Below are 54,246 nucleotides of genomic sequence, written 5' to 3' on the forward strand. Positions count from 1 at the left end.
GACGTTCCGTCGACACCCGGCTGTTCCATTCAGAGTTCGAAGTTCGTTCCCCATGCCTCCCCGCCCCCTCCACCGCTGGAAGTCCTTTTGGCTCGGCGTCCTCATCATCGCATTCCTCGGCTGGGCGTGGGTGGCGTCCATGAGACACGTCGATGTCCTCTATTGGAACTCGGCCGTCGGAAGCTCCACGCCCTCACCAGCGTCGAAGAACTTCGACCATTTCGTGTACCGGAATTTCGGCCGCTTCGTCCTCACCGCAGGCCAAACCTTGGGATGGGTGGAAGTCAAATGGGACACTTCCCGGTTCTCGCCCCTCGCCAGTCATTGGTCTCACCAGATCATCACGCTCACTCCCAAGGAAACCTGGTTCGCCCGGGCCGTACGCGTGGAGCGCTATCCCGGCCGGCTCGAAGTCTTCGTCGCCCATTGGCTCCTCATTCTCCTCTTCGCCCTCCCTTGGGCCACCTGCCTCTTCTACCGCCATCGGCGGATGAAGCGCTTGGACACCAGCAAATAAGGGTGTCGATCTTCCGTCGACACGGGTGGACGGTACTCCCCTTCAAATCTTCCGGCTGTTCCATTCAGAGTTCAAAGTTCAGCCTTCAGAGTTCGAAGTTTGCACCCCATGCCCCCGCGTCCCCTCCACCGCTGGAAATCCTTCTGGCTCGGCATCCTCGTGCTGGCCTTTCTTGGCTGCGGATGGGTTCACTCCATGAGCCATACCGACGGCTTTTTCTGGCTGCCCAAGCACTTCAGCATCTCCGCCTACCAGAGCACCGGACAACTCGGCTTTTCATGGGACGCCTCGCAAACGTCGACCTCGCTTACCTACTTCCACTGGATCCACGAGCCCATTTCCACTGCCGGTGAGCCATGGTTTCCCCGGGCCGTCGTTCCGGAAATCTACGACCGGCAGTTCCAGTTCGGCATCGCTCACTGGTTCCTGATGCTGCTCTTCCTCAGCGCTTGGATCGCTTTCCTGGTGTGGCGCATTCGCCGCCAATCGGCCCCGGGCAACGGCGAATGATCCCGTCAGGGATCCTGCCGGGAAAGCTTCCGCAGGTGCCTCCGAAACCGTTGCCAGCGCCACCAGGCCGCTGCCGACCACAGCACCACATAGGCACCGATGGTGAGCGTGGTCGGCAGTCGCAGCTCCCATGAGTTTTCACCCCCGATATCGGGACCAATCCAGCGGGGCCAGCGCTGCGGAGTGAATCCTCCAGTCGTCATCGACTCGCGAACGGCTTTCCCATAGGGAGCGACTCCATCGGAGGCCAATGGCGCGTAGAAAACGGACACGGTGAAAAGGCCGCGGAAATGCGACCAGCCGACATCGTACTTCCCATTCCCCATCCCGCCCCGGGTGCGGCTGTGGATGGAATCAAGGAAGCAACCTGTGAGAGCGAGCAAGACCACGAACAGGAACCAGAGGCGAAGCGAGATCACCGCACCCGGGCCGCCGTGGCGTTCCCGCCGGCGGGCTTTCACCAGTTGCCAGTAGGCAAGGAGAAGCGCCCCGGCCAGCAGGTAGACGAGCACCACCAGCCACCACGCGACCTGATATTCGAGGAGCATCAACTTCGACACCGGCAAGCTGCGGCCGGGCGAGGGCACCCAGCCAGCAGCAGCCGGATTCTTGCCGAGACCATCCCGCTCCTCTTTGACCCGGAGCGCCCACACGACATCGAACTGCCGTGGCCTTGGCGTGGGTGCACGGGTGGCCGGATCATGTTCGCCGAGGCCCCAACGATCGGCGGTGAAGGTCCATTGGAGCGGCGAAAGCGAGACATTCCTCCGCTGCCATCTCACCAGGAGACTACCGCTCGAGACCTCGCCATGGAGGATCGGCTCGCCTCCCCGGCTCTCCGCGGTGAAGGTCGAAGAATACGCGCCGGAGTTCCACCACGCCCATAGCAGGAACAGCAGCCCGAACATCCCGGCCCAGAACAGACGCGAGCGATACCACGGGCGGACTACAAATTCGGCGCGACGGGGACCTTCCTCAAGCGGGCTTTCCGTCGCTGCCATCCGGCCATGGTGCCCATCCAGATCACGAGATAAAGAAAAGTCAGTGCCACCCCCAAGATCGGGAGAACGGGTTCCACCGGGGTTTCTCCGGCCAGAGCTGCCTCTTTGTTCCGGTCAATCGCAGCGCAATATTTTCATATTCCACTCACTGTAAGCGATATAAGACGTTTTCTTGATCACGGGGGAAGGACAGATTGTGACCTCAGCAGGCGAAGCTTATGCCGCTGCCACCACACTACCCCTCCCATCCAAAACCCCGCATAACCACCGGTCAGCAGCCAATAGGGCATGGAGACCAGCCGGTAGTAGGTGTCGGCATTGATATCGACGGACCGCCATTGGGGTGCCGGGAACCAGCAGCTTTCCCCCGGACCGACCGGTTGCGATTCCAGCATCCCCCGGCGCACGAAGACGCAAGACGTGAAAAACAGTTCCGAGGGTTGATGGGTTTCTACGGTCAGCGAGGGTCGAGCGTGATATCATGATCCACGTCCGACTGCGTCGCCCACCACAGCAGCTTGCCTTGGGTCGAGTTCAGTTCGGAGAGCCGGTAGTGCGTGAAGTTCGAGTTCACCCACGCCCACAGAAGGAACAGGAACGCCGGGACGCCAAGAAATGGTCCACACGGAATACCGGATAGCCTTGGGGAAGAGTCCCACAGTGCCGGGTGCCGCTGTCCCCGTCTTGGCCGGCGATGGCCAATCCAACGGGATTGCGTTGCCAGCGGACTCTCAGGCTTCCGGACTCGTTGCCGACGCTGAGGTCGGCAGTACCCACTGTGGCAGTCAGCGAAGAGGATGGACTCCGATCAATCCAGCCCCAGACAAGAAACAGCAGTCCGGGAAGGCCCAGCCAGAACAAGCGGGAGCGATACCACGGGCGGATCATGGTGACTCTTCAGGGGTGGTTGGCAAGGTGCTTGGCCTCCCGTCGCCGCCACCATCGGTGCACGGCAAGCCAACCCACCAAGTAAGCCGAGATTAGAAACAGGTCGGGAACCCGGATCTGCCACGACTTCGTCGGCATCGGATAGTCGGAGTCGACTGGCACCGGCCACTCGACCGAGGGAAAGAGATAGGGAGCTTGGAGCCCCAGAACGTCTCTGGCCCTGTGATAGGCTCCGTAGTTCAGTGGACCAGATGAAGGTCTGGTAGTGTCGTGGAAGAACCTGACCTCGATCACTCCAAACGCATGCGTCAGCTCGGCCCCCCGGTTCCCTCGGATGAAGCCGGCTGCGGTGGTGGAAAAGATCGAGTCCAGCAAGCAGCCAACCAGCCCCATCAGCAGCATGAAGGGAAGCCAGAACCAAGTGCGGCGGGGGTGGGGCCTCATGGCGGAGGAACGATTTTCATCAGGCGAACCTTCCGGCGTTGTCTGACTGTGATCCCGCCCGCGAAGATAGCAGCGTAGCCGGTCATCAACAGCCAGTAAGGCACCGCGACCAGTCGGTAGAAGGTGGCGGCATTGATGTCCACCGACTCCCACCGCAGCGCGGGGAACCAGCACATTTCTCCGGGAGCTACTGGCTGTGATTCGAACTCTCCGGCCATGGGGAACACACATCGGCCAAAGAAAAGTTCCGCTCGCCCGACCTCCGCCAAGGTCACATGGCTGGTGCGATAGTCGAGCTGCACGTCATACGTGCCATCAGAACCGGTCGCCCACCAAAGGAGTTTGCCTTGAGTAGAGTTCAGTTCCGATGCCGGAAGAAAAAGGGTGTAGCGGACAATGTTCGATTCCGCCCACGCCCACAGCAGGAACAGCAAGCCCGGAAGGCCGAGCCAGAACAGCCGGGAGCGGTAAAAGGGCCTGAGTAAGTCAGCCATCCTCCTCCATCATGACTCTGCCTCGGTCGCCTTGGCAACATTCCGGCGGCCGCCCTTTTCCAGCCAGACGGCGAGGATGGCGACGTCTGCGGGGGTGATGCCGGAGATGCGGCCGGCTTGGCCAAGGGTGGCGGGGCGGATGCGGGTGAAATTGACCTGCGCCTCCTTCTTCAGCCCGCGGATCTGGCTGTAGTCGAGGTCAGCGGGGATGCGCTTGTCCTCGTGGCGGGCCATCCGCTCCACCTGCATCTGCTGGCGCTGGAGGTGGCCCTCATACTTCAGCTCGGTCTCGATCAGCGGCCAAAGTTCCACGTGGAACTCTCCGCGGAGGTCTTCGGGGAGCAAATCGGCAGTATTTTCGACCCGGCGAAACCAGTGGTCGAGCTTCACGCCCTCGTGGACAGCCTGGCGTGCCCAGCGGAGTGCCCGTTCTAGCTCCGCCTGCTTGTGGCGGATCCGGTCGACGCGCTCCCCATGGGCGAGTCCGAGCTCGGCGGCCAGCGGGGTGAGACGCAGGTCCGCATTGTCCTGACGGAGCAGCAGGCGGAACTCCGCCCGGCTGGTGAACATCCGGTAGGGCTCGGTGCAGCCCTTGGTGACGAGGTCATCCACCATCACGCCGAGGTAGGCCTGGTCCCGGCGGAGGATCAGGTCCGGCTTCCCAGCCACCTTCAGGGCGGCATTGGCCCCGGCGATCAGCCCCTGCCCTGCTGCCTCCTCATAGCCGGAGGTGCCATTGATCTGGCCAGCGAAGTAGAGGCCGGAGACCAGCTTGGTCTCCAGCGTCGGGTGAAGCTGGGTCGGCGGGCAGTAATCGTATTCCACCGCGTAGCCGGGGCGGAGGATCTCGCACTTCTCCAAGCCGGGGATGGTGCGCAGGAAATTCAGCTGCACCTCGTAGGGCAGAGAGGTGGAGACGCCGTTGACGTAATACTCGTGGGTGTGGCGACCCTCCGGCTCCAGGAAGACCTGATGCCGGTCCTTCTCCGCAAAACGGACCACCTTGTCTTCGATCGACGGGCAATAGCGTGGGCCCACGCCCTCGATCACCCCGCAATACATGGGAGACTGGTCGAGATTCCCCCGGATGATCTCGTGGGTGGCGGTGTTCGTGTAGGTCACCCAGCAGGGCAGTTGTTCCACGTGGAACGAAGAATCCGCCCAAGGGTTGAGGGTAAAGAGGTCATCCCGCTCCCGGTAGAGAGTATCGGCGAGGTAAGAGAACAGTGGCGGCGGGGTGTCCCCATACTGAGGCTCGCACTTGGAGAAATCGAGCGACCGGGCGTTCAGACGGCAGGGAGTGCCGGTTTTGAAACGTTCCACGTGGAACTTCAGGCGCTTGAGAGAATCGGATACCGTGGAGGTGGCGTCCCCCATCCGGCCTCCTTTCTCGTTCCGCAACCCCACGTGCATGAGCCCGCGCATGAAGGTCCCCGCTGAGAGAACCACCGACGCGGCCTGAATCTCCATGCCGAGGGAGGTGGTGATGCCAGTGACCGCATCGTTCTCGACCAAGATGTCCGCGACGTTCCCCTGATGGAGCTCGATGCCCGGCGTGGACTCCAGCACCCACTTCATCCGGAACTGGTAGGCCTTCTTGTCGCACTGTGCACGGGGGGCCCGCACCGAAGGACCTTTGGACGCATTCAGCATCCGGAACTGGATGCCGGTGGCATCCGTGTTCAGCCCCATCGCCCCGCCGAGGGCATCGATCTCCCGGACCATATGTCCCTTGGCCAGCCCGCCAATGGCGGGGTTGCAGGACATCTGGCCAATGGTGTCCAGGTTCTGGGTAAGCACCGCCACCTGCGCGCCCAGCCGGGCGGCAGCAAGGGCGGCTTCCACACCGGCGTGGCCGGCACCGATGACGAGAACGTCGTAGCGCTTGGGATAGCGGAACATGCGAGGGCGGGCACCCTACGCAGCTACCGCCGCGACGACAAGGGTGGGGACCACGCATCCTGCCGCGTCGGAAACCCACTAGATTCAGGTTCTAGTGGGGGACATGTTCCACGTGGAACGAATCAAGGCAGATTCAAGATCCCGGAACTCGCCCTCGGCAGCAGCTCTGACAAACGAAAAACCAGCCGCTCCGTCCGGTTCGCCAGACAGATCAGCGGATCGCCAAACTCCGCCAGCACCTGGCGACACGCCCCACAGGGCGAGATCGGCACCTCGGTATCCGCTACCACCGCCACCGCTTCGATCTTCCGCAACCCTGCCGCGACTGCCGTCCCCACTGCCACCCGCTCGGCGCAATTGGTCAGCCCATAGGACAGGTTCTCCACGTTGCACCCGGTGAAGACCTGTCCCTCCACCAGCAGCGCCGCTCCCACGTGGAACTTCGAGTAGGGGGCATGGGCCCGCTCGCGGACCTGCCAAGCGGCTTCGATGAGCGGTTCCCAGTCCATATGGCCGTTAGGAAAAACCGTCAGCCGGAGGGAGGCAAGCCCGCGCATTTTCGACTCGCCCGGGCCCCCCGGATCAGGCAGGGAAAGGGCATGCAACGTCCTTGGATTCCAGCCCTCGTGCTGCTGGCACTCTTGATCGCCTTCCGCTGCCTGGGAGCCGCCTTTTCGCACGAGATGCCGAACTTCCAGCCACTTCCGGCCCTGTTCCTGTGCAGCATCGTTTTCCTCCGCGGAACGAAAGCCTGGGCCTTGCCCGTCGCCGCCTGGCTGGTCAGCAATCCGCTCGCGAGCCTGCTTCAGGGCTACTCTCCCTTCGCCCATGGCGGCGTGACCGTCGCGTTCCTCGCGCTGCTGCTGACCGGCGTAATGGCCTTGCCGCTGCGCAAGTCTCCCTCCCCCGCGCTCGTGCTCGGCGGCGGAGTTCTTGCCGCCCTGCTTTTCCATCTCCTGACGAATACCGCCGTGTGGCTCGCCGACCCCGGCTATGCGAAGACCGCCGAGAGCCTTTGGCAGGCTCTGTGGAGTGGCCGCCCCACCGACCCGATGCCGACCTGGATCTTCCTCCGCAATCTCGTCGTGGCGAACACCGTCTTCACGGCGCTGTTCCTGCTTGCCCGTCGCTCGTGGGCCGCTCCGGCTGAGCTGGCCTCGCCTATCGCGCAGACCCGATAAGTTCTTGCTCCAAACCTGTTTTCGCCCCTATCACCGCCCCGCCCATGTCCTCAGCCACCGCCGACACGCCTCGTCTCGATTTCGCCGGCTCGCCGATCAATAAGGCGCTCACCGCCGAGCAGAAGATCGAGCTCTTCCGTAAGATGCAGCGCATCCGCCGCTTCGAGCAGGAGGCCCTGAAGTACTACAACGCCGGCAAGATCGGTGGCTTCCTTCACCTCTACATCGGTCAGGAATCGGTGGCGGTCGGCACCCTCTCGCTCTGCGGCGAGAATGACCACAACATCACCGCCTACCGTTGCCACGGCCATGCGATCATGTCCGGCATGGAGATGAATCCGCTGATGGCCGAGCTCTTCGGCAAGGCCACCGGCTGCTCGAAGGGCAAGGGCGGCTCCATGCACTTCTTCGCTCCGGACAAGGGTTTCTGGGGCGGCCACGGTATCGTCGGCGGCCAGACCCCGCTCGGCCTCGGCCTCGCCTACGGCCTCAAGTATCTCGGCAAGGAAGGTGCCGCCCTCTGCTACCTCGGCGACGGCGCGGTCAACCAGGGTGCCTTCCACGAGTCGCTCAATATCGCCGCCCTCTTCGAACTCCCGGTCGTCTACGTGATCGAGAACAACGGTTACTCGATGGGCACCTCGCAGAAGCGCTCCTCCTCCTACCGCGGTTGCCTGGCCCAGCGTGCCGAAGGCTACGACATGGAGTGGGATGTGGTCGACGGTTCCGATATCTACGAGGTCCGCGCCAAGACCCACATCGCCTTGGAGCGCGCCCGCAAGCAGCACAAGCCGGCTATCCTCGAGATCAATACCTACCGCTACTACGGCCACAGCGTCGCCGACGCGAATGCCAAGAAGTACCGCACCCCGGAGGAGATCGAGAACTACAAGACCAACTTCGACCCCATCCGCCTGTGGCGGAAACGCCTCGTCGAGGAAGGTGTCGCCACCGAGGAACAGCTCGACGCGATCGACAAGGAAGCCAAGGCGGAAGCCGCCGCTTCCGTGAAATTCGCCGAGGCCTCCCCCGCCCCGACCATCGAGTCCGTCATGGACGACGTCTACTGGGAGACCGACAACAACACGCCCGCCTCGAAGCTCGGCCAGCACTTCTTCACCGACTGAGCCTGAGCCGAACGAACTACGGTAACTCTAGTACTTTCCCCGGATCCCCGACACGCATCATCTCCATGTCCCGCACGCTCACCTATCGCGAAGCTCTCCGTGAAGGCCTCGATGAAGAAATCGCCCGCGACCCGAACGTCGTCATCATGGGCGAGGAAGTCGCCCAGTACAACGGCGCCTACAAGGTGACCCAAGGTCTCTGGGAAAAGTGGGGCGACAAGCGCATCGTCGATACCCCGATCTCCGAAGCCGGCTTCATCGGCATGGGCATCGGCGCCTCCATGCTCGGCGTCCGCCCGGTGATGGAGCTGATGTTCTGGTCCTTCCACTCCGTCGCCTTCGATCAGCTGGTCAACAACGCCGCCTGCGTCCGCTACATGTCCGGCGGCCTGATCAACTGCCCCATCGTGATGCGCGGCCCCGCCAACGGCGGCACCAATGTCGGCGCCACCCACTCCCACATCCCGGAAGGTCTCTTCGCCGCGTTCCCCGGCCTCAAGGTCGTCGCCCCGGCCACCCCGGCCGACGCGAAGGGCCTAATCAAGGCTGCCATCCGCGACAACGACCCGGTCTACGTGATGGAGAATACCCGCCTCTACGGCATGACCGGCGAGGTGCCGGATCCAGCCGATGGCGACTTCGTGATCCCGCTCGGCGTCGCCGACCTGAAGCGCGAGGGCAAGGACGTCTCGATCATCGGCCACGGCCGCTCGATCATCCACGCCCTCGAGGCCGCAGAGACCCTGAAGGAGAAACACGGCATCGAAGCCGACGTTCTCGACCTCCGTTCGATCCGCCCGCTCGACGTCGAAGCAATCCTCAAGACGGTCAAAAAGACCAACCGCGTGGTGCTCGTCGACGAGTCAAAGGGCTTCGGCGGCGTCTCCGCCATGGTCTCCCACCTCATCCAGGACAACGCCTTCGACTACCTCGACGCGCCGATCAAGCGTGTGACTACCATGGATGCACCGGCGATATACTCCCAGCATGTGGAGGACGAACAGCTCCCGAATCCCCGCCGGATTGTGGAAAAAGTCCTGTCTTTGCGCTGATTGCGACGGTCTTTTTCATTGCCACGAGGGGTTCCCGTCCTAGCATTTTGACACCATGATCAAAGCCCTCGCTGCTATCGGACTCGTGGCCATGTGCCTCGCTTCCAGCTCCTGCTGCTGCCTCTTCTAACCACTACACGACTCCATGAAAAACCTGCTCGTGATCCTGCCCCTCGTCCTTCTGTCGATGGGTCTCTCGTCCTGCTGCTCGATGTTCGGTTGGCGCAGCGGCACCGCCGGCTACACCGAAGAAACCTACCAGCGCAAGCTTTGCGGCTATGACGTCGTCCGTGAGGAAGTCGTCGTGGATGCCAAGAGCGGCATGACCGAGGTGAAGGAAACCAAGGTGCCCCGCTACAAGACCGTGACCCGCAAGGTCCGCGTCAAGTGCCCGGATTGCGTCCGCCTGTATTGCCCGAATGACGGCTGCTGCGGCTCCGCCAACGGCGCCATCAAGTATGCCTCCATGCAAGGCGGCAGCGGCAGCCCGCACCTCGGCCTGATCCCGACCATGAAGGATCTCGCGGAGTAATCCTTGGTCCATCAAGCATCTGATTTCGAGACGGAGGCCCGCAACGGCCTCCGTTTCTTTTTCCCCTTGCCCCGTCGCGACTGCCGCCGGATTCGTGGCGGATGAAACTGGAGACCCCTCTTGCCTGCCTCGCTGCCGTCATTTCGCTCGCCGCCTGTAAGCCCGAGTCGAATCCCGCGCCGGAGCCGGAAACTCCCGCTCCTCCAGCTGCCGGAGCCACAGCCCCTGCCTCCGATCCGAAAAAGCCTGAAAGCTACATGGGACTCGATGAAAAGGCCGCCGGTGCCATGGCCGACAAGGCTGGCGTGAAGTGGCGGGTCATCGAAGTCGACGGCGAGTCGCGCCCCGTAACCATGGATCATCGCCCGGACCGTCTGAACTTCGCCCTCAAGGGCGGCAAGGTCATCCGTGTCACGCAGGGCTGAGTTGTCGGGAAAAGACTGGAAATGCCCTTGTGAATTCGCAATCTCGCTGCGCCTCACTCCCTTTTCTTCACCAGATCCATGGCCATCAATATCGAAATGCCCAAGCTCTCGGACACCATGACCGAGGGCACTCTCATCAAGTGGCACAAAAAAGTCGGCGATAACGTCGAGATCGGCGACATCCTCGCGGAAGTCGAGACCGACAAGGCCACCATGGAAATGGAAGCCTTCGACGAAGGCACCCTGACCGAGATCCGCATCCAGGAAGGCGAGAAGGCCGAGATCGGTGGCGTGCTTGCCGTGCTTGATGGCGATGACGCGGGCTCCGCTCCCGCCCCTGCTGCCAGCGCTCCAGCCGCATCCGCAGCTCCTGCCAGCGCCCCGGCTGCCTCGGCTCCGGCCCCAGCTGCTGCTGCTCCGGCCCCAGTGGCTTCCAGCGATGGCTCCCGCATCAAGGCCTCCCCGCTCGCCCGCAAGGTGGCTGGCGAACTCGGTGTCGATCTTTCAGCTATCAGCGGCACCGGACCGGCCGGCCGCATCGTCCGCGCTGACGTGGTCGCCGGTTCTTCCGCCAAGCCCGCTGCGAAATCGGGCGATGCCAGCGCTGCAGCTGCTCTTGCCGCCGCCGCCAAGAACCGCACGGCCCCCGCAGCCGCACCGGCCGCTGCCGTGTCCGCCGCCATCCTTCCGTCCGCGAAGGAAGGCGACCAGCGCATCGAGCTCTCCTCCATGCGCAAGGTCATCGCCTCGCGCCTACTCGCCTCGAAGCAGACCATCCCGCACTTCTACCTCCACGTCGAAGTCGATGCCGCTCCGCTGATGGCCCTCCGCCAGCAGATCAATGCCCAAGCCGAGAAGACCCACGGCAACAAGTATTCGGTGAACGACTTCGTCCTGAAGGCCGTCATCAATGCCGCCGTCGCCGTGCCCGCCGTGAATGCCTCCTTCGCCGGCGACCACATCGTCTCCTTCAAGCACGTCGGCCTCGCCGTTGCGATCGCCGTGGAAGATGGCCTGGTCACCCCGGTCATCCAACAGGCCGAAACCAAGTCCGTCCTCCAGATCTCCAAGGAAGTGAAGGACATGGCCGGCCGCGCCAAGGAGAAGAAGCTCAAGCCGAGCGAATTCGACGGCGGCACTATCACCGTCTCTAATCTCGGTGCCTGGGGCATCGAAAGCTTCGACGCCATTGTCAACCCGCCACAGGCCCTCATCGTGTCGGTCGGCGCCGCCATCGAGAAGCCGGTCGTCAAGAACGGTCAGATCGTCCCCGGCCTGCGCATGAACATCGGCGTCAGCTGCGACCACCGCGTCGTGGACGGAGCCGTGGCAGCCAGCTTCCTGGCGGAACTGAAGAAGCTCATCGAACAGCCGGCCCTGATGCTCGTCTGAGCCAAGCCAGCCATCTTTCCAAGGGCGTGCCTCCCTCACGGGTCGCACGCCTTTTCTATGGCCACGTGGATGCCTGTAACGGCATCTCTCTTTCCCAAGCTCCACTCGATCCTTTCTTGGTCTTGGGAGAGGGCCTTCTAACCAAGTGAAGTCCGAAACTTTTTCACACGCTCTAAGAAGAGATCTTTTTGTAACTAAAGAAACTCATCGTCTTAATGGTGTGAACAACCGGGAGAAACTCGTGTTCCACCGCTCTACCATGCGGATTCCACGGCTATGAGAGTCTGGGAAAAACCTCAGGGGAAATCCCGGCAACTCACGGTCTTTTGTTAGAAGCCCGCTTTTGCCCCGGACAATTCCCGGATTGTTCACATGCCATCGACAGCGCCGGTGAGGATCGAGATGGATTGTCACACGGTTTCGCGTAATGAAGCAGGTCATCCGATGCACCGGCGAACCTTTCTTCGTGGTCTGGGCGTTTGCCTTCCCCTCCCTTGGCTGGAGGCGTTGACCCCGCGTGCCGTCGCCCAGCCTCCGCAGCGCTTCGCCTTTATCTACACGCCGAACGGCTACAATCAGGCGACCTTCGTCCCGAAGGCTACAGGTGCCGCTTGGGAGCTGACCCCGGCGCTGGAGCCCCTCGCCGATTTGCGGAAGGAGATTTCCATCGTCAGCGGGCTCGACCGCACCTTCGTTGGTGGCACGGGGGTGCATGCCCAGTGCGGCGCATGCTGGCTCACCAGTTCTCCTCCGACAGAGACGCTGGACGGCGGCTTCCCGACCAATACGACACTCGACCAGGTCATCGCCCGCCAGATCGGTGGCGAGACGGCTCTGCCATCGATCGAGCTGAGCTGCAACGACTTCACCGACAGCAAGGAGACTCGCTATTATGAGTGCATTTCCTGGGCGGGTCCGGGCTATGCGGCGAACGTGGAGAAAAATCCACGTGCGGTCTTCCAGCGCCTCTTTGGCACCGCTGGCCGTCCCACTCGCAGCGTGCTGGATGTGGTGATGGCTGACGCGAAAGCGTTGCAGGGGAAACTCGGCGTCGAAGACTGCGAGAAGCTGGAGGAGTACTTGGAAAGCGTGCGTGCGACAGAGCAGCGCATCGAACTCGCCGAGAAAGCCGCAAAGCGCATGGCCAAGCCACCGATTCCGGAACCGGAGGGCATTCCCGAGCAACGCGGCGATTATTTGCGACTGATGGGTGAGCTCATCGTGCTGGCTTTCCAGAACGATCTAACACGTGTGGCGTCGCTGGTAGTGGATCCGGAGCGTTGGGATTCACCTCGAATGTTCCACGGAGTCTTCGACAAGCCCCAGAACCACCACGTGCTCACCCACACGAAAGGTGATGAAGCAAAGGCTGCTTTGACGAAGATCGATCGCTTCCATGTCGAGCTATACGCTTATGTGATCGAGCGACTCCGCAGCATCCGCGAAGGAGAAGGAACGCTGCTCGATTCATGCTGCGTCGTGATGGGCAGCGGCTTGAGTGATGGCGACTCACACAAGTACTCCGACCTTGAAGTCCTCATTGCTGGGCGTGCGGGTGGCTTGCTGCAGCCAGGGGCGCATCATCATTTCGCCGGTCAGGTTCCGCTTGCAAATCTTTGGCTCACGCTCGCGCAATCGGCGGGCGTGAAGCGCGAGCGCTTTGCCGATAGCAGCGGTATCATCTCCCAGCTTCGCGCATGAAAGGCCGCCTTCTGATTTTGCTCGGTGCGCTGTCCAGTGCCACGGCCGCGCCAGATTTCAAGGGCGAGATCCTGCCGCTGTTAGAAGATCAGTGTTTCGATTGTCACGGCAGTGAGAAGAAGCCGAAGGGCGGCGTCAATCTGGAGCGCTTCAATAGCGACGCCGCGGTGATGGCGGAGCGCGAGATCTGGGCCTCGGTGTTCGACAAGGTGGAGTCGCACCAGATGCCACCGCCGAAGCGCGATTCGCAGCCAAGCGAAGAAGAGCGTCGGAAACTACTCGCGTGGATCAGTGAGATGGCGGCTCGGCCTGATCCCAAGCTTGGTGCGCGAGATCCGGGGCATACCTTGCTCCGCCGTCTGACGCGACTCGAGTACAACAACACGGTGCGCGATTTGTTCGGACTGAAGCTGGATGTGTTCGTCTTTCCCGAGCGCTTGCCGGTCGTCAGCGACTACTTCCAACCCAACCTAGGTAAGATGCCGGAGCAGGTGAATGTACCGGTGCGTGAGTACGGCATGAAGTACGCCGTCCTGCTCCCGGATGCTGGCCTGCCAGGAGACAACCGCGCGGAGCATGGCTTCCACAATCGGGGCGATGCGATGAACCTCTCGCCGCTTCTGTTAGAAAAGTATGTGGGTGTCGCGAAGGCCATCGTTGAAAGCCCGAAGCTGCCTCAACAGAGCACCGTGTTTCGCGCGCTGATCGCCGATCCGGCGGTTCCCTTGCGAGCCGAACCCATCCGGGAAGAGGCAAGTCCGGATGACTTCAAGGCCGTCCGGGATTTCGCCCCGAATCTTGATCTGCCCTTGCAGGCGACCGTCGGTGGCGCCGTCACTGTCACCTATCAGTTTCGCTTCAATGCCGCTGCCGCCGCTCAGGATGGCAGTGGCGGAGTGTGGGATGCGACTGCGCGTGACCGGACAGTGAAGGGCGGCACGCCGGTGCGTATCCGTTTCGGCCACGACGAAAGCAAGGTGCTGAGCCTGACGCCGCGCGCAGATCTTTGGGTCGCGGGCTTTTCAACCGCGGAGGAAACCTCGGGTGAATCGCTTTTCACCAATCGTGAGAAGGGCGCGAAGACCCTTCACTTCACGCTCGGCCTCGAGGGTGGCCTGCCGGGTGAAGGAGTGAAGGATCTCGCCCTCTGCGCCCTCGGTCGCGAAAAGGAAAAGGGCCCAGTGGCCATGACGGTGAAGTTCAGCGGCGGCGGCACGCACACGCTCTCCGCGGACATTCCCGAGGGCGCGGGTATCGGGAACACCTTCTTCGCCTTCCGTGCTCCCGAGGGCGAGCACATCACGGAGCTGGACGTGGACGGCTCCAAGTTCAGCGGAAACCACGTTCTGTTAGATGATCTCGGCTTCATCACCGCTGTTCCGGAGATCGCGCCAGCCGCTGGCGAGACGCTGAATGTCTCGGCAAAGGAGAAGCGGAAGATCGCTCAAGAGCGGTTGGGCGGATTCCTTGCCAAGGCATTCCGCCATCCCGTCGACGAGCGCACGGTGGAGCGCTACACCGGTCTTTACGATGAAACGCTCAAGGCCGGTGGCTCTTTCCCTGACGCCATGCGTGTGGCAATCGGAGCCGCCTTGGCATCGCCGGAGTTCCTCTATCTATCGGAGCACGTGAGCGGCCGCGCTGGCGTGCGTTCCCTAGGCGATCACGAACTCGCAAACCGCCTCGCCTATTTCCTGTGGTCGGCTCCACCTGATGATGTATTGCGAGCCGCCGTAGATTCAGGAAGGCTTCACGACTCAACTAGTCTAACAGCAGAGGCCCGCCGCATGCTACGCGATCCCAAGGCGCGCGAATTGGCGGAATCCTTCGCCGTGCAGTGGCTACGCCTCGATCAACTCTACACTGCGAAGCCCGACCCCCAGCTCTTCCGCGGCTTCTACTATGGCCAGCAAGGCAAGCGCACGCTCCACGGCCCGATGCTTGTCGAGGCGCTCCTCCTCTTCGAAACCGTGCTGGTCGAAGACCGCAGCGTGCTGGATTTCGTCAATGCCGACTACACTTGGCTGAACCGCCAGCTGGGATCCCTCTATCAGCTCGAGAACGCCTGTGCCACGCAGCTCGGCACGTTACCGCCGCCGAGCAAGGACGAGTTGAAGGACCTGCGCGCGAACAGCGTGTTTGTTCGTGCTCCCCTGCCCGATAGCACGCGCGGTGGCTTCATCTCGATGGCAGGCCCGCTGACCGTGACCTCGCTACCCTTCCGCACCAGCCCGGTGAAGCGCGGCGCGTGGCTGTTAGAGACGATTTTCAATAGGCCACCGCAGGAACCGAAGGTTGCCTTCGTGTTGAAGGACGCGGAAGAGCATTCCTCTACCGCTTTGAGCGTGCGGCAGAAATTCGAACAGCATCGCAATGAGCCCGCCTGCTACTCCTGCCACATCCGCTTGGATCCGCCCGGCTTTGCCTTGGAAGCTTTCGATCCCATTGGTTCACTGCGCACGCACGATGGCGAGCAGCCAGTCGATGCGCATGCCGAGTGGAACGGTCACGCTTTCGATGATCCCGCTGGATTCAAGGCGGCCCTGATGGAAAAGCCGGAGGAATTCGTGCGTGGCTTCATCGAGCACCTGCTGTCCTACGCGCTTGGCCGGAAGCTGGAAATCTATGACATGCCCGCGGTGCAGCAGATCCAAGAGGCAGCGGCCAAGGACGGCTACCGGTTTAGCACGATCCTCGAGGGCATCATACAGAGCTATCCATTCCGGAACGTACGCGACCGGTAACCCGGTTTATTTCGGAAGCTTCTCCCGGCACCACGACAGCGCCATCAGCGCATAACCGGTGCCGTAGGGCTGGTGGTAATCGTAGAGCGGGTAATCCCACCACGAGCCATCCTTCTCTTGGCGGAACAGGATTAGCCTCGCGAGTTTCTCCGCGTGCGGCGTCTGCTGGGCAGGCGGCAGGAACTCGACGGACTCGGTGAAGTAGAAGACGCCGTAGTAGTAGAAGTATCCGGAGATCTGGAAGTAGCTCTCGTGGGGAATGGGACGCTTGCGGCCGATGCTGAGGAAGCCTTCGCGATCGATGAAGCGGTTTGCCCATTCATCGATTACCGCATCGGTGACTAGCGCGCTTCCATAGGCACGCAGCGTGGCATTGCATGACTGGCTGCGGGCGAGCGAACCGGCCGGCCGGTTGATCGGTATGCGAGGACGATAGATGTGGCTCTGTGAGTAGACGTAAGAAAAATCCGGCTCGCGCTGGCGCTCCACACTGGCGACGGAGGCCTTCACGATCTTGTCATCGAGCTTGATCCCCATCACGTCGCGCGCCTCGCGCATCGCGAGAAGTACGGTGGCTGTAGTAAAACAGGTGGTGATGCCAGTCGGCTTCTGCGTGGTGAGGCCGTCGTAGATATCGAGATAACCCCAGCCGCCATTGATGTCCATGTAGCGGTTGGCGAGATCGCACTGCTCCTGCGCGAGGCGCTTCCACTTTTCCTTCGACGCTTCGTCCTTCGCGGTCTGATAGAGGCGGGTCAGCGCGCGCATGCCGTAGGCATGGCCCCAGGCATTGTAAGTGGTGGTCTGGTCGGCACGGCGAAGCTTTGGCAGCTCGGTCTCCATCCACGTCCCCGCCTTGGCGATCGCCGCCAGTGTCTCGGGACGCGTGTCGCCGCTATCGATGAGACCGGAAAGCGCGAGTCCGCTGGCACCCGCACGGAACGCATGATGCGCGCCGGGCAGCGGCGCGTAGATGTTCAGGCCTTTGGTCCTCGTCGGACCGCCCCACGAGCCGTTCTCGTTCTGGTCGGCGATCAGGAAATCGACGCCTCGCTTGATGGAAGCGGCGATGGTCGTTGGATTCACCTCCGCCTCAGGTTTCTCCTGGGCGATGACCGCCGTGGCGGTGGCAACGAGGGCGAAGAGGATCCGTTTCACGATGTTGTTAGTCGGGCACGACGACCACTTGTCCGTTCTCCAGGCCGCTGGCGATCTCCACCTTGTCGCCGGAGACCCTTCCGCGAATCACGGGGCGCGAGGCGCCCTTGCCGTCCGCCGTCTTCACTTGAACGCTCCAGGTGCCGCCCTCGCCGGGCTGCAGGGCCTTCGCGGGCAGCGTGATCGCCAGCTCTTCCTGGTGAACGATGAAGCGGCACTCGAAGTTCATGCCCGCAGCCACGTCGAGGTCGGCGGGGTACTCCAGCTTGTCATCCGCCGGCCACTCGGGAGTGAGATCGATGCGATATCTGCCATCGGTGCCAGGCAGGGTGGCTACTTTTTCCAAGGTGGCAGTGAGGGCGATGTCCTCACGTCCGCTGGCGGTCAGGCTGCCTTTCAGAGGCTTGCGCAGGGTGCGGGCGGTGGCTTCGTCCACCTGCGCGACCAATTGCAGGTCGGGCTCCGCGGGCACGACCGAAGCGAAGGGACGGATGAACGGAACCTTGCCGCCTTTCACCAGCGACTTGGCGAGTTCGCCGAGCGACCAGCGTCCTTCATCCAGTGAGCCGTGATAGAAAATCCCGTCTGCCGGAGCCTTGAGTTCTAACAGAACGCCATCCTTCTCCAGATCGGCGAGGTCATGCTTGCCACGCGCGGCGGCAATGCGTCCGGCTTCCAGATCAAGACGTGCACTCTCCAGCGCGCGCGGAAGATTCTTCTCGGCCTTCTCAAGGTCGATCGAGGTGCTCTTGGCGTCCGTCTCCAGTCCCTCGGCCTTGCGTGGCAGCAGAACATCGAGCATGCGCTTTGTGGAGAGCTCGGCGTGCCTGAAATCAAGTTCGGCGGACTTCACCGTGTACTGCTGGCGCTTGAGAATGATCTCTTCGGTCTGCTCGGTGAGGTCGTCCGCCTCGTACATCATCTTCAGCTGCTTGAGCTCTTCCTGCGCGGCTTCCAGGCGATGCTTGGAGGTCTCGAGATTGTCCGCCGTTTCTTCTTCTTGGGTCTTGCGACCGGTGGCAGTGAAGTAGGCGAGTTCCTCGGAGGCGACGCGTTGCGCCCGCTTCGCACCCGCGAGCTTCAGCGCGGTTTCTTCTTCCAGCTTTTGAAAGGCGAGTTCCTGGCTGGCGAGCGAGAGAGCCTGCGCCTGCACCGCGCGCTTGGTGTCCTCCAGCTTCCGGTCGTACGACTCGCGGTCGAATTTCACGAGCACGTCACCCTTCTTCACCGCGGTGCCGTGGGGAAGGATGCTCTCGATGGTAAAGTCCGCCCAGCCCTCTGGATCGATCGCGATCAGGTGCGGCTTGGCCGGCAGCAGCGTCGCGGTGAAACTCCGCTCGATGCGGAACGGCTTGCTCTCGACCGTGATCTCAGCGGCGGAGGCAGCGGCGAGCGAAGCCGCGAGGAGGGGAAGATATTTCATCAGGGTGCAGGGATTAGCGGATTCAATCCTCGGTTTTGCCTTTTCGTGCAAGCCAAAGGAAATGCCGGCGCGGGCGTCGCGCGTTCGGCGTCGCATCGATCTCATGACGAACGACCTCAAAGCCCGCGCGGCTTAGTTTGCGCTCGATATCCGGCACCGGCCGTGACGAGGCGATGGCTAACAAGCCGCCGGGTTGCAGCGCGCCGTGGGCCGCAGCCAGCCAGCGGTTGTCCTCGTGAAGTCCGCGCGCCTTGCCAGCGAGTGGCGCCGTGTCGGCGTGAATCAGCACGGCATGCAGCTCGCCATCGAAGCCATGCAAACCGGTGGGGCTGGAATCCTTGAGGATCTCCACGCGCGAGTCGGTGAGCGCGGGGCTGTCGGGAAGGAACTCGCGATGCCACTGAAGTACCACTGGCCAGGCTTCCGCGACATAGAAAGTCCCCCGCTTCTGGAGCAGGCTTTCCATCGCGCCGGCGAGCACCTCACCCAGCCCGAGACCGACCATCCACACCTTCGGCTGGCGGACGGGCTTGAAGGGAGCGCAGCCGATGCGGCCCAGTTCGCGCTCGCTGACGCGGGTCGCGGGACCGGCGAGTTGGTTGGCACCGAGTTGGAGATAGCGGCGGCCATCGTGCTCGTGGATGCCGAGCACGGAGCCGTCCGGCAAGGTGGTCTCAGCGAGGGTGATGCGCGGTTTCATGATCGCGGTTCGAAAAGTGGTTCTTTGAAAAACAACAACCCCGGCGGATCGGCCGGGGTCGTTGTTTTTGGATTTTAGGTGGAGTAGCGCCGGTTCCTTTTTGGAAGCGGCGCCCGGAACGAAGCCAATCAGAGGCCGGCCTTCAGCGTCGAGGAAGCCTTGAAGCCCACGGACTTCGACGCCGCGATCTTCATCGCTTCGCCGGTCTTCGGGTTGCGGCCTTGGCGGGCGGCGCGCTTCTTCACTTCAAAGGTGCCGAAGCCGATGATCTGGACCTTCTTGTCCTTCTTGACACCCTTCTCGATGGAACCGAGCACGGCGGCAAGAGCATCTTCGGCGGCGCGCTTGGTGGCGTCTTTGCCGAGGGCTTTCTGGATGGCTTCAACAAGTTCAGCTTTGTTCATGGCGACGACGGTATTGCGTGCGCCTTCGTGATTTGGCAAGCTAAAATGCGACAGCGAAATTCGTTGCGCGCCTAGAGCCACGGGCGCTGGCGGCTGTTTGGGACCCTCGCCGCGGGCCGTCCTTTACGATAGACGTCGTACATGGAATCGTATGCGGGAGATGAATGAAGCGGGTCACCCGGGTTGCGAGCCCTGCGTTCGCGAAGGCGCGCGCACGGTTGCCGGAGCGGCCCCGGCGGCACGTGCCGGACTTGAGCTGCCGTTCCTCGATGCCGCCTCCGCCAGGGGCTACTTCACGCCGGACGAGGACGAGGTGGTACGAGTACGATACGCGCAGTACTTGGGCGTGCGCGGCGCCCTGCTCTCCACGCTGGCGGAGCTGGAGAAGGCGTGCGCGCCGGTGAACGGTGGCTGGGAGAAGCAGTTGCCTGCCTTCGCCGTGGCCTTCGCCGCCGCATGCCTGCTGCTGCGCCAGGCGCGCGGCGTGGCAAGCGTGGCCGGAAAGCACCCGCTGCTGGCAAAGAAGCTCGATGAGCCCTCCCCGGTCCACGGCATTCCCCGGAAAACCTTTACCTTTCTCTTTCGCGCGACCACCGACCCGTTGCGCCTCATCCTTTTCCGCGAGGCGGCCACTTTCTACGATAAACATCGTAGCAAAATCGCCGGCCTTGGCTCCCATCCTGACCTCACACCGGCCGTCAGCCTGTTAGAAGAAGAGGACGAATGGATCGAGCGCCGCAAGCGGGACATCGTTCGCCGCCGCCTGGCCTACGGATGGCACTCCTTCCTGCGGCGTCATCGCTCCGCATGGGCGCAGTCGGTCTTCGGGGTCTTCGAATGGTCCGGCCGCGCGATTTCGGAGTTGCGCCAGCCGGGGGTGAAACCCGCCGGTGCGCCGAAGCGCGTGACTCCGGAGTTGCGGGAAAAAATCCTCCGGCTCGCCAAACCGGGAGATGTCTTCGTCACCCGCCATGATGACGCGATGAGCAATCTCTTTCTGCCGGGTCACTGGCCGCACGCCGCGTTTTTCATCGGCACGGAATCCCAGCGGATCGCGCTCGGCATGGACACACCACCCGCGGGAGCAGCCGATCCGGTGGTCTTCCTGGAGGCGAAAAAAGATGGCGTCCGGTTCCGGCCGGCGAGTGACACGTTAGAGGTGGACGCCCTCGTCATCCTCCGGCCACCGCTCGGTGCGATGGAACTCGCGGCTTCTCTGGCACGCGGGATGCGTCATGTCGACAAGCCGTACGATTTCGCCTTCGACTTCCGAAATTCCGACCGGCTTGCCTGTACCGCTGTCATCTACCGTGCCTATCATGGCGCGGGTGAACTCGCCTTTTCCTTGGTGGAAACCGGCGGTCGCCTCTGCTTGCCCGCGGAGGAACTGATCTCCCAGGCACTCGCCCAAGGGTTCCGTGTGGTGGCGACCTGTGGCGTGGGGAAGGACGAAATCGTTTCAGGAACCCGCGCGGAGCTGGTTTTGCACGCCAGCCGGAGCGCTCTTTGAAGAAGTCGTAACACGCACGAAACCAGCGTTTCAGAGAGCTTGTGAAATTTTTCACAAATAGCTCTTGCGCCGTTACAAAACCCTTTGTTACAGCCCCGGCGCGTTTCCGCCAAAACGCCTTCCGGCATGATCCGTCGTTCCATTTTCCCGATCTTCTTCGCGTTGCTGTGCGCTGCGACGCCTGTGCGCGCCGCTGAAGAGGGCCATGAGGCTCCTGTCGCGGCGGTCGAGCATGATGCTCACGCCACCCCCGCCCACGGCGAGGCAGCTGGTGCTGACGAGCATGGTGCGGCTGCTGCCGAGCATCACGCCGAAGGCGGCCACCACGCTCTTCCGCTGGATGCTCCCCGCCTCAGCGACTCGCTCCCGATCAACAACTCGATGATCATGGTCTGGCTCGCGGTCGGCGTGATTGTCCTCTTCGCGCGCATCGCCACCAAGAAGATGAGCCTGGTCCCGCAGGGCGTTCAGAACTTCGCCGAGTGGGCGGTCGAGTCGCTCTATGACTTCCTTTCCAGCCTGATGGGCAAGCATCTCGCCACGCGGACCTTCTGGTTCTTCGGCACGATCTTCTTCTTCATCTTGGTGAACAACTACATGGGTCTCATCCCGGGCGTCGGCACCGTCGGATGGAAGGATGCCCATGGTCACATGGTCGCCCCTCTCCTGCGCGGCGCCAATGCTGACATCAACATGACTGCCGCGATGGCCTTCACCTTCGCGATCCTCTGGTTCTACTGGGCGATCACCGAAAACGGCATCAAGGGCTTCATCGCCCACATCTTCGCCCCGAAGGGCACCTTCACCGGCGTGATGGCGGCGATGATGATCCCGATCTTCCTCTTCGTCGGCGTGCTGGAAGTGATCTCCATCATGATCCGCCCGGTCGCCCTCACCTTCCGTCTTCTGGGTAACATCTACGGCGGTGAGCAGACCTTGGAAGCCCTGATGGGGCTCGTGCCCGAGAAGCTGGCATTCCTGCCGGCGCTGCCATTCTGCTTCATGGAGCTCCTCGTCGGCTTCGTCCAGGCGCTCGTCTTCACCCTGCTCTGCGCAATTTTCCTCAAGCTCATCTGCGACCACGGCGATCACGACCACGCCGAAGAAGGGCACCACTAAGAATTTCGACAGCTTGACCATGGCAATGACCGTGGGAGCCGCCGGAAACCACAACCAAACGCTACAAGACAATGGTATTCAGCAAAGCATTCGCAGTCGCCTTCGCCGCCCTCGGCGGTGGCCTCGGCATCGGCATCCTCGGCTCCAAGGCCGCGGAAGCTACCGGCCGCAACCCCGGCGCAGCCACCCCGATCCTCGTGATCTCGATCATTCTGGCCGCGCTTGTCGAAGGTATCTTCATTCTGACCGCCTTCGCTGTCAGCGGAATCTGATTCCGTTTTTGCCGCGCGCATCCGAAACGGTGCGCGCGGCACTCCTTCTCCAATTTCCGATTTCCCACCTGCCATGATGACGATCATCCTCGCCGCTACCGAACAAGCGGGTCCTCTTGAAACCATCCAGAAGACTTTCGGCCTCAGCGCGCCGTTCTTCATCGCGCAGGTGATCAATTTCTTCCTGGTGATCTTCGTGCTGAAGAAGTTCGCCTTCGGCCCCATCCAGAAGATGCTGGAAGAGCGCCGCGGCCGCATCGCCGAGGGCGAAGCGAAGCTCAAGCAAATCGAGCAGCAGCTTGCCGACTCCGAGCGCAACACCGCCGCCGCGATTGCCAAGGCCAACGAAGACGCCGCTCGTCTGATCAACGAGGCCAAGACCAGCGCCGCCGCCCTTTCCGAGCAGAAGGCACAGGAAGCCATCGCTACCGCCCAGCAGATTCTCGCCAAGGCCGAAGCCGCAGCCCTCGCCGAGCGCGCCGCGATCAAGGCAGAGCTCAAGCAGGAGTTCGGCCGCCTCGTCACCGCCACCACCGCGCAGGTCACCGGCAAGGTCCTCACCTCCGACGACCAGAGCCGCATCAATCAGGAAGCGCTCGCTTCGGTCGAAGCCTGATCCGGATCTCCCTTCTCTAACGCCTCGTCATGAAAATCACCAAGGTCGCCAACGCCGAAGCGCGCCGCATCTTCCGGTTCTGCCAGACCGGTGGACGTCTTGACGAAGCCAGGTTCTCCTCCGCGATCAAGACGATCGTGGAGCAAAAGCCGCGCGATTACCGCGGCATCCTGTCCGCCCTCAAGCGCCTCGTCCGCCTTGAGCTCGAGCGCCGCCACGTCGTCGTGGAAAGCGCCGCTCCGCTTGATTTGGGCGAGCAGCAGCGCGTCGTCTCCGGCCTCATGGCGAAGTACGGCAACGACCTCACTTTCGAATACCGCGTCACTCCCGAACTCCTCGGGGGACTCAAGGTCCGCGTCGGCAACGACGTTTTCGACGGCTCCGTGAAGGGCCGTCTCGACCGCCTCGCCGAAGCATTCTGATCCACGGCATCTCCGCCATTGCTGAACACGCACTGAAACTCTGAAAACTAGCAAACTCGTCCCATGAGCAGCATCCTCCAGGAACTTGAAAAGGAGATCGCCAACGTCACGGCCTCCGTCCAGAAGTCGAATGTCGGTGTCGTCCGCGAAGTCGGTGACGGCGTGGCGAAAGTGGAAGGTCTTTCCGACGTGGCGCTCAACGAGATGATCTCGTTCCCGGGCGGCGTGACCGGTCTGGCGATGAACCTTGAAGAAGGTGAAGTCGGCGTCGTGCTCCTCGGCAACTACGACAAGGTCGTCGCCGGCATGGAATGCTCCACCACTGGCAAGCTGCTCTCCGTGCCAGTCGGCCGCAAGGTCTTCGGCCGCGTGGTGGATGCGCTCGGCAATCCGATCGACGGCAAGGGCCCGATCGAAGCTGCCGCTCAATATCCGATGGAGAAAATCGCTCCCGGCATCATCAAGCGCAAGTCGGTGTCCGTTCCGGTGCAGACCGGTATCATGTCGATTGACGCGATGATCCCGGTTGGCCGCGGCCAGCGCGAGCTCATCATCGGTGACCGTGCGACCGGCAAGACCACGATCGCCGTCGACACCATCATTTCCCAGGCCAAGCAGAACAAGGCGGCAGAGCAGGGCAAGCTGCAGAACCACAAGCCGCTTTATTGCATCTACGTCGCCATCGGCCAGAAGCTCTCGAACGTGGCCCGTATCCAGAAGACGCTCGAGGACTCGGGCGCGATGGAATACACCACCATCGTTTCCGCCTCCGCTTCGGACGCCGCGGCCATGCAGTTCCTGGCTCCCTACGCCGGCTGCGCGATCGCCGAATACATGATGGATCAGGGTCAGGATTGCCTGATCGTGTTCGATGACCTTTCCAAGCACGCCGTGGCCTACCGCCAGGTCGCGCTGATCCTGAAGCGCCCCTCCGGCCGCGAAGCGTATCCGGGTGACGTCTTCTACCTCCACAGCCGGTTGCTCGAGCGCTCCGCTCGTCTCTCCGAGGCTGCGGGTGGTGGCTCGCTTACCGCGCTGCCGATCATCGAGACGCAGGCCGGTGACGTGTCCGCCTACATTCCGACCAACGTGATCTCGATCACCGACGGCCAGATCTACCTCGAAACCGACCTCTTCTACCAGGGCATCCGCCCCGCCATCTCGGTGGGTCTCTCGGTGTCCCGCGTGGGTTCGGCCGCCCAGACCAAGACCATCAAGTCCGTCGCTGGCACCACCAAGCTCGACCTCGCCCAGTTCCGCGAACTCCAGGCCTTCGCCCAGTTCGGTTCGGACCTCGACGCCTCCACCAAGAAGAAGCTCGAGCGTGGCCAGCGCATCGTGGAACTCTTCAAGCAGAACCAGTACTCGCCGCTCTCCATGGAAATGGAGTCGGTGTTCCTGTTCGCGATGCAGAATGGCTACTTCGATGACGTGAAGGTCACCGACATCAAGCGCTGCCAGGCCGCGATGGGTGAATATTTCGAGACCCGCAAGACCGAGCTTCTCGACAAGATCCGCAACGAAAAGCCGGACCTCAAGAAGGACGCCGCTGCTGTCGAAGCCGTGAAGACGGCGCTCAACGACTTCAAGGCTTCCTGGAAGTAATCCGCGTTTCTCTTCTTCTCTGGTTTCCCGTCTCTCGCTTCTAACTTCTCATGGCTAATCTTCGCGACATCCGCCGGCGCATCAAGTCGGTCAAGAACACCGCCCAGATCACGCGGGCGATGCAGCTTGTTGCCGCAGCCAAGATGAAGAAGGCGCAGGACCAGGCATTGGCCGGCCGCGACTACGCGGACCTGCTGAACCAGGTGCTGGTGAATCTGAAGGAAAACGTGGGTGAGGAAGCTCACCCGCTGCTCCAGGCGAAGGAAGGCGGCAAGGAGCTGGTTCTGGTCATCTCCACCGACAAGGGCCTTTGCGGCGGTCTCAATACCAACCTCGGCAAGAAGATCCGCGCCGAGGTCTCGAAGGACGCCGACATCGTCACCGTGGGCCGCAAGCTGCGCAACCAGCTCGCCAAGTCCGGCCGCAACATGGTGGCTGACTTCGAAGTGAAGGACCCGGTGCCCTTCGCTGAAGCCCGTCCGATCGCGAAGTTCCTGACCAAGGCCTTCCTCGAGGGCGGCTACAGCAAGGTCAGCGTCGCCTTCTCGAACTACGTCACCGTGATGCGCCAGGAGCCGACCATCGTGCAGCTCCTGCCGATCTCGACCGCCGACCTCGGCGAGAAGCAGGACTACGAAGGCATGGGCAAGGACGTGAAGGTCAGCGAGACCAACCACGCCGCCGCGCTTTCCAAGGACTACCTCTTCGAGCCCAGCGGCAAGGACGTCCTCGATACCCTGCTTCCGCTCTATATCAACTTCCAGGTCTATCAGATGCTGGTCGAGAGCCGTGCCTCCGAGCACTCCGCGCGAATGGTCGCCATGAAGGGCGCCACCGACAACGCGAAGAAGTTCATCAAGGAGCTCACGCTCGAATACAACAAGCTGCGCCAGGCGGCGATCACCGCCGAGCTGCTTGAAATCACCACCGCCATGAGGGCGATGCAGTGATCCGATTCTTCCCCGATTGATTCCCGACCTGATGTCGAATTTCTCCAAGATTGCCATCGCTACCGCTTCTGCCGCGGCCCTGCTCCTTTCGAGCTGCGCGTCCATCGTCAGCCGAGCGAGCCGTGATGTTTCGATTCAGTCCAATCCCTCGGGATTGAACTTCTCGATCATCAACAAGAACGGCGAGACCATCCACAGCGGCACGACTCCACAAGTGGTGAATCTCTCTGCACGCGGTGGATACTTCGTTCCGGCCAAATACACGATCGAAGTGAAGCGCGCCGGCAAGGTGATCAGCAGCCAGACGGTGACCGCCAGCTTGAACGGCTGGTATGCCGGCAATATCATTTTCGGTGGACTGGTCGGCTTGATCATCGTCGATCCTCTCACCGGTGCAATGTATCGCCTGCCCGGCACGATCCACCTCGAAACCGGCTCCGGATCTACTCTTGCATCCACTGACTCACGCTCGCTCAAGCTTGCGAGCATTGAAACTCTGACGCCTGAGCAGCGCGCCAGCCTCGTCCGCCTCTAAGACCTGTCCCTCTCAAACCGAACACCAGCCCACTCTTGCGATGAGCAATCAAGGAACCATCGTCCAGGTCATCGGCGCCGTCGTTGACGCCGACTTCTCGAAAGCCACTGCGCTGCCGGGGATCTACAACGCCCTCGAAGTCACCTATGACTTGAACGGCGTGAATACCAAGCTCGTGCTCGAAGTGCAGCAGCACCTCGGCGACGGCTGGGTCCGCGCGGTCGCGATGTCCGCTTCCGACGGCCTCAAGCGTGGCATGCTCCTCTCCGATACTGGCAAGCCCATCGCCGTGCCGGTCGGCAAGCAGGTGCTCGGTCGTATCTTCAACGTGACCGGCGATCTGGTGGACGAAAACGTTCCGCTTCCAGATGCGAATTTCCGCTCGCCGATTCACCGCGCTGCCCCGCTGCTCGTCGAGCAGTCGGCCACCACGGAAATCCTTCCCACCGGTATCAAGGTCATCGACCTCATCTGCCCGCTGCTCAAGGGCGGCAAGGGCGGCATGTTCGGTGGTGCAGGCGTCGGCAAGACCGTCGTCATCATGGAGCTCATCAACAACATCGCCAAGGCGCACGGTGGTTTCTCCGTCTTCGCCGGCGTGGGTGAGCGCACCCGTGAGGGCAATGACCTCTACTGGGAAATGATCGAGTCCGGCGTTATCGCCACCGAGAAGGACGACAAGGGTCACATCGCTCTCAATGCCGATGGCACTCCGAAGCTCGCCGAAGGTTCCAAGGTGGCGCTTTGCTACGGCCAGATGAATGAGCCTCCGGGCGCCCGTCTCCGCGTCGCGCTCTCCGCCCTGACCATGGCCGAGCACTTCCGCGACCAGGACAACCAGGACGTGCTTCTCTTCGTCGATAACATCTTCCGCTTCTCTCAAGCCGGTTCCGAGGTGTCCGCTCTTCTGGGCCGCACCCCGTCCGCGGTGGGTTACCAGCCGACCCTCTCCGAGGAAATGGCCGGTCTCCAGGAGCGCATCACCTCCACCAACAAGGGCTCGATCACCTCGATCCAGGCCGTGTACGTGCCGGCGGACGACCTTACCGACCCCGCTCCCGCCAATACCTTCGCTCACCTTGACGCGACGGTGGTGCTTGAGCGCTCGCTCGCTGAGCAGGCACTCTTCCCGGCCGTGGACCCGCTCGCTTCCACCTCGAAGGCGCTCGCGCCGGAAGTCGTGGGTGCCGAGCACTACCGCGTCGCCCGTGGCGTCCAGCAGGTGCTCCAGCGCTACAAGGACCTCCAGGACATCATCGCGATTCTCGGCATGGACGAGCTTTCGGACGATGACAAGATGACTGTCTTCCGCGCCCGCAAGATCCAGCGCTTCCTGACCCAGCCGTTCCACGTGGCCGAAATCTTCACCAACGTGCCCGGCGCCCTCTGCTCGATCGAAGAAACCGTGAAGGGCTTCGCCGAGATCCTCGACGGCAAGTGGGACGACGTGCCGGAAGGCAACTTCTACATGAAGGCCGGCATCGACAGCGTTGCGAAGGACTGATCCGGAGTTTGCTAGTTTTCAGTGTTCAGTTTTCAGGCAAAGGCCGGAATTCTGAACCTGAAAACTGAAAACTAGAACCTAGTAACTTTCATGGCCCTACACCTCGAAATCGTCACCCCGGAGAAGAAGATCTTCTCCGACACCGTCGGCAACGTCTATCTGCCCGGGGCCGATGGCGAGCTTGGCATCCTCGATGGCCACGCCGCGCTCGTGACGGCGCTGCACCCCGGTGAACTCCGCTATGACAAGGACGGCAAGACCGTCATCCTTGCGATCGGCACCGGCTTCGCGGAAGTCACCGAGCACAAGGTCAATGTCCTCACCGACATGGCCCTTGGCGAAGAGCAGGTCGACGAGTCCAAGGTCGAGGCCGCCATGAAGCGCGCTGAAGAGCAGCTCAAGGGCATCAGCCACGACCACGACGCCGAAGAGGTGGCTCACCTCCAGGCCGTCATCGCCAAGTCGATGGCCCAGCTCCGCCTCAAGCGCCGTCCGAAGCTCTAATCGATTCGATCCCCAGCGGATCGCATCCCGAAAACTTCAAAGCCCGCTCCGGTTCCCGGTGCGGGCTTTTCCATTGCGAGAAACCGGGAGTCGAAGCCTCCTCAGGTTTTTCAGAAACTCGGTGCGCTACTTCTTACTTCCGCCGCCGGCGCATGAGCAGGGGCAGGGCCGCCAAGCCCAGTAGCGCGGACGAAGGCTCCGGCACCATCTGGATCTCGAACAAGCTCTGGAACAGCGACACCCGGTGGGCGTTGTCGCGGTCCGAGAAGACGTAGAGGCTGAAGGACTGGATGGCGTGGGTGCCGAAGTCGAAATAGGCGCGGTAGGCGGGTGCGTTGTTCGGATTTCCCGCGGGGCCGGAGAGCACGTAGTTCAGCGTCTGGCCGCTGCCGGCCGCGATGGTTCCGAGGGTGAGGCTGGAGCCGAGGTTCTTGCTGAAGTCCGCGTCATAGCCGCTGCCCATCGGGCCGAAGTTCTGGCCTTGGAAGGCCTCCGCGGCGACCGCGTCACGGAAACCGTCGCCCACCGAAAGGTCCGTCTTGTCGGAGTCGATGTCATCGATCCCCAGATTGATGAGCAGCACCGGCTGGGAGAACGTGAAGTCGTAGCGCTGATAGTGGAGCAGGCTGCCGTTGAGATTGTTCGCGTCGTCCTGGGTGGCGAAGTTGAATCCGGTCGGGTTCGCGGACGGAACGTAGGTGAGGTTGCGCGTGGCCGGGTCGGCCGTGCCGACGAGGGAGCTGGTGAACGTCAGCGTGACTCCGTCCTTGGTCATCGAGCCCGAGGTGGCCCCATCCTTGTAGCCGGTCTGGGTCGTGGCGCCGTTGGTCCACGTGTCCGTGACGAAGGAGAAAGAAGTGGTCGCTGCGTCTGTACGAGCTGCCACGAGGGCAAGCGCCACCGCGAGGGGAGAAACCAAACGAAAGTTCATGGAGGGAGCAGGGGAGAGAGCCCGGGTTTGCTACGGGAAACCTGCCATTTTGGCAATCCTAATTAATTTTCTGTTAGCAATTTCAAAAAGCTCTCGTTTCTTCGATTCGAGGCAGCACGCCGTTTTGGCGATAGAGCTCACTTTGCAGTGGATTATAAATTGATCGACTGACTTTATTGACTTCAGAAATTTAAATATCTATTAGAAGAGCCTCCCACTTCACCCACCCCACATGCACTTTGACCCCGAGCAATTGCGTGTCTTCTCTGCATTAATGATAGAAGGCTCGACCTCCCGGGCTTCGCTGGAACTCCGAACCAGCCGCTCCAACGTCCGGCGAATCTGGCAGAATCTCGAAGAACAGCTGGGCGAACCGCTGTTCGTGACGCGAGACAATGGCGACACTGAACCCACAACTGCCGCCCGCCGCCTCGAACGGGAAATGACCTCCCTTTTGGAAGAGGTCCGCCGCTTCGAGGCCAGCGTCCGCAAGATTCACATGAATGGCCGCGTGCTGCGCTTGGGCGCGGACCGGAATCTCTTCAATACCGGGCATTTCGGCCGGGTCTTCAATACCCTGCGCCACGATCCGCGGTTCCGCATCTCCTTCCTGGAAGTCGGAGCAGCCGATGGCAAGGCAGCCTTGGAAGCCGGTTCCTGTGACCTCCTGTTTTCGATCGAGGGTGTGCCAGGACGCCGTTTGGAGTCCCGGGAGTTGCCGCCGATGTCCCTCGATGTCGCCTGCTCCCGCGACCGGCATGATTCCTCGCCGGTCCAGCCGGAGGAGTTGGCGAACCTGAGCTGGTCACTCGCCACGATCACCGAAAAGCCGCGTGCGCTGGACACCCTCCGGCACATCCGGAAGTCAGGTGGTGGAGAAGGGCAGTTGTGCACTCAACATCATTTCATGCGTTGGGCGGAAGACACGAAGTCGGCGGAAGCCGAGGCTATGGTCTGCGTCCGGCCGGTATCCTTCCATCGTCTATCACAGGTGATGTTCCTGCCCCTGGGCCTGGAGGCGGGTTATCCGATGAACGTCTCCTACCTCAAGCAGCACCCCTACGAGTTTTTGGAAACCATGGTCGGCCAAGTCGACCGTGCCCTGCAATCTCCCCTCCCAACTCCCCCCGATGGACTTCGATCTGGCCAGTCTTGAGACCTTCGTCCGGCTCGCGGACTGCGGCTGTTTCTCAGAAGTTGCACGCGCGCAGGAGATCTCCCAGCCGGCGGTGACCTTCCGCATGGCGAAGCTGGAGTCCGTGATCGGGCTCCGCCTGTTCCAGCGCCATCAGGACGGGCTCCAATTGACCCGCGAGGGCGTGACCTTGCTCGAGCAGGCGAAACGAGTCCTCCAGGAGCATCAGGCGCTCGGCGTCCGCATGGCTCACTTTGTGCGCGAGGCGCGCGGGACGGTGAAGGTCATGGTTGACCGCTCCGAGGTCGGCGATCGCCTCGTCTCATCCTTGGAAAAGGGCCGTCAGGCAGCTGGAGCGCTTGAAGTGGTGCGCCCGGGCCCAGGCCAGACATGGGATGATGCGCTCCGCGACCATGCCGTGGACATCGTGGTCACCGGCACTTTCCTTCATGTGGGGGACCAAGCCTCACTCCAGCGCTACGATCTCGAGCGGCAGCGCGGCTCGACCTTGGCGTGGAATCGGGACTACTTCGACTTCGATCCGGTCCGCTTCCAGTTTCCTGAGGTGCTGCGTTCCACGATTCTGGTCCCCGGCGAGTCGCTGGTCCCGGGATACCGTCCTTTCCTCGAGAAATGGTGCCTTGAAACCTACGGCTTGCTCCCTCCCGACCTGCTCTCCTTCGAGGATGAGGCATCCGCTCTGGATGCGTGCATCGCCGGCTTGGGCGTCATGGTGTTTCCGGGCGATGCCGATCAGCGGATGAATTTGTCGAGGACCGGACTGGGAATCATGAAGGCCTTTGAATTCCTCCTGCCGGATGCCTACAGCTTCTCGATCTTCATTCGCGCCGGCGAGCGCCAGCCGCTGGTGCTCCAGACGGCGATGAAAGTCAGCGAGCTTCATGCGACGCAGCACCGCGCCGCTTGAATGTATGTCCCGATGGATCATACGGTAGCGCTTATTAGCTGATAAAGGAAAAGTCCCGGCAGTGAGTTGAGGGCGACGGTGGAAACCGGCATGCTGGTCCTCGCATGAAATGCAGCAGCCTCCCACTGCTTCTTCTTGCACTGGCCAGCTCCCCCGGAATCTCCGGCGGCCAAGTGCTCGTCGATAGCGCATCCAACTACAGTGATTTGTTCGGCCCTGGCGGAAGCGAGGTGACCGTGAATCCTCCCGACTCGCTCATTGGACTCACCGTTGGCGGTTCGAAGTCCGGTGACTTGGGTACCTATTGGAAAGCCGAAGCCGATGGCGGCGCGAGCTTGAAGGTCGTCGTCGGCGTGGCCGAGACCGGAGCCCAAGTGGCTCTGAACGATGGCAAACTCCAATTCAACATCAGCAACAACGAGTCCAGCATCCTCGGGGCGCTCGGCATCGGCGGTGCCCTGGATCTCGACTGGTCCGCCACCGCGACCTTCAACAAGTCGGGAAACCAACTCCTGCTGGCGCCGAACACGACCTACCAGCTCACCTTCGATGTCGATGGTAGCAATGGCCTGCTGAACTCGACCCTGGGAATCTTTCCGACTTTCGGCGTGGAGCTCCTCGATGGAAACAGCGCTGCGGTAGATGCTGCCGGAGGTGGCAAGCTCGTGAACATCATCGGTCTGGAGCTCCTCGGGATCGTCGGATCACCTCCGTATTCGGGACGGGCCGTCGTTCAGTTCCAGACCGGCTCCACGGTGGCTTCAGGTCCTGCGGGTGTTCGTTTCACCGGCTCTGCTCTCGCCCCTGCGACCGTCCTCAATTTGGGCACCGAGTTCGCTTCGGTCACCAATCTCAACATTGCCGTGGTGCCGGAGCCTTCCGTGCTCGGCTTGGCAGGTCTCGGTGCCGTGGCGCTTTTCCGCCGCCGCCGCACCGCCTGAAAAATTTCCGGCTACATAGTGTGTGACAGCACTACCGGCGGCATCGGTGAATCCCGGTGCCGCCGGTTTTTTGTGATTGGCTGATCAGATCAGGTCGCCAGTGGTGGCGGCATGTCGCAGGCGGGAGCCACCGGTTCGGCAGCTTTCTCCGCCGCATCGCGTCCGGCGTTTGCTCCCTTGCGCAGCGCATCGCGCAGGCCCGTGGGCATCAGCTCCTTCGCGAAGCAAGCAGCGAAGCATGCGCCGAAGGCGGCCCCGTAAGCGATGTCATGAGCCGCCCCGGCAAGGGCTTCCCTCAGCTTAGGGGCCGCCTCCCGCGCCATGGAGCTGGCATCGTGGCGGGCTGTATCAAACGCCTCGGAGAAACTCGTGTAGCGCGCTGCCCGGGGCTCGGCATTCGCGGAGTGTTCAGGAAATTCTTCAAATGCATTCATAGTGGTGATCGTGCGAGTAGAGGATTCACGAAGTGCGCGATTCGCGCGATGGGAATTCCGGCTTCAATTTCGACCCGCTCGCGGATTTGCCAAATCGACTTTGAATAGTTGTCGGTGCGCGTCGTCGAAGGTGCTGAATACGAAATTCATCATCATGAAAAAGCCGATCATCCTCTTGGCTGTCGCCCTGGTTTCCATGTTTGCAGCTCCCGCCGCTGAAGCGCGCGGCTGCGGACGCGTCTATGTGAGCTTTCACCGTTCGTGCGGTGGACCTGCGTGGCTGGAGACCTACATCGCTTTCTATGATCGCTGCGGTCATCCCATCTTCCGCACGCGCATCATTCCGGCCCGTCGCCACTACTACGCTCGCCCTTCTTGCCCGCCGCCTGCGTACTACCACGACTATGGTAGCCGCGGCTGCCGCTGATCCACTTTCCGTGCCGTGACGGCCCGGCCATGGCTCACGCCGTGGCCGGGCTTTTTCATCACACACACCATCCATGCATCGCCATTGGTCGCGGCTTGCGTGAATGCTTGATGATGCGTTCGTGAAATCATCCGCGCATCACCTTCGCGCGCAGCATCACATCCGGGCCGAATCTCCGGAACGCGGCATCCTTCAAAACAAGTCCTTCTGGGAAGCCATTGCCCGCCACTGCTGGCAGTGGACCCCCACTCGCGATCGGCGCGAGAAAGGCGACCCATTCATCGACGAGGCCTGCTTCTAACAGACTCGCCGCGAGCCGTCCGCCGCACTCAACGAGCACTGCAGAGACGCCGCGTTCATGCGCCAGTTTCCGCAGCGACTCTTCGGGATGGGCGCGATCATCGATCAGCGTGCGCTCGCGGTGCGCGTCGGTGAAAAGCGGCGCATCCATCGGCAAGCTCGCCGGATCGGCGGTGAGCACCAGCCGCCATGGCTGGAGCCTCCCTTCCAACAACTGCGGATCGCGCAGGTCGAGTCGCGGGCGGTCCTTGCGCACGGTTTCGCCGGAGGTCACCACGGCATCGACTTCGGCACGCAGCCGCTGGACTTCGGCGCGTGCTTCTTCACCGGTGAGCCACATCCCTTCACCGGGCGGACGCGTGATGCGACCGTCGAGGCTCATCGCGGTTTTCAGGATCACCCACGGCAGGCCGGTGCGCTGGACCTTCGTGAAAGCGCGGATCAATTCCGCCGCCTCGTCCGCCAGCACGCCGCGCGTCACCGCGATGCCGCTTTTCTCTAACAGTTGGTCTGCGCGACCCGCGTGCGCCGGATTCGGATCCTCCGCTGCATAGACCACGCGTGCCACCCCGGCTTCGATCAGGCCGTCGGTGCAGGGCGGCGTGCGCCCGTGGGTCGAGCAGGGTTCCAGGGTCACATACACGGTGGAGCCCTTGAGCGCTTCGTCACCATGGGCAGCTCGCACGGCGGCCATGGCCTCGCGTTCGGCATGGGGCAGACCAGCTCCGTGATGCCATCCCGCACCGAGTTCCACGCCGTCTTTCACCACCACCGCGCCGACCGGCGGATTGGGTGAAGTGCGGCCCACACCCTTTCTTCCCTCTTCGATCGCCCGCCGCATCCACGGCACGTCTTCACCTTGCATGGACATTGAAAGGGCATTTTCTGGAAATCTGCGCAAGCCCTTGGAATCCCTGTTGATGCAGCACCAACAACAGGCCAATTTCACGTATGAGTGGTAGTCGTCTGATTGCCATCTGTTCCCAACCTGCAACCTGCGTATGAAAAAACTCATCGTCGCGCTCATTGCGCTATCCTCCATCCCCGCCATCGCCGACCAGGCGGCGGAGATGTATCAAGCCGGCGTCGCCGCGGTCAAAGATGGCGACATCGTCGCCGCCGAAACCGCTTTCCGCGGAGCCCTGAAGCTGCGGCCGACCTATGCCGACGCCCGCTATCAACTCACCGAGCTCAAGAACAACCGCGACATGATCGTGGCCCGGGGACGGGCGAAGGAGCTATCGAAGTACACCCTCGCCGAGGTGAACTTCGACAAGGCAGAGCTATCCGAAGCACTGGCCGCACTGGCGATCATGGTCGAGGAGAAGTCCGAGAAGAAGTTCTCGCCGAACTTCGTCGTTCAGGATCCTAGCAAGAAGCTCGGCTCCACGATCGTGACGGTTCAAGTGAAAGGGGTGCCCGCCAGCGGCATCCTGGACATGCTCGTTTCCCAGGCTGGCGCGAAGGTGAAGTATGAAGAGCACGCCATCATCGTGAAGCCGGCCAGTGAAGGCGCGCCTGCTCCGGCGGCTGCTCCCGCCAAACCGGCTGACAAGGAATAGCCGCGGTTTCTTCTCATTGCATTGCTCATGATGGAAAGTCCGCCCACGCTCCACCGCGTGGGCGGACTTGTCGTGATCACCGGCGGCGAAGGCGGATTGGGCCGGGCGCTCTCCGCCGCCTTTGAAAAGGCTGGCCACACGGTGCTCGCTCCCGGCCGCCGCGAGCTCGATGTGACCGATCCGGGAGCCGTTCGCGATTTCTTCCGCCGTCACGAGCCCGAGCTTCTGGTCTGCAATGCCGGCATCACCCGCGATGCTCCCCTCGCCCGCCTGGATGAGGAGGCATGGGATCAGGTCATCGACGTCAATCTCCGTGGCGCCGCCCGTTGCGCCGCGGCCGCCTCCCGCCCGATGCTGCGCGCACGGCGGGGCCACATCGTCTTCATCTCCAGCTTCTCCGCCCTCCATCCGCCGGCAGGGCAAGCGGCCTACGCCGCCGCGAAAGCCGGGCTCATCGGCCTCGGGAAAAGCCTCGCCCGCGAACTCGGACCTGCCGGGATCCGGGTGAATGGCATCCTTCCCGGCTTCCTCGATACCCCCATGACCGCGGGACTTTCCGGGGAGCGCCGCGAGCAGATCCGGCGCGACCATGTGCTCGGCCGGTCTAACACGCCGGAGGCCGTCGCCTCATTCCTGGTCCACCTTCACGATCACCTTCCCCACACCTCCGGCCAGGTTTTCCAGCTCGACAGCCGGATTGGCTGAAAATGTCGCATTGACCGATCCCCCCGGACCTCTAAGTTACGCGCCCATGAAAACCCGTCTCGCCGCCGCCGCCGCCATCGCGTTCCTCGCGTCGTGTGGCCAGAACGCTTATAACAGCGCGAATGCAACCGCCGGCCGCACGCTCACGACGGCGAACCGCACCTACGGCGAGATCCGGCCCACCGCCGGCCGCACCTACGAGGCAGTGAATCGCTCCGGAGCGACCGTGAACCGCACCGTCGGCACCGCCCAGCGCACGTATTACAATGCGCCGGCCACCGTCCAGCGCACGAATGGCACCGTCGGTCGCGCGCTGAATGCCGTGAACCGCTCCCTGCAGTGATCAGCCGCTGACGCGGCGTCCACCCTCGGGGATCACCTCGAAGCGCAGCCAGCGCGTTCCCGGTGGCAGTAGCTGCGGGAACAAGTCCGCCCACTCGGCGATCACGATTCCCGGTTCGTCGAAAAATTCGTCCCAGCCGATGCCGAGCAGCTCGGCGTCATCCTTCAGCCGGTAGAGGTCGAAGTGGAAAAGCGGCAGCCGCCCGCCCCGGTATTCATGCACCAGCGCAAAGGTCGGGCTGGTCACCTCGCCCGCGTAGCCCGCGCCTTTCGCCAAGCCTTTGACGAAACGCGTCTTCCCCGCCCCCAGCCCGCCGACCAGCGCGAGCACGCTGCCGGGCTGCATCTCCGCCGCGATTTCCGCGCCTAGCGCTTCCATTTCCGTCTCATCGCGCACCAGCCGCTCCATGGCCCGCAGAATCCCGATCAGATTCCTCGCGTCGATTTCAAAAAATTCCCTTGCCCGATTCGCGGACCCGTGGTGATCTCCCCGCCCGCCCGGCTCCCGGGTGGCCACCATCCCTTTTCAGCCATGGCGTACGCAGTCATCAAAACCGGCGGTAAACAATACCGCGTCCAACAGGGCGACAAGATCGACGTCGAGAAGCTCGATGTCGAAGTCGATGCGACCCTCACTTTCGACGTCCTCATGGTCGGTGAAGGCGGCAGCATCAAGCTCGGTGCCCCGCTTGTCGATGGCGCCAGCGTCACTGCCAAGGTCGTCCAGCAGCATCGCGGACCCAAGGGCGTTGCCTTCAAGTTCAAGCGCCGCAAGGGTTTCCACAAGACCAAGGGCTTCCGCCGCCATCTTACCCAGCTGGAGATCGTCTCCATCGCGGGCTAATCCAGTTCTCCAACCACTCTCTCGTCATGGCTCACAAGAAAGGTCAAGGCTCCGTCAAGAACGGTCGCGACTCGCGCTCCAAGCGTCTCGGCGTCAAGAAGTTCGGCGGCCAAGCCGTTATCCCGGGCAACATCATCATCCGCCAGCGCGGCACCAAGTGGCACCCCGGTGCCGGTGTCCAGATCGGCCGTGATCACACCATCTTCGCCGTCATTGAAGGCCGCGTGTTCTTCGACAAGGAAGGCCGCCGCGTGAATGTCGGTGCCAACGCTTCCGCGAACTAAGCGAAGCGAACGAAGTTTTCCAAAAGCCGCCTTCCCGCAAGGGTCGGCGGCTTTTCCGTGCCAATTTCAGCCCCGCTGAAGCTACTCCACTACTCCGGTCGCCAAGGCTAACGGATTAATTGGTACCTTCAGTGCATCCCAAAGGCCTCAGCCGCGCGCCGACGCCGGATCGCTAAAAGCCAACGAACGAAGCAGAACAGAAAACCTGCGCCGAATGCCAGAAGCAGTCCGCTGGTGGTCATAGCGAGAATTTTAATCGGGGCAGCTTTCCGCTGTATGAAATCAGGGTCCGGAAGATCTGAACTCGCGCCCAAGACCGCGCTGATTTCGTTCATTGCCTCGTTGGTCAAATAGGCGGTGATGCCCCAAGTTACCACTCCTAGACAAAGGCTTACCGCGCAGACGATGGCCCATCGGAACCAAAGCTTTTCGCTATTGCGGAAAGCGGCAGGATTCGCAGGGGATACGACACTCACGGACTCGGATGTTGGCTGTTTTGATCAACTGCGGACATCACGTCGAATCGGCTTCGCTCACCGTCGTTCGCGGGGTGCCACTTATCCCAAGCCCCCCGCCCTCCGCTTCTTCATTGCGATCAGCCACCTCGCTCCGCAGATGAAGAAGCCGATGCAGGCAATCATCAGGATCCCCTGACCGATCAGCGTGGCGAGCCCCACGTTTTGAAGGAGCGAATAGGCTGCATCCACTTGGCCGGCCGCCTTGCGCTCACCGATCTCGCCCTTGGCCCAGTAGTGCATCCCGGTCATCCCGAGGAAGTCCAGGGCCGCCACGGCGGAGAAGCCGAGCATGATACTGAACCAGCGCTTTTCCTGGGGACTGCGTGCGTCGGGCGTCATCTCCGGGAAAGCTGACCGGGATCCGCTCCCGGCGTCGAACTGAATCTCCGCCTCCGCCACATCGCCCCGACCCAGCGGACGAAGCGAAGCAACAGCGGAATGGCGAACAGCCAAAAGCAAAGGCTTCCAATACCCTGTATGATCATCCCGGCTAACCAGACAAGGCCCGGGTTGGCAGGGACCTTGTGATCGATGATGGAACTGCCAGCGAGCAGCATCCCGAGCGGCATGAGCAGAAGCAGGCCGAAATAGATTCCCATGCCCCATGCGAATCGCTTCCACGCCTTCGTTTCCGCGACGGCCAGTTGCCTGAGGCGGGTTTGCCACATCCATCGCTCATGCTCTTCAGCCGTCATCCCGGCCGGGAGCTTCCCGCCGTCCCGGAATGGCGGGAGGCTGGTCTCCAAACGAGCGGCTCGGTCATCCACGGTCGAGACGTTGATTCCACCTTCCCTCCCCTTTCAAGTCTTGCCTCTTCCAGTCTTCTGTCTCTGCCTTCCCCCATGTCCGACCTCGCCGCCGACCTCAAAGCCCTGCTCCTGAAAAAGTCCGTCCGCACCGGCACCTTCACCCTCGCCTCCGGCAAGCAGAGCGACCTCTACATCGATTGCCGCGTCACCGCGCTCGATCCCTTCGGCGCGAACATGATCGGCAAGCTCGGCTGGGCGGCCGTTCGCAAAAAGATTACTGAAGAAAACCTGAATATCGACTCCATCGGGGGCATGACCCTCGGTGCCGACCCGATTTCCCTGTCCGTCGGCATGGCCAGCGCCATCGAAAACCCGGACGAGGCGCTGCAGGTCTTCACCGTCCGCAAGGAGCCGAAGGGCCACGGCCGCGGCAAGCAGATCGAGGGCAACTTCGCCGAAGGCCAGACCGTGATCGTGGTCGACGACGTCATCACCACCGGCGGCTCCACCATCAAGGCGATCGACGTGATCGAACGAGAAGGCGGAAAGGTCGCCTTTGCCCTGGTGCTGGTGGACCGCGAGGAAGGTGGCCGCCAGGCGATCGAGGAGCGCGGCGTGCCGGTCATCGCGCTCTACTCGCGCAGCACGCTGCTCGAGTAAGATAAGGGGTGTCGACGTTCCGTCGACGCGTCCAATGTGAACGTGGCAAGTTAAGGAGGGCGGACACTTCTGTCCGCCCGTGCCCGTGGTTTTGGTGGACAAGAGTGTCCACGCTTCTCAGTCGGCCAAGCGATCTCAATTGCGCGGCTCGATCAATCGTGATCCATGAAGCGCGAGATGCCGTCGCCGCCGATTTCGGCGGACTGATGAACTTTGGTAGGTGCCGACGGCAGGGCCACGATCACCGGGATGTCTTTGACATCCCAGCGCATGCCCGGGATCAGCATCTCTCCATTGTAGGCTGCCAGGAAGACGGACAGCTCGCGGGTTTTTGGCTGAAAGCGGATCTTCCCACCTGCTGCTCCGTAGCCTCTACCTTTCACAAGATAGAGCTGCTGCGAAACCAACAGGTCGATCTTGAGAGAAGTGGGTTGGGGCCCCGTCGTGAGATCGTAGTATTGGTTGGCGTTGATCCGCCGCCAGTCCTTGCCCTGAAGCATTTGGAGCGCTTTCTCCCGCTTCTCATACACCGGGACTTGCCAAGACTTGGTCGAGATCTTCTGCCACGTATCGACGTCCGCTGGCACCGGCTTGGATGCTTGCGGCGGCGGGTCGTGGGTGACGCAACCGGTCAGTAGGGCGCTGACAGCGATAGCCAAGGCAACGACGGCACGAGGATAGTTCGGCATGCTCGTTAGATGCCGCATCCTCCCATGCGCTCAAGACCGGAGATAAGGGGTGTCGACGTTCCGTCGACGCCACAGGATCAGGACAGCTTCGCCTTCGCTGCGGCTTCCAGCTCCGCAAGCTTTTCACGCTCTGGAGCCGCACCGCGCGCCTGGTCCGGCTTGCCGCCGCCCTTGCCACCAGCGATGGCAGCGAGGTCGCGAAGCAAGTCACCGGCCTTCAGCCCGCTCGCTTGTGCCGCATCGCCGCAATACGCGCCGAGATGCAGCTTCTCGCCGTCATCCACGATCACGAAGCCCGCGCCGGTGAAGCCTTGCTTCTTCATGCCATTGAGCAGCTCCTGGAGCAGCGAGGCATCGGCCTCGAAGGTTGCGACAATCGGCCCACCGGCAGCGATGAGTTCCGCCAGCGCGGCATCGGCCTGCTTGGCGGCAGCACCAGCCTGCAGCTTCTTGAAGCGCTTCTCGGCCTCGATTGCGGCTTCCTTGGTTTCTTCCAAGGTGCGCGCACCGTGCGCGAAGGTTGCATTGAGCTGCGAAATGTCGGCACGCTCCACGAGCATCGCGCCCATGATGTGCGGAAAATCATTCACGGTCACCGGTGCTTCACCGAGCGAGGCGAGCTTGTCATTCGCGGCCTTGAGCTTCTCGCGAGCAGCCTTGAGGTCGGCATCCCACTTCTCCACGGCTTCATTCAGGTAAGCCCAGGCGGCTTCACCGCAAACAGCCTCGATGCGGCGCACGCCGGAAGCGATCGCGCCCTCGCTCTTGATCTTGAATAGACCGATCTCGCCGGTATTGCGGACGTGCGTGCCGCCGCAGAGTTCCATCGAGTAGCCCGTGAGGTCACCGCGGCCACCACCGATCTGCACCACGCGGACGAGGTCGCCGTACTTGTCGCCGAAGAACTGCATGATGTCCGGCCGGCCCTTGATCGAGGCGTGCGGGACTTCCTTCCATGATACGGCATCGTTGGCTTGGATGGAGGCATTCACCTTCTCCTCCATCTCGGCGATCTGTTCGGGCGTGACGGCACCGCTGTTGAAGTCGAAACGCAGGCGGTTCTCATCGACCGATGAACCCTGCTGCGCGGCGTCCTTTGAGACGACCTCGTGGAGGGCCCAGTGGAGCAAGTGCGTCGCGGTGTGATGCGCTTCGATCGGACGACGGCGCACGGTGTCGAGCTTCAGCGTCACCTTGTCACCGGGCTTCACCGCGACCGAACCGTCGACGACATGCGCGCGGGCCTTGCCGACCTGCTGCACACCCGTGATCGGGATCTCATTGCCGGAAAGTACGAGAGTTCCCGTATCTCCACTTTGACCACCCATCTCAGCGTAGAAGACGGTCTTGTCCGTGATGACGAAGAGCGCGTCGTCCTGGGGATGGACTTCCAGCACGGTAGCTTCGACCGAATCATCTTCGAAGCCGGAGAAGCCGGTGGCGGCCTCCGTGGAAATGTCGAGTGCGCGGACGACGGTGCTCTTCTGTGCGGCACGTGCGCGTTCACGCTGCTGCTCCATCAGTTCCTCGAAGCGTGGCATGTCCACCTTCAGCCCGCGTTCGGCGCAGAGCAGTTCGGTGAGGTCCACCGGGAAGCCATAGGTGTCGTAGAGCTCGAATGAGACGTCGCCGGAGAGCGTGTTCTCCTTCACGTCGGGCATCGCATCCTCGAAGCGCTTGAGGCCCCGATCCAGCGTCTGGTTGAAGCTGCTCTCTTCCTGCTCCAGCGTCGCGCGGACGGTGTCCTGGCGATTCTTCAGTTCCGGGAAGACGCCGCCCATTTCGCTAACGAGGGTTTCAACGAGCGCGCCGAAGAACGGCTTCTCACCCGAGAATCCAAGCTGACGTCCATAGCGAACCGCGCGGCGCAAGATCCGGCGCAGCACGTAGTTCCGGCCGTTGTTGCCGGGCATGATACCGTCGGCGATCGAGAAGCTCAGCGTGCGCAGGTGATCCGCGATCACGCGGAAGGCGATCGCATCCTTCATCTCTTCCGTGAAGGCAGAGCGGTCGGCACCGAGTGTCGGGTAGATGTTCGAATACGTCTTGCCGCTCAGCTCCTCAAGCTTGCGGAAGATCGGCATGAAGACGTCGGTCGCATAGTTCGACGGCTTGTTAGAGAAATCGGTGAAGCCCTTCGTTCCCTGGATGATCGAGCAGGCGCGCTCAAAGCCCATGCCGGTATCGATGTGCTTGGCGGGCAGCTCACGGAAGCTGCCATCGGCTTCGGCGTTGTACTGGATGAAGACGAGGTTCCAGATCTCGATGCAGAGGTCGGAGTCGTTGTTCACCAGCAGGCGGCCGGTGGCTGGATCGCCTTCAGGGGTGAGGTTCACATGGAGTTCCGAGCAGGGGCCGCAGGGACCGGTTTCGCCCATCATCCAGAAGTTGTCCTTCACGTTGCCGTTCACGATCTGGACGGCGGGATCGCAGCCCTTCGAGCGATACAGCTCGGCCCAGATGTCGTAGGCTTCCTGGTCGAACTCACCCGGATCACCCGGCTTCGGCGCATAGACGGACGCGTGCAGGCGATGCGCCGGCAGGCCCCAGCGCTCGACCACGAGCTCCCATGCCCACTGGATGGCCTCCTTCTTGAAGTAGTTGCCGAAGGACCAGTTCCCCAGCATCTCGAAGAAGGTGTGGTGGTACGTGTCGTAGCCGACATCCTCGAGGTCGTTGTGCTTGCCGCCGGCGCGGATGCACTTCTGCGTGTCGGCCGCGCGTGGCGGGTCATATGGAGCCTTCTCGACGCCGAGGAAATATGGGACGAAGGGATTCATCCCCGCATTCGTGAACAGCAGGCCGGGCGACTGCGGCAGCAGCGAGGCGGAGGGCACGATGGTGTGCTGCTTCTCCTTGAAGAAATCGAGGAAGCTCTGGCGAATCTCGGCTGCGGTCATGGGTCGGAATCGGAAAGTCGTTGACGCGGAAAGGGCCGGGAACGTGCGCGAAAGCCCGCGACGAGTAAAGCCCGGGAAAGGGGCGAGAAAGCTCACCAACCGTCTGCTCCATTGGGGTTCTCCTACTGGCGCTGGTTTTCCAAGATCGCCAGCTCCTCGGCCGTCAAATCAAGGCGCGCCAGCAGGGCATCCGCCACCTCCGCGAGCCGCTGGGATTGCTGCCGTTGTGCGAGGGCAGCGGACAGGCCGGCCAACCAGTTCCGCCTTCCCCTGCCCTCCTCCATCCAGCCGGTGAGCACCGCGAGATCGTCCAAGCGGGAGTCCGGAAGCTCGGGAGCGGCCACCAGATCGTAGGAAAGTTCGATCGCCGCGGCGGCCCGGTAGTTCGCCGACTTGCCACCCAGCCACTCCATGGCGCGCTGGGGCTGCGCGAGGTAGAGGCGCGAACCCAGTGCGCCCGCGGACGCACCCGGTTCCCAGCTCTCGACGGGATTGCCCGAATCGAACCATGCAAGTGCCTTGTCCGGGTCGAGGGCAAACCACGCGGTGGCCGCAGACCGGCGGACCTCCTGTTCCTCCTGCCACGATTCGGCGGTGCCGCCGAGATGCTCGAAGCCCGGCCACTCGGAGTCGTGGAACAACTCCTTGATCCGTCCTGCGAAGTGCTGCGCCAGCGAGGGATCGAGCCCCTTGAAAAAGTCGTCTCCGAGGGTCCGGCGCTGCCACTTCCGCAATAGCAGCCACGCCTCATCGGGATCGCGTTCGGCTGCCTTGGCGACGATGTCCGGGGCGATTCCATCGTCACCCCACGTCGAGTTTTCACGGCGGCGGATGCGATATTCGAGCGACTTGTCGTCGTTGAAGAAGGCCCCCAGCAAGCCAACTGGATCGCTGTCCGACCAGCCATCCAGCGCAGGCTGGAAAAGCGGCTCGAAGATCTCCTCGGTATTCTCCGCCTCGGCCACCAGCCATTTGAGGCCGCGCTCCGCCTCCAGGTCGCCGATCCGCCGGGCCATCGCGACCAGCAGATCGAGCGTGCGGTCTGGCTCGGGCGCGAGCTCTGTGACGAGTCCCTTCAGCGCCGAAGCGGGCAGCGATTGGATCAGCTCCAGCGCCAGATCGAGTTCCTGCGGAGTGGCACTGCCACTGGCGGCCATGCGCCAGATCGAGCGGAGCTGCTCCGTCCGCTGCGCCACCGTTCCTGAAAGGGCGCCGCGATCGCGGACTTTTGCAGAGGCAGCGGCGGCTGAAGAACCCGCAGGCGAGTCCGTCTTCGACGGCAGGAAGGCAAGACCGGCCGCGAGAAGCAGTAGTACCACGCCGAGGCCTGCGGTTTGCCGGTGATCCACGAGTTATCATTTCGCGGGATCGGCCCGGCGGGTCGAGGCGGAAGTTCAAAAGGAGCTCTGATAGACCTGCGCGTAGCGTCGGCCGAATTCAATGAGCGCCGCGCGGCTGAAGTGCACGGCATCCACCCCGGCCAGGCCTTCGCTTTCGACAAAGGCGGCATGGCTAACCTCGCTCGCCACCCGCCGCAGACCGGCCCGGACCAGATCCTGGCGAGCCAAGGCTGCGGGATCGCGCCTCGCATCGCCGAAGGTGCCCAGATCGCCGATCAGGAACGGCAGCTGCGGCACTGAAAGGTCCGATCGCAGCCGGGCGATCAAGGCACCCAGCTTCTCCGCATGGGAGCGGGCTAGTGAGTCATCGAGCGCGTCGGTCTCACCTTGATGCCATAGCACACCGGCCAGCGTGCCGCGTTTCGCTGCCTGCCGGGCACGACTGATGGCATTCTCGTAGAGCGGCGTGCCCGGCCCCAGCCGGTCGATTCCCGCACCGCCCCAAGCGCACGGGATGAGGCCGATGGTGAGCGCCGGATTCTCCTCCAGAAGCCTGCTCGCAAACGGAAGCGCCAGGCCGAAGCAGGCGCTCTTCTGGCTCAGGTGCAGCGGATGAGCCGCCGGCCGCCAGCGCGTCCAGCCACGGCGACGGTGCGACTTGAGTGTGCATTGCCCGCCGAGCACCAGCGCCCGCGGCACCGGGGAAAAGTCGCCGGGCTGCCACGGATCGGACGGATGGACCCCGCCGAAGCCGGCCATGTTCGACTGGCCCATCAGCAGGAAGACGGGAAAGCCGGCCGGACCAGCCGGCAACTCCCAAGCGCCCGAAAGCCGCGGGAGCCCCCAGCGGCGGAGAAATCGTGACGGGCCGCTCATGCCTGTGAGACGCGGCCGGGGAAAGCTCAGTTCTCGACCGTCTCGGTCTCGTGCTTCACGCCGGTGAAGCGGTAGTGGCCGTGGATCTGATAGTCGGTCAGCACGTTTTCCCACTTCGGGCCGCTGCCGAGATCATGCACCACCCACGCCTCGTTTTTGCGCTCGCCGGGGCCGGGCACCACGATGCCGCAGTGCAGGTCGCCGCTGGCCAGCATCCAGACCACCACGTCGCCCGGTTTGTAGTCGCCGCTCTCGCGGGACACCTTGCCTTCCTTCTTCAGCTCCGCGCCCTGATGGGTGAAGTAGCGCTGGAGATTCTGGATCATCCGGTGGTCGATGTTGGCATCGGGCTCACGGCGCTTCCAGAGCTGCGGATAGACGGAGAAATTCTTGGTCATGTCCTCGTGGACCAGCACCTGCAGGTCGACTCCGAGGTTCCGGTAGCTGCGGACGATCAGATCCTCCGCCTTGCCGCGCAGCTTGCCGTCGCCGGTTGGCGGCAGGTCACCGCCGGGGTAGGAAATCGTGTAGTAGTCGGTATCGTAGACGCTTTCCTTTTTGGTCCGCTGCAGCGCGGCCGAGGCGAGGCGGTCGCCGAATTCCGCCGACGGGGCCAGATCGAGGATCAGGATGTCCGCCGCGTCCTGGGAGGCGACCGACTGCTGCGCGCGGAGCAGCGGGACCAGCGGCTTGCCGAAATGCCAGACCGCAAAGCCAGCGATCATCAGCACCACCCAACCACCGAGAAAATTGGCCGGTTTCCGCTGGGGCTTCTTAGCCTGCGGACGGGGACCGATATACTCGATGGTTCCAAATTGATTGTTGGGTCGGCGACGAGCCATAATCTTTTAAGAAAAGTAAACCAAAAGCGCGACGGGAATGCCACCTATTTCCCCGGATCGCAGTAAATTTTTTCTGAAAATCGAGGTCTCGACCCCCCGGCCAGAGACTCGTAGGCGTAACGGCATGACGGTCATCCGCTGTGCGAACCCGCTGGTCTGGGGAGAATTGGACCTACCGCTATTTGGCATTTCGAAGGATTGGTATGGGACTGCGTTGACATCGCAAGCCGCGTTTTGCGTTGCCGTAGATCCCCGCAGGTTGTGGTTCGTGGCGAGCCACGGGAAACCCGCGAAACTCCATCCGGCGGCGCGTCCTGCTAGATTCGTGCCGGAGCTTTGGAAATACGACGTTGCAGAACTTTTTCTAACCGATCCGACCAGTGGGAGATACTTTGAGTTCAATCTTTCCCCGAATGCCGCGTGGTGGAGCTGCGAATTCACGGCACCTCGGCAACGGGCGGAGGAGGGGGACATCGTCTTCCCCGACGTGGCCACCTATGCCGAACTCGCCCCCGACGGCGGCTGGGTCGCGGCGATGGCGATCCCGCTCGATCTGCTGGAGGCGCGGCTGAACTTCGGCGAAACCACCAAGCTGAACGTGACCTTCATCCTCGGCTCGCCGGAGCAGCGTTTCCTCAGCGTGGCAAATCTCGGGGAAGGGGAGCCGGATTTCCACCGGCCGGAGCGGTTTTCGCCCGTGAAATTCGTCAATGCGTGACGAATTCGTTCCCGAACACGCTATCGCGTAATGTTGGTAGGGGGAAAATCGGACATGATGACTCCCGTAAGCCACGCCGCTCCCCCCAACGGCCAACTTGCACACCCACCGTCTCCCCCCCGGACGGTAACGCTAGAATCCCCCCGCTGTCCCCCAGGACGACCCGCTGCCCTCGTTCCCCCCGACGGAGACAGCGGGTTCTGCGTTTTCAGGCCATGGCTTGCGGTGAGGCGCGGGAAGGCGTAATTCGTCCCTTGTGCCCGACGTTGAGGAGGAGAAGCCCGAGCCGGACCTGGACGAGCTGCTGGAGCTGTTCCGCGAGCCGGAGGAGGAGCCGCGGCGCAAGGCCATCCCCGGAGCCGCGTGGCTGATGGCGGCCTTCGTGCTGTCGCTGGTCGGGGTATGGCTGGCGCTCCAGATCGCGAACGGGCACCGGGCCGCCAAGTCGACCGGCCCGCCCCTGCTGCCGACCAAGGTAAGCGACCGCAAGCCGAGGGAGGAGGGCGACGTGGCGGAAGACTATACCGCTCGTTGCCAGAAGGGCATGACGGCGATCCAAGTGGAGTGGATCCTGGCGGACTTCAAGAATGAGGGACTGGATGACGGGCCGGGGAGCTTCAGGGCGATCATCGAGGCGATCCTTGAGCCGTTGGATATCGATGATGCGAACACGCAGCAGCTTTTGGAACTCTCCATTGGTACCGAGCCGGCGGTCAGGCTAAAGGCCGCCAGTCTACTATGGGCACTTCACCAACAAAGCTGGTACGACGACGCATTGGCCGATGCGTTCCGCCTCTCGGCACAGCAACGGCACGAATCGAAAGCGAGTGGGCGACAGTTCGTGGGTGATTGCGAAGGTGATTTCCTCAAGATCGAATCAGCGGGCGCGCCTGCAAATACTGGCGGACCGGAGCGGAGCTACCTGAGGGACCGAGTCGATGATCACCTGAGCAGGACGGATCTGCTGTTTCCCGCAACGGGTCTGCTGGAACCCTCCTATTGGCTCGCGCAACCCAACTCGGCACCTTCGGAAAGGGTCCAATTGAGCCCACGACAGCAGGAAGTCATGGGGCTTCTGAAAAGCTCCGATGCCCAGGCTCCGGACCGGTTGCGAGGCCTGAGGGAAGTGCTGCCCGTGGTCGCGGGGCAAAAGTTTCCTGCGGATGGCAATGATATCGTCGGCCTTGCCGAAGCCATGCATCCGGCTCAGCTCAAGGTGCTGCTGCTTCTTGAACCCAAGGTCGCCACGGACTTGGCGGCAGCTCTGGAGAAGGCAAACAAATGACCCCGGCTTGCCCGCGCAAAGGAATCCCTTCTAACTCCCCGCGTGCCTGACGCTCCTTTGCTCATTCCCGGTGATTCGCTGCTTGTCGCGGCGCCGGTGGAATGGCGTGAAGCCTGCCTGTCGGTGCCAGCGTTGCGGGCGATCCAGCGCATGGGGGTGACCGTGGAAGTACTTTGTCCCGAGCGGCAAAGTGGCTTTTGGAAAGCGACGGGATTCGAGGCGGTGATGAGCTACGGCGAGCGTGCTTCTGCGCGTGAACTGGCGAGCCGCTTGAAGGATCGGAAGACGGTTCTGCTGTGGGAAGCCGGTGTCGCTGCGGATGCTTGTGTCAAAGCTGGCGTGGCGCGGAGGCTCGGGCCCCAGACGAAGGATCTTGCCAAGCGGCTTACGGAACCCGTGGCGCTCGTTGAAGCACCGGGGCCGGTCCGGCATCGCGTGCGCTTCTACTTGGATCTCGCTGGCAAGCTTGGGGCGGAGACGATGGTAGCGGAGAATTTCACGGCGCTTCAGCTCGATGTGCCGCGAGCCGTCGAGCGCGTCCTGTTAGTTCCCGACTCGGATTTCGGCGGTCACTATGAATGGCCGCTCGATCGCTGGGTGGCAGTGGCTAAGGACTTGGTGGGGAAGGGGAGACAGCTCCGGATTGCCAGCGGCGCGAAAGGATCGGCGCTGGCGAAAGCGATTCCCGAGGCGGAAGCCGTGACGCTAGCTTGGCCAGCCTTGGAGGAATTGGCGTCGTGTTCGCTATGCGTGGCGGCTGATGGCAGCGTGCCGCATTTGGCGGCGCATGTTGGTACGACGTGCGTCGTACTTTTCGGACCCGGTGAGCCGGAATGGATGAGGCCGCTCGGGAAGCAGCACGTGATCGTGAGGCGAAAGGTGGAGTGCTCGCCGTGCCATGCTCCGAAGTGCCGGATGGATCTCCGGTGCCAGAATGACTTGGAGGTGGAGGAAGTGTTGCGGGCGATTCCTTGAGACGCGTCGACGGAACGTCGACACCCCTTAAGGCTACCGCATCACGTGGTCCAGCAGCACGCTCTGCACGTGCAGGTAGAACTGCGAGCGGAACCACGCCGAGCGCTTGCCGGGGGTCATGGTGGTGGGATCCTCGTCCGAGAAGCCGTAGCGTTCTTCAAGAGCGAGGCGCGCCTGGTTGAGCCCGCCGTACCACAGTTCGGCGTCTTCCTTAAGAATGAACACCTGCCCCGCCTCGTCATCGCCGCCACTGCCAGCGAGTGCTTTCTCGATGATCTCGACCTGTGAATTGAAGCCCTCTTGCAGATCCGGCACCACGAACTCGCGCCAATCGTCGATGCCCTCGTCCTTCGCCATCGGTGCGGACAATCGATCCGCGAGGTCGATGCCACCGCCACGCGCGTCGTAGGGGATGCACCGCATCACCATCCAGTCGAGAGGGTTCTCGATATCGATGCGCAGGCCGCCTTGGAGCGTGGGTCCGACTTTCATTCCGCCTTTTCCAAGGATGTCTTCAATTGGTGCGCTTGCAACTGCTGGGCGTAAAACTCCGCCTTTTCCCGCTCGCCGCTCCACACGATCGAGCGGCCACGCTTGTGGACCTCCAGCATCATCGCCGCAGCGCGGCTCTCGGGGTAGCCGAAGATTTTCATCAGCACCCACGTGACGTAGCCCATCAGGTTCACGGGATCATCGTGCACCACGACATTCCACGGCACGTCGAGTGCCACGTCTTCCTTCAGCTCGGTCAGCGTGTCGGACATGACGATCAAATCGAATCAAACCTCGACCGGCTCGCCGGACGGCGCGTCGATCCACTTGCCGTGCTCGCGGATCAGGTCGATCAGGCGCTCGACGGCCTCGTCCTCGGGAATGTTGAACTTCACCGGCTGCTTGCCGACGTAGAGGTTGATCTTGCCCGGCGCGCCGCCGACGTAGCCGAAGTCGGCATCGGCCATTTCGCCGGGACCATTGACGATGCAGCCCATCACCGCGATGCGCACGCCCTTGAGGTGGCCGGTGGAAGAGCGGATCTTCTGCGTGGTGTTTTGCAGGTTGAAGAGCGTGCGGCCGCAGCTCGGACAAGCGACATAGTCGGTCTTGAAGATGCGGGTGCCCGCAGCCTGAAGGATGTTGTACGAGAGTCGTAGTGATTGGCCGGGAGCGGGCTCGCCTTGCACCAGGATCGCATCACCGATGCCATCGCACAGCAGCGAGCCGATGCGACGGGCGGCTACGAGCAGGGTTTCGACGAAGTCACCGCTCTCTCCGGTTGCCGGCGAAAGCGTGTCCTTCAGCAGGATCGGATGCCGCGCATCGATCCGGAAAGCGAGCATGCGGAACGCCGGGATCACGCCGAGATCCAGGCCGTCCTTCACCGTGACCAGCTTCGCGGTGGGCGAGTGGTTGAGTTCGGCGAGCGCGGCTTCATCGCGTGGATCGATCGCGATCACATCGCTCTTCTCCACGACGATCTCCGGCTTGAAGTCACCCATCTTGGCGATCTTGTGGGCCACGGCATTCCACTTATCCTGCGAGGTGAACACACGCACCGTGTTCTCACCGCCGAGCTTGAGGCCCATCACCTCCAGCGCATCGGTTTTACGACGCACGTAGGAGAAGGGATCGTAGGAAGGGACGAGCGCCGGGGCAGGGGGCTGGTCCGCCATTTCCTGGAATGGCGCTGCCAGAGCCTTCGCGACTGGCACCTCGAAAACGGCATCTTCCGTGAGCGAGACGCGGATCGTATCGCCGATCCCATCCGCCAGCAGCGAGCCGATGCCGATGGCGCTCTTGATGCGGCCGTCTTCACCATCGCCAGCCTCGGTCACGCCAAGGTGGATCGGATAGTTCCAATCCGAGCCTTCCTGATCGAGGCGAGCCACGAGCAAGCGATACGCCTCGATCATCACCTTCGGGTTCGAGGCCTTCATCGAGAAGACGAAGTTGTGGTAGTCCATTTCCCGCGCGATGCGGGCAAACTCCAGCGCGCTCTCCACCATCCCGAGCGGCGAGTCGCCGTAGCGGTTCATGATGCGGTCGGAGAGCGAGCCGTGGTTGGTGCCGATCCGCATCGCGCGGCCGAGCGACTTGCAGAGGTCCACCAGCGGCGCGAATTCCTCGCGGATCCTCTCCAGTTCCTCGCCGTATTGCTCGTCGCTGTACTCGCGGATCTCGAACTTCTTCTTGTCGGCGTAGTTGCCGGGATTCACGCGGACCTTCTCGACCCACTTCGCGGCCTCGAGCGCGGCATCCGGCTTGAAATGGATGTCCGCCACCAGCGGGACGTCACAGCCGGCGGCGCGGACCTCGCGGGCGATGTTTTCCAGATTCGCGGCGTAGATCTTGGTCTGGGCGGTGATGCGGACGATTTCGCAACCGGCCTCGGCCAGCTGGAGCACCTCGGCGACGCAGGCCGGGGTGTCGCGGGTGTCCGAGGTAATCATCGACTGCACGCGGATCGGGTTGCCGCCGCCGATGCCGACCTTGCCGACGAGGACTTCGCGGGTTTTCCGCCGGTTGTAGGCCAGCAGGTCGGGGCAGTATCGCAGCAGCGCGTGGTCGCTCATTTCGCGGGAGATACACGATCCATGCGTGCTCGGCAACGGCGGCGGAGTGCCGGGCGCCAGTCGGCTTGATTATGAGGGAAAACAGGATATCAAACGGTGGCGTGAGAGCTTCCTCCCTCTTGATCGGCCTGACCGCCCTACCAGTCATTGCCTTCGCGGCTCCGAATCCGGGCTTACCGGGTACCTGTCTCTACCTGCTCAGTGACACCAATCAGCTGGCCACCCTGAGCGACTCCGCCCCGACGCAGACCTCTCCGCCCGTGGCGATCACCAACCTGACTGTCGGCGACAGCCTGGTCGCCATCGACGTCCGGCCGATCAACCAGCAGCTCTACGGCTTGGGGGTGAATACCACCAACGACACCATCCAGCTCTACTGCATCTCCGCCGTCACCGGCTTTGCCACCGCAGTGGGCAGCGCGAATGGCATGACGGACACCTCCGCCGTCAAGATCCAGCTCGATTCCGCCCGCTACGGCATGGATTTCAATCCCGCCGCCGACCGGCTGCGGGTGGTGACCAGTTCCGGCCTGAATTTCCGGGTCAACCCGAGCACCGGAGCCTGCATCGATGGCGATGGCAATTCCGGCAACGGGGTCAATCCGGACAGTACGATCAACGGCGGGACCACCACAGTCGGCGAGGTGGCCTATACGAACAATTTCCCCGACAATGGGAACATCACGACCCTCTACTCGATCGATCCGCTGACGGACTCGCTCTACATCCAGACCCCGCCCAACAACGGAACCCAGAACCTGATTGCTGGCGTCACGGTGGGAGGCATCCCGCTGAATTTCAATACCGTCTGCGGCTTCGACATCCCGGTGGGGGTGAATACGGCCATCTCCAATACCGCCGCGACCGGCTTCGCCTACGCCGTTTTGGACAGTGGAAGCCGCCGCCTCTACCGGATCAATCTTAGCAACGGCGACGCGACCCAGCTTTCAGTTCCCTCCGGCATTGCCATCCGCAGCTTGGCGGTGGCCACACAAGTGCCGGTGGCGATCGGCCTGACTGCCACCGGGAATCTCATCCGTTTCCGCCGGAACACTCCCACCACGACCACCACCCAGGCGCTGAACCTTGCCGCCTTGGCGGCGAACGAGACCCTGGTGGGCATCGACTACCGGCCTGCCACGGGCCAGCTCTATGGCGTGGCGGTCAACTCGACGAGTAACAATGCGAGCCTGTATCTGATCGATCCGATGACGGGCGTTGCTAGCCTGGCGGCAGGAGCCGTTCAGGGCGGCATCCAGTTTGTCGATGCGGTCGGAGCGGTGGTTGCCATGCCGCCGGCCTCCGATGGGTACGGCATGGATTTCAATCCGACGGTGGACCGGCTGCGCGTCACCAGTGGCAATGCCGGTGGAGCGGGAATCAATTTCCGGGTGAATCCTAACACCGGTGCCGCGGTGGATGGAAATCTTGGCACCGGCGGCACGCCTACCGGCACCAATACCGATGGTCCGCTCAATGGCCTCTCCACGGGCGCGACTTCCTGCGCCTTCACGAATTCCTTCGGCCAGCCGCTCAGCGGCGGAACCACCACTCTCTACGCCCTCGATCCCGCCACGGACTCGCTCTACATCATGAACCCGCAGAACAGCGGGACCCTGACCTCGGGCAATCTCGTGAAGCTGAACGGAGCGCCCTTGGATTTCACCGCAGCCTCCGGCTTCGACATCACGCAGGAAGGGGCAAGGAACACGGTCTCCAATGTCGCATCCCCGGGCGATGGCTGGGCCGCCCTCACCGTGGGTGGCGTGACGAAGCTCTACCGGATCAACCTGAGGACCGGGGCGGCCACCGCGGCTGGGAACATCGGCGCCGGCACCACCGTGCTGGTCGGTCTTGCCGTCGCGGGTGAGGGGGGCCCGGGTTATGCCCCGTTCACTTGGAATTCCGCCATTGCTGCCGCCTGCCAGATCGAAACCAGCACGGACTTGGCAAATTGGCAGCCCTTTGGCGGCACGGTGACCACTACCGCCACGACCACCACGGTCCCGGTGCCATTTTACGACGGCGAGCGCCGCCGCTTCTGGCGGGCGGTCACGCCATAGGATTCACGCCCTTACTTCAGCTTGCCGAGGTCCACGAAGGACTTCGGCTGGATTTGATAGGCCCCGCCGACCCGGGCTCCGCCGCCGATCACTACCCAGAGGGCGATTTTCCCCAGGTTTTCCCGGCTGGTGGCGAAGCTGACGAGGACCCTGCCGTCCTTGGTCCGCTCCTCCTTCAACTCGAGCACGGCCAACATCTTGCCGTCGTCCTCCTGCATCCTGAAGTCGACCCGCCGGTAGTCCTTGAACTTTCCCTCCGCGGGAAACTCGAACTCCACCCTCACGTCCTCCGGCCCGGCGGGCAGGGCCCGGACCTCGAATTTCCATTCCTTGGCCTCCTCGGCGGTGACTTCGTGGATCGAAATCATCGCGAAACAGGGTGAATTCATCAGGCCCAGAGCAAGCGCGGCCATCAGAAGCGCCTTGTGGAGTGTGGTCTTCATGGAGAATCAGACACGCGGCGGGGGGAATGCTTGGAGTTTTTTCCGGGCGGGCGGGTGCCGGCCGTCAATTTCTCCTGCACGATCCTCCTTCCGCGCGGCGCTATCTCGCGTAAGCTCGTCCAACCGATGAAAAAGCGCCTGTTTCTCCTCGCC

59 protein-coding genes and 2 pseudogenes (1 of these 61 only partly in view) are annotated in these 54,246 nt (G+C 62.5%); 36 read left to right on the top strand and 25 right to left on the bottom strand.

What is annotated here, in order from left to right; all coding sequences use genetic code 11:
* The first annotated feature begins 52 nt into the window (after window positions 1-52).
* Together WKV53_RS26480 and WKV53_RS26485 are read left to right on the top strand one after the other, a co-directional pair.
* Window positions 53-517 carry a hypothetical protein gene (locus WKV53_RS26480; RefSeq protein WP_341407857.1) on the top strand — a complete coding sequence of 155 codons (465 nt, stop codon included), beginning with the start codon at window positions 53-55 and terminating at the stop codon, window positions 515-517.
* A 108-nt stretch (window positions 518-625) separates the two neighbouring features.
* Window positions 626-1,027, top strand: coding sequence for a hypothetical protein (locus tag WKV53_RS26485; RefSeq protein ID WP_341407858.1), 402 nt, complete (start codon window positions 626-628; stop codon window positions 1,025-1,027).
* A gap of 5 nt (window positions 1,028-1,032) precedes the next feature.
* On the opposite strand, the gene WKV53_RS26490 is transcribed toward WKV53_RS26485, so the two are convergent.
* The 6 genes from WKV53_RS26490 to WKV53_RS26515 all read right to left on the bottom strand — a co-directional run bounded on the left by WKV53_RS26490 (window position 1,033) and on the right by WKV53_RS26515 (window position 6,265).
* The gene (locus WKV53_RS26490; RefSeq protein ID WP_341407859.1) at window positions 1,033-2,028 is read right to left on the bottom strand and encodes a hypothetical protein; all 996 of its coding nucleotides are present in this window, start codon (window positions 2,026-2,028) and stop codon (window positions 1,033-1,035) included.
* Window positions 2,029-2,598: 570 nt separating this feature from the next.
* Window positions 2,599-2,916 (bottom strand): hypothetical protein, encoded by a 318-nt coding sequence (locus WKV53_RS26495; RefSeq protein WP_341407860.1) that lies wholly within the window; start codon window positions 2,914-2,916, stop codon window positions 2,599-2,601.
* Window positions 2,917-2,925: 9 nt separating this feature from the next.
* The gene (locus WKV53_RS26500) at window positions 2,926-3,360 is read right to left on the bottom strand and encodes a hypothetical protein (protein ID WP_341407861.1); all 435 of its coding nucleotides are present in this window, start codon (window positions 3,358-3,360) and stop codon (window positions 2,926-2,928) included.
* Window positions 3,357-3,794 (bottom strand): hypothetical protein, encoded by a 438-nt coding sequence (locus WKV53_RS26505; RefSeq protein WP_341407862.1) that lies wholly within the window; start codon window positions 3,792-3,794, stop codon window positions 3,357-3,359. The genes WKV53_RS26500 and WKV53_RS26505 overlap by 4 nt, the downstream gene beginning before the upstream one ends.
* A gap of 69 nt (window positions 3,795-3,863) precedes the next feature.
* Window positions 3,864-5,756 carry a tRNA uridine-5-carboxymethylaminomethyl(34) synthesis enzyme MnmG gene (gene mnmG / locus WKV53_RS26510; RefSeq protein ID WP_341407863.1) on the bottom strand — a complete coding sequence of 631 codons (1,893 nt, stop codon included), beginning with the start codon at window positions 5,754-5,756 and terminating at the stop codon, window positions 3,864-3,866.
* Between the two features lie 122 nt (window positions 5,757-5,878).
* Window positions 5,879-6,265, bottom strand: a complete 387-nt coding sequence (locus WKV53_RS26515) for a cytidine deaminase (RefSeq protein ID WP_341407864.1) — start codon at window positions 6,263-6,265, stop codon at window positions 5,879-5,881.
* Between the two features lie 90 nt (window positions 6,266-6,355).
* Here WKV53_RS26515 and WKV53_RS26520 point away from each other — a divergent pair, with 90 nt between their 5' ends.
* The 8 genes from WKV53_RS26520 (at window position 6,356) to WKV53_RS26555 (ending at window position 15,910) form a co-directional block, all read left to right on the top strand.
* Window positions 6,356-6,937, top strand: coding sequence for a DUF6580 family putative transport protein (locus tag WKV53_RS26520; protein WP_341407865.1), 582 nt, complete (start codon window positions 6,356-6,358; stop codon window positions 6,935-6,937).
* 44 nt (window positions 6,938-6,981) lie between these two features.
* Window positions 6,982-8,064 carry a pyruvate dehydrogenase (acetyl-transferring) E1 component subunit alpha gene (gene pdhA, locus WKV53_RS26525; protein ID WP_341407866.1) on the top strand — a complete coding sequence of 361 codons (1,083 nt, stop codon included), beginning with the start codon at window positions 6,982-6,984 and terminating at the stop codon, window positions 8,062-8,064.
* A 65-nt stretch (window positions 8,065-8,129) separates the two neighbouring features.
* Window positions 8,130-9,116, top strand: a complete 987-nt coding sequence (locus WKV53_RS26530) for an alpha-ketoacid dehydrogenase subunit beta (protein ID WP_341407867.1) — start codon at window positions 8,130-8,132, stop codon at window positions 9,114-9,116.
* Window positions 9,117-9,261: 145 nt separating this feature from the next.
* Window positions 9,262-9,648, top strand: a complete 387-nt coding sequence (locus WKV53_RS26535; RefSeq protein ID WP_341407868.1) for a hypothetical protein — start codon at window positions 9,262-9,264, stop codon at window positions 9,646-9,648.
* Window positions 9,649-9,749: 101 nt separating this feature from the next.
* Window positions 9,750-10,073, top strand: coding sequence for a hypothetical protein (locus WKV53_RS26540; RefSeq protein ID WP_341407869.1), 324 nt, complete (start codon window positions 9,750-9,752; stop codon window positions 10,071-10,073).
* Window positions 10,074-10,151: 78 nt separating this feature from the next.
* Window positions 10,152-11,465: a dihydrolipoamide acetyltransferase family protein gene (locus WKV53_RS26545; protein ID WP_341407870.1), complete on the top strand. Its 1,314-nt coding sequence runs from the start codon at window positions 10,152-10,154 to the stop codon at window positions 11,463-11,465.
* Between the two features lie 444 nt (window positions 11,466-11,909).
* Window positions 11,910-13,166, top strand: a complete 1,257-nt coding sequence (locus WKV53_RS26550) for a DUF1552 domain-containing protein (protein ID WP_341407871.1) — start codon at window positions 11,910-11,912, stop codon at window positions 13,164-13,166.
* A complete protein-coding gene (locus tag WKV53_RS26555; protein ID WP_341407872.1) occupies window positions 13,163-15,910 on the top strand; it encodes a DUF1592 domain-containing protein in 2,748 nt (915 codons plus the stop codon). Before WKV53_RS26550 ends, WKV53_RS26555 begins: the two co-directional genes overlap by 4 nt.
* A gap of 6 nt (window positions 15,911-15,916) precedes the next feature.
* On the opposite strand, the gene WKV53_RS26560 is transcribed toward WKV53_RS26555, so the two are convergent.
* The 4 genes from WKV53_RS26560 to WKV53_RS26575 form a co-directional block, all read right to left on the bottom strand.
* On the bottom strand, window positions 15,917-17,068 hold the full coding sequence (locus WKV53_RS26560) for a prenyltransferase/squalene oxidase repeat-containing protein (protein ID WP_341407873.1): 1,152 nt from the start codon (window positions 17,066-17,068) through the stop codon (window positions 15,917-15,919).
* Window positions 17,069-17,075: 7 nt separating this feature from the next.
* Window positions 17,076-18,491 (bottom strand): permuted SH3 domain-containing protein, encoded by a 1,416-nt coding sequence (locus WKV53_RS26565; protein ID WP_341407874.1) that lies wholly within the window; start codon window positions 18,489-18,491, stop codon window positions 17,076-17,078.
* Between the two features lie 22 nt (window positions 18,492-18,513).
* A complete protein-coding gene (locus WKV53_RS26570) occupies window positions 18,514-19,191 on the bottom strand; it encodes a hypothetical protein (protein WP_341407875.1) in 678 nt (225 codons plus the stop codon).
* Window positions 19,192-19,319: 128 nt separating this feature from the next.
* On the bottom strand, window positions 19,320-19,595 hold the full coding sequence (locus WKV53_RS26575; protein WP_341407876.1) for an HU family DNA-binding protein: 276 nt from the start codon (window positions 19,593-19,595) through the stop codon (window positions 19,320-19,322).
* A gap of 160 nt (window positions 19,596-19,755) precedes the next feature.
* Here WKV53_RS26575 and WKV53_RS26580 point away from each other — a divergent pair, with 160 nt between their 5' ends.
* From WKV53_RS26580 to atpC, 10 genes are all read left to right on the top strand, one after another.
* A complete protein-coding gene (locus tag WKV53_RS26580) occupies window positions 19,756-21,105 on the top strand; it encodes a YiiX/YebB-like N1pC/P60 family cysteine hydrolase (protein ID WP_341407877.1) in 1,350 nt (449 codons plus the stop codon).
* Window positions 21,106-21,231: 126 nt separating this feature from the next.
* On the top strand, window positions 21,232-22,224 hold the full coding sequence (gene atpB / locus WKV53_RS26585; protein WP_341407878.1) for a F0F1 ATP synthase subunit A: 993 nt from the start codon (window positions 21,232-21,234) through the stop codon (window positions 22,222-22,224).
* A 71-nt stretch (window positions 22,225-22,295) separates the two neighbouring features.
* Window positions 22,296-22,496 carry an ATP synthase subunit C-like protein gene (locus WKV53_RS26590; protein ID WP_341407879.1) on the top strand — a complete coding sequence of 67 codons (201 nt, stop codon included), beginning with the start codon at window positions 22,296-22,298 and terminating at the stop codon, window positions 22,494-22,496.
* 73 nt (window positions 22,497-22,569) lie between these two features.
* Window positions 22,570-23,112: a F0F1 ATP synthase subunit B family protein gene (locus WKV53_RS26595; protein ID WP_341407880.1), complete on the top strand. Its 543-nt coding sequence runs from the start codon at window positions 22,570-22,572 to the stop codon at window positions 23,110-23,112.
* A 29-nt stretch (window positions 23,113-23,141) separates the two neighbouring features.
* Complete coding sequence (locus WKV53_RS26600) at window positions 23,142-23,534, top strand: F0F1 ATP synthase subunit delta (protein ID WP_341407881.1); 393 nt, start codon at window positions 23,142-23,144, stop codon at window positions 23,532-23,534.
* 63 nt (window positions 23,535-23,597) lie between these two features.
* Window positions 23,598-25,139 carry a F0F1 ATP synthase subunit alpha gene (atpA, locus tag WKV53_RS26605; RefSeq protein WP_341407882.1) on the top strand — a complete coding sequence of 514 codons (1,542 nt, stop codon included), beginning with the start codon at window positions 23,598-23,600 and terminating at the stop codon, window positions 25,137-25,139.
* Between the two features lie 50 nt (window positions 25,140-25,189).
* A complete protein-coding gene (gene atpG, locus WKV53_RS26610; protein ID WP_341407883.1) occupies window positions 25,190-26,089 on the top strand; it encodes an ATP synthase F1 subunit gamma in 900 nt (299 codons plus the stop codon).
* Window positions 26,090-26,120: 31 nt separating this feature from the next.
* On the top strand, window positions 26,121-26,624 hold the full coding sequence (locus tag WKV53_RS26615; RefSeq protein WP_341407884.1) for a hypothetical protein: 504 nt from the start codon (window positions 26,121-26,123) through the stop codon (window positions 26,622-26,624).
* Window positions 26,625-26,664: 40 nt separating this feature from the next.
* A complete protein-coding gene (gene atpD, locus WKV53_RS26620) occupies window positions 26,665-28,128 on the top strand; it encodes a F0F1 ATP synthase subunit beta (protein WP_341407885.1) in 1,464 nt (487 codons plus the stop codon).
* A gap of 90 nt (window positions 28,129-28,218) precedes the next feature.
* The gene (gene atpC / locus WKV53_RS26625; RefSeq protein WP_341407886.1) at window positions 28,219-28,632 is read left to right on the top strand and encodes an ATP synthase F1 subunit epsilon; all 414 of its coding nucleotides are present in this window, start codon (window positions 28,219-28,221) and stop codon (window positions 28,630-28,632) included.
* Between the two features lie 133 nt (window positions 28,633-28,765).
* Here atpC and WKV53_RS26630 read toward each other — a convergent pair whose 3' ends face one another.
* Window positions 28,766-29,563 carry a hypothetical protein gene (locus tag WKV53_RS26630; protein ID WP_341407887.1) on the bottom strand — a complete coding sequence of 266 codons (798 nt, stop codon included), beginning with the start codon at window positions 29,561-29,563 and terminating at the stop codon, window positions 28,766-28,768.
* A gap of 232 nt (window positions 29,564-29,795) precedes the next feature.
* Between WKV53_RS26630 and WKV53_RS26635 the strand changes: the two genes are divergently transcribed.
* The 3 genes from WKV53_RS26635 (at window position 29,796) to WKV53_RS26645 (ending at window position 32,567) form a co-directional block, all read left to right on the top strand.
* The gene (locus WKV53_RS26635) at window positions 29,796-30,719 is read left to right on the top strand and encodes a LysR family transcriptional regulator (protein WP_341407888.1); all 924 of its coding nucleotides are present in this window, start codon (window positions 29,796-29,798) and stop codon (window positions 30,717-30,719) included.
* On the top strand, window positions 30,694-31,626 hold the full coding sequence (locus tag WKV53_RS26640; RefSeq protein WP_341407889.1) for a LysR family transcriptional regulator: 933 nt from the start codon (window positions 30,694-30,696) through the stop codon (window positions 31,624-31,626). Before WKV53_RS26635 ends, WKV53_RS26640 begins: the two co-directional genes overlap by 26 nt.
* A gap of 104 nt (window positions 31,627-31,730) precedes the next feature.
* Window positions 31,731-32,567 (top strand): PEP-CTERM sorting domain-containing protein, encoded by an 837-nt coding sequence (locus tag WKV53_RS26645; RefSeq protein ID WP_341407890.1) that lies wholly within the window; start codon window positions 31,731-31,733, stop codon window positions 32,565-32,567.
* A gap of 89 nt (window positions 32,568-32,656) precedes the next feature.
* Here the strand turns inward: WKV53_RS26645 and WKV53_RS26650 are convergent, their stop codons facing one another.
* Complete coding sequence (locus tag WKV53_RS26650) at window positions 32,657-33,001, bottom strand: hypothetical protein (RefSeq protein ID WP_341407891.1); 345 nt, start codon at window positions 32,999-33,001, stop codon at window positions 32,657-32,659.
* Between the two features lie 154 nt (window positions 33,002-33,155).
* Between WKV53_RS26650 and WKV53_RS26655 the strand changes: the two genes are divergently transcribed.
* Window positions 33,156-33,428: a hypothetical protein gene (locus tag WKV53_RS26655; protein WP_341407892.1), complete on the top strand. Its 273-nt coding sequence runs from the start codon at window positions 33,156-33,158 to the stop codon at window positions 33,426-33,428.
* Between the two features lie 127 nt (window positions 33,429-33,555).
* Here WKV53_RS26655 and ribD read toward each other — a convergent pair whose 3' ends face one another.
* Window positions 33,556-34,593, bottom strand: coding sequence for a bifunctional diaminohydroxyphosphoribosylaminopyrimidine deaminase/5-amino-6-(5-phosphoribosylamino)uracil reductase RibD (ribD, locus tag WKV53_RS26660; RefSeq protein WP_341407893.1), 1,038 nt, complete (start codon window positions 34,591-34,593; stop codon window positions 33,556-33,558).
* Window positions 34,594-34,729: 136 nt separating this feature from the next.
* Between ribD and WKV53_RS26665 the strand changes: the two genes are divergently transcribed.
* From WKV53_RS26665 to WKV53_RS26675, 3 genes are read left to right on the top strand one after another with little or no spacing between them, the layout of a single operon-like run.
* On the top strand, window positions 34,730-35,290 hold the full coding sequence (locus tag WKV53_RS26665; protein ID WP_341407894.1) for a hypothetical protein: 561 nt from the start codon (window positions 34,730-34,732) through the stop codon (window positions 35,288-35,290).
* 27 nt (window positions 35,291-35,317) lie between these two features.
* Window positions 35,318-35,995: an SDR family NAD(P)-dependent oxidoreductase gene (locus tag WKV53_RS26670; RefSeq protein ID WP_341407895.1), complete on the top strand. Its 678-nt coding sequence runs from the start codon at window positions 35,318-35,320 to the stop codon at window positions 35,993-35,995.
* 46 nt (window positions 35,996-36,041) lie between these two features.
* Entirely contained in the window at window positions 36,042-36,338 is a 297-nt protein-coding gene (locus tag WKV53_RS26675) for a hypothetical protein (RefSeq protein WP_341407896.1), read from the top strand.
* Here WKV53_RS26675 and tsaE read toward each other — a convergent pair whose 3' ends face one another.
* A complete protein-coding gene (tsaE, locus tag WKV53_RS26680) occupies window positions 36,339-36,746 on the bottom strand; it encodes a tRNA (adenosine(37)-N6)-threonylcarbamoyltransferase complex ATPase subunit type 1 TsaE (protein ID WP_341407897.1) in 408 nt (135 codons plus the stop codon).
* 123 nt (window positions 36,747-36,869) lie between these two features.
* Here tsaE and rplU point away from each other — a divergent pair, with 123 nt between their 5' ends.
* Window positions 36,870-37,181 (top strand): 50S ribosomal protein L21, encoded by a 312-nt coding sequence (rplU, locus tag WKV53_RS26685; RefSeq protein WP_341407898.1) that lies wholly within the window; start codon window positions 36,870-36,872, stop codon window positions 37,179-37,181.
* Window positions 37,182-37,207: 26 nt separating this feature from the next.
* Complete coding sequence (rpmA, locus tag WKV53_RS26690; protein WP_341407899.1) at window positions 37,208-37,465, top strand: 50S ribosomal protein L27; 258 nt, start codon at window positions 37,208-37,210, stop codon at window positions 37,463-37,465.
* A 128-nt stretch (window positions 37,466-37,593) separates the two neighbouring features.
* Here rpmA and WKV53_RS26695 read toward each other — a convergent pair whose 3' ends face one another.
* Window positions 37,594-37,941, bottom strand: a complete 348-nt coding sequence (locus WKV53_RS26695; protein WP_341407900.1) for a hypothetical protein — start codon at window positions 37,939-37,941, stop codon at window positions 37,594-37,596.
* Between the two features lie 81 nt (window positions 37,942-38,022).
* Window positions 38,023-38,322, bottom strand: a complete 300-nt coding sequence (locus WKV53_RS26700) for a hypothetical protein (RefSeq protein ID WP_341407901.1) — start codon at window positions 38,320-38,322, stop codon at window positions 38,023-38,025.
* A 503-nt stretch (window positions 38,323-38,825) separates the two neighbouring features.
* Between WKV53_RS26700 and pyrE the strand changes: the two genes are divergently transcribed.
* Window positions 38,826-39,392, top strand: coding sequence for an orotate phosphoribosyltransferase (pyrE, locus tag WKV53_RS26705; protein ID WP_341407902.1), 567 nt, complete (start codon window positions 38,826-38,828; stop codon window positions 39,390-39,392).
* 152 nt (window positions 39,393-39,544) lie between these two features.
* Here pyrE and WKV53_RS26710 read toward each other — a convergent pair whose 3' ends face one another.
* The 5 genes from WKV53_RS26710 to WKV53_RS26730 all read right to left on the bottom strand — a co-directional run bounded on the left by WKV53_RS26710 (window position 39,545) and on the right by WKV53_RS26730 (window position 46,039).
* Window positions 39,545-40,081: a hypothetical protein gene (locus WKV53_RS26710; RefSeq protein WP_341407903.1), complete on the bottom strand. Its 537-nt coding sequence runs from the start codon at window positions 40,079-40,081 to the stop codon at window positions 39,545-39,547.
* A gap of 77 nt (window positions 40,082-40,158) precedes the next feature.
* A complete protein-coding gene (gene alaS, locus WKV53_RS26715) occupies window positions 40,159-42,981 on the bottom strand; it encodes an alanine--tRNA ligase (protein WP_341407904.1) in 2,823 nt (940 codons plus the stop codon).
* A gap of 122 nt (window positions 42,982-43,103) precedes the next feature.
* The gene (locus WKV53_RS26720) at window positions 43,104-44,330 is read right to left on the bottom strand and encodes a hypothetical protein (protein WP_341407905.1); all 1,227 of its coding nucleotides are present in this window, start codon (window positions 44,328-44,330) and stop codon (window positions 43,104-43,106) included.
* Window positions 44,331-44,375: 45 nt separating this feature from the next.
* Entirely contained in the window at window positions 44,376-45,197 is an 822-nt protein-coding gene (locus WKV53_RS26725) for a sialate O-acetylesterase (RefSeq protein ID WP_341407906.1), read from the bottom strand.
* A 26-nt stretch (window positions 45,198-45,223) separates the two neighbouring features.
* Window positions 45,224-46,039, bottom strand: coding sequence for a DUF1287 domain-containing protein (locus WKV53_RS26730; protein ID WP_341407907.1), 816 nt, complete (start codon window positions 46,037-46,039; stop codon window positions 45,224-45,226).
* A 124-nt stretch (window positions 46,040-46,163) separates the two neighbouring features.
* Here WKV53_RS26730 and WKV53_RS26735 point away from each other — a divergent pair, with 124 nt between their 5' ends.
* From WKV53_RS26735 to WKV53_RS26745, 3 genes are all read left to right on the top strand, one after another.
* Window positions 46,164-46,757 carry a DOMON domain-containing protein gene (locus WKV53_RS26735; protein WP_341407908.1) on the top strand — a complete coding sequence of 198 codons (594 nt, stop codon included), beginning with the start codon at window positions 46,164-46,166 and terminating at the stop codon, window positions 46,755-46,757.
* Window positions 46,758-47,013: 256 nt separating this feature from the next.
* Window positions 47,014-48,042, top strand: a complete 1,029-nt coding sequence (locus WKV53_RS26740) for a hypothetical protein (protein WP_341407909.1) — start codon at window positions 47,014-47,016, stop codon at window positions 48,040-48,042.
* Window positions 48,043-48,084: 42 nt separating this feature from the next.
* A complete protein-coding gene (locus tag WKV53_RS26745; RefSeq protein WP_341407910.1) occupies window positions 48,085-49,017 on the top strand; it encodes a glycosyltransferase family 9 protein in 933 nt (310 codons plus the stop codon).
* A gap of 33 nt (window positions 49,018-49,050) precedes the next feature.
* Here the strand turns inward: WKV53_RS26745 and WKV53_RS26750 are convergent, their stop codons facing one another.
* Genes WKV53_RS26750 through ispG form a run of 3 tightly spaced genes read right to left on the bottom strand, consistent with a single transcriptional unit; the run spans window position 49,051 to window position 51,587 of the window.
* Entirely contained in the window at window positions 49,051-49,509 is a 459-nt protein-coding gene (locus WKV53_RS26750) for a DUF2017 family protein (RefSeq protein WP_341407911.1), read from the bottom strand.
* Window positions 49,506-49,781, bottom strand: coding sequence for an ATP-dependent Clp protease adapter ClpS (gene clpS, locus WKV53_RS26755; protein ID WP_341407912.1), 276 nt, complete (start codon window positions 49,779-49,781; stop codon window positions 49,506-49,508). Before clpS ends, WKV53_RS26750 begins: the two co-directional genes overlap by 4 nt.
* Window positions 49,782-49,796: 15 nt before the next feature.
* On the bottom strand, window positions 49,797-51,587 hold the full coding sequence (ispG, locus tag WKV53_RS26760; protein WP_341407913.1) for a (E)-4-hydroxy-3-methylbut-2-enyl-diphosphate synthase: 1,791 nt from the start codon (window positions 51,585-51,587) through the stop codon (window positions 49,797-49,799).
* Between the two features lie 71 nt (window positions 51,588-51,658).
* Between ispG and WKV53_RS28755 the strand changes: the two are divergent.
* Both WKV53_RS28755 and WKV53_RS28760 read left to right on the top strand, forming a co-directional pair.
* Window positions 51,659-52,510, top strand: a pseudogene (locus WKV53_RS28755) (DUF4394 domain-containing protein); the annotation flags it as partial.
* A 117-nt stretch (window positions 52,511-52,627) separates the two neighbouring features.
* Window positions 52,628-53,650: pseudogene (locus tag WKV53_RS28760) on the top strand (DUF4394 domain-containing protein); the annotation flags it as partial.
* Window positions 53,651-53,661: 11 nt separating this feature from the next.
* On the opposite strand, the gene WKV53_RS26770 reads toward WKV53_RS28760, so the two are convergent.
* The gene (locus tag WKV53_RS26770) at window positions 53,662-54,093 is read right to left on the bottom strand and encodes a hypothetical protein (RefSeq protein WP_341407915.1); all 432 of its coding nucleotides are present in this window, start codon (window positions 54,091-54,093) and stop codon (window positions 53,662-53,664) included.
* Window positions 54,094-54,219: 126 nt separating this feature from the next.
* Between WKV53_RS26770 and WKV53_RS26775 the strand changes: the two genes are divergently transcribed.
* A protein-coding gene (locus WKV53_RS26775) for a hypothetical protein (RefSeq protein ID WP_341407916.1) crosses the window boundary here: on the top strand, window positions 54,220-54,246 show its 5' end (the start). It continues 882 nt past the right edge of the window; the window shows 27 of its 909 coding nt (coding positions 1-27); its start codon is at window positions 54,220-54,222; its stop codon lies beyond the right edge, outside the window.

The organism is Luteolibacter sp. Y139, assembly GCF_038066715.1.
Lineage (GTDB): Bacteria > Verrucomicrobiota > Verrucomicrobiia > Verrucomicrobiales > Akkermansiaceae > Haloferula > Haloferula soli.

Bases quoted from the DNA above. Each gene is read 5' to 3' on its own strand.
- WKV53_RS26550 (WP_341407871.1), top strand. From the start codon at position 11,910: ATGCACCGGCGAACCTTTCTTCGTGGTCTGGGCGTTTGCCTTCCCCTC.
- WKV53_RS26515 (WP_341407864.1), bottom strand. From the start codon at position 6,265: ATGGACTGGGAACCGCTCATCGAAGCCGCTTGGCAGGTCCGCGAGCGG.
- WKV53_RS26555 (WP_341407872.1), top strand. From the start codon at position 13,163: ATGAAAGGCCGCCTTCTGATTTTGCTCGGTGCGCTGTCCAGTGCCACG.
- WKV53_RS26750 (WP_341407911.1), bottom strand. From the start codon at position 49,509: ATGAAAGTCGGACCCACGCTCCAAGGCGGCCTGCGCATCGATATCGAG.
- WKV53_RS26490 (WP_341407859.1), bottom strand. From the start codon at position 2,028: ATGGCAGCGACGGAAAGCCCGCTTGAGGAAGGTCCCCGTCGCGCCGAA.
- WKV53_RS26600 (WP_341407881.1), top strand. From the start codon at position 23,142: ATGAAAATCACCAAGGTCGCCAACGCCGAAGCGCGCCGCATCTTCCGG.
- WKV53_RS26545 (WP_341407870.1), top strand. From the start codon at position 10,152: ATGGCCATCAATATCGAAATGCCCAAGCTCTCGGACACCATGACCGAG.
- WKV53_RS26665 (WP_341407894.1), top strand. From the start codon at position 34,730: ATGAAAAAACTCATCGTCGCGCTCATTGCGCTATCCTCCATCCCCGCC.
- atpB (WP_341407878.1), top strand. From the start codon at position 21,232: ATGATCCGTCGTTCCATTTTCCCGATCTTCTTCGCGTTGCTGTGCGCT.
- WKV53_RS26735 (WP_341407908.1), top strand. From the start codon at position 46,164: ATGACGGTCATCCGCTGTGCGAACCCGCTGGTCTGGGGAGAATTGGAC.
- WKV53_RS26670 (WP_341407895.1), top strand. From the start codon at position 35,318: ATGATGGAAAGTCCGCCCACGCTCCACCGCGTGGGCGGACTTGTCGTG.
- alaS (WP_341407904.1), bottom strand. From the start codon at position 42,981: ATGACCGCAGCCGAGATTCGCCAGAGCTTCCTCGATTTCTTCAAGGAG.
- WKV53_RS26520 (WP_341407865.1), top strand. From the start codon at position 6,356: ATGCAACGTCCTTGGATTCCAGCCCTCGTGCTGCTGGCACTCTTGATC.
- atpD (WP_341407885.1), top strand. From the start codon at position 26,665: ATGAGCAATCAAGGAACCATCGTCCAGGTCATCGGCGCCGTCGTTGAC.
- WKV53_RS26595 (WP_341407880.1), top strand. From the start codon at position 22,570: ATGATGACGATCATCCTCGCCGCTACCGAACAAGCGGGTCCTCTTGAA.
- WKV53_RS26710 (WP_341407903.1), bottom strand. From the start codon at position 40,081: ATGCCGAACTATCCTCGTGCCGTCGTTGCCTTGGCTATCGCTGTCAGC.
- WKV53_RS26770 (WP_341407915.1), bottom strand. From the start codon at position 54,093: ATGAAGACCACACTCCACAAGGCGCTTCTGATGGCCGCGCTTGCTCTG.
- pdhA (WP_341407866.1), top strand. From the start codon at position 6,982: ATGTCCTCAGCCACCGCCGACACGCCTCGTCTCGATTTCGCCGGCTCG.
- rplU (WP_341407898.1), top strand. From the start codon at position 36,870: ATGGCGTACGCAGTCATCAAAACCGGCGGTAAACAATACCGCGTCCAA.
- WKV53_RS26565 (WP_341407874.1), bottom strand. From the start codon at position 18,491: ATGAAATATCTTCCCCTCCTCGCGGCTTCGCTCGCCGCTGCCTCCGCC.
- WKV53_RS26535 (WP_341407868.1), top strand. From the start codon at position 9,262: ATGAAAAACCTGCTCGTGATCCTGCCCCTCGTCCTTCTGTCGATGGGT.
- WKV53_RS26485 (WP_341407858.1), top strand. From the start codon at position 626: ATGCCCCCGCGTCCCCTCCACCGCTGGAAATCCTTCTGGCTCGGCATC.
- ribD (WP_341407893.1), bottom strand. From the start codon at position 34,593: ATGCAAGGTGAAGACGTGCCGTGGATGCGGCGGGCGATCGAAGAGGGA.
- WKV53_RS26630 (WP_341407887.1), bottom strand. From the start codon at position 29,563: ATGAACTTTCGTTTGGTTTCTCCCCTCGCGGTGGCGCTTGCCCTCGTG.
- atpC (WP_341407886.1), top strand. From the start codon at position 28,219: ATGGCCCTACACCTCGAAATCGTCACCCCGGAGAAGAAGATCTTCTCC.
- WKV53_RS26500 (WP_341407861.1), bottom strand. From the start codon at position 3,360: ATGAGGCCCCACCCCCGCCGCACTTGGTTCTGGCTTCCCTTCATGCTG.
- clpS (WP_341407912.1), bottom strand. From the start codon at position 49,781: ATGTCCGACACGCTGACCGAGCTGAAGGAAGACGTGGCACTCGACGTG.
- tsaE (WP_341407897.1), bottom strand. From the start codon at position 36,746: ATGGAGCGGCTGGTGCGCGATGAGACGGAAATGGAAGCGCTAGGCGCG.
- WKV53_RS26645 (WP_341407890.1), top strand. From the start codon at position 31,731: ATGAAATGCAGCAGCCTCCCACTGCTTCTTCTTGCACTGGCCAGCTCC.
- WKV53_RS26730 (WP_341407907.1), bottom strand. From the start codon at position 46,039: ATGGCTCGTCGCCGACCCAACAATCAATTTGGAACCATCGAGTATATC.
- WKV53_RS26575 (WP_341407876.1), bottom strand. From the start codon at position 19,595: ATGAACAAAGCTGAACTTGTTGAAGCCATCCAGAAAGCCCTCGGCAAA.
- WKV53_RS26725 (WP_341407906.1), bottom strand. From the start codon at position 45,197: ATGAGCGGCCCGTCACGATTTCTCCGCCGCTGGGGGCTCCCGCGGCTT.
- WKV53_RS26635 (WP_341407888.1), top strand. From the start codon at position 29,796: ATGCACTTTGACCCCGAGCAATTGCGTGTCTTCTCTGCATTAATGATA.
- WKV53_RS26700 (WP_341407901.1), bottom strand. From the start codon at position 38,322: ATGACGCCCGACGCACGCAGTCCCCAGGAAAAGCGCTGGTTCAGTATC.
- WKV53_RS26650 (WP_341407891.1), bottom strand. From the start codon at position 33,001: ATGAATGCATTTGAAGAATTTCCTGAACACTCCGCGAATGCCGAGCCC.
- atpG (WP_341407883.1), top strand. From the start codon at position 25,190: ATGGCTAATCTTCGCGACATCCGCCGGCGCATCAAGTCGGTCAAGAAC.
- WKV53_RS26540 (WP_341407869.1), top strand. From the start codon at position 9,750: ATGAAACTGGAGACCCCTCTTGCCTGCCTCGCTGCCGTCATTTCGCTC.
- pyrE (WP_341407902.1), top strand. From the start codon at position 38,826: ATGTCCGACCTCGCCGCCGACCTCAAAGCCCTGCTCCTGAAAAAGTCC.
- ispG (WP_341407913.1), bottom strand. From the start codon at position 51,587: ATGAGCGACCACGCGCTGCTGCGATACTGCCCCGACCTGCTGGCCTAC.
- WKV53_RS26590 (WP_341407879.1), top strand. From the start codon at position 22,296: ATGGTATTCAGCAAAGCATTCGCAGTCGCCTTCGCCGCCCTCGGCGGT.
- WKV53_RS26655 (WP_341407892.1), top strand. From the start codon at position 33,156: ATGAAAAAGCCGATCATCCTCTTGGCTGTCGCCCTGGTTTCCATGTTT.
- atpA (WP_341407882.1), top strand. From the start codon at position 23,598: ATGAGCAGCATCCTCCAGGAACTTGAAAAGGAGATCGCCAACGTCACG.
- WKV53_RS26530 (WP_341407867.1), top strand. From the start codon at position 8,130: ATGTCCCGCACGCTCACCTATCGCGAAGCTCTCCGTGAAGGCCTCGAT.
- WKV53_RS26495 (WP_341407860.1), bottom strand. From the start codon at position 2,916: ATGATCCGCCCGTGGTATCGCTCCCGCTTGTTCTGGCTGGGCCTTCCC.
- WKV53_RS26570 (WP_341407875.1), bottom strand. From the start codon at position 19,191: ATGAAACCGCGCATCACCCTCGCTGAGACCACCTTGCCGGACGGCTCC.
- WKV53_RS26615 (WP_341407884.1), top strand. From the start codon at position 26,121: ATGTCGAATTTCTCCAAGATTGCCATCGCTACCGCTTCTGCCGCGGCC.
- WKV53_RS26640 (WP_341407889.1), top strand. From the start codon at position 30,694: ATGGACTTCGATCTGGCCAGTCTTGAGACCTTCGTCCGGCTCGCGGAC.
- rpmA (WP_341407899.1), top strand. From the start codon at position 37,208: ATGGCTCACAAGAAAGGTCAAGGCTCCGTCAAGAACGGTCGCGACTCG.
- mnmG (WP_341407863.1), bottom strand. From the start codon at position 5,756: ATGTTCCGCTATCCCAAGCGCTACGACGTTCTCGTCATCGGTGCCGGC.
- WKV53_RS26480 (WP_341407857.1), top strand. From the start codon at position 53: ATGCCTCCCCGCCCCCTCCACCGCTGGAAGTCCTTTTGGCTCGGCGTC.
- WKV53_RS26580 (WP_341407877.1), top strand. From the start codon at position 19,756: ATGAATGAAGCGGGTCACCCGGGTTGCGAGCCCTGCGTTCGCGAAGGC.
- WKV53_RS26675 (WP_341407896.1), top strand. From the start codon at position 36,042: ATGAAAACCCGTCTCGCCGCCGCCGCCGCCATCGCGTTCCTCGCGTCG.